At 45.1% G+C, this 57,671-nt stretch carries 50 protein-coding genes and 1 pseudogene (1 of these 51 running past the window's edge); 19 read left to right on the forward strand and 32 right to left on the reverse strand.

Features of this window, described 5'->3' with window-relative positions:
* The 3 genes and pseudogenes from H6F74_RS30975 to nrdJ form a co-directional block, all read right to left on the reverse strand.
* A pseudogene (locus tag H6F74_RS30975) lies at nucleotides 1-152 on the reverse strand (RNA-guided endonuclease TnpB family protein); the annotation flags it as partial.
* 43 nt (nucleotides 153-195) lie between these two features.
* The gene (locus H6F74_RS10610) at nucleotides 196-372 is read right to left on the reverse strand and encodes a hypothetical protein (protein ID WP_190440360.1); all 177 of its coding nucleotides are present in this window, start codon (nucleotides 370-372) and stop codon (nucleotides 196-198) included.
* A 26-nt stretch (nucleotides 373-398) separates the two neighbouring features.
* Nucleotides 399-3,656, reverse strand: coding sequence for a ribonucleoside-triphosphate reductase, adenosylcobalamin-dependent (gene nrdJ, locus H6F74_RS10615; RefSeq protein ID WP_190440363.1), 3,258 nt, complete (start codon nucleotides 3,654-3,656; stop codon nucleotides 399-401).
* A gap of 176 nt (nucleotides 3,657-3,832) precedes the next feature.
* Here nrdJ and H6F74_RS10620 point away from each other — a divergent pair, with 176 nt between their 5' ends.
* Nucleotides 3,833-4,411: an Npun_F5749 family FMN-dependent PPOX-type flavoprotein gene (locus H6F74_RS10620; protein ID WP_190440366.1), complete on the forward strand. Its 579-nt coding sequence runs from the start codon at nucleotides 3,833-3,835 to the stop codon at nucleotides 4,409-4,411.
* 57 nt (nucleotides 4,412-4,468) lie between these two features.
* Here the strand turns inward: H6F74_RS10620 and cysE are convergent, their stop codons facing one another.
* Nucleotides 4,469-5,236 (reverse strand): serine O-acetyltransferase, encoded by a 768-nt coding sequence (gene cysE / locus H6F74_RS10625; RefSeq protein WP_190440369.1) that lies wholly within the window; start codon nucleotides 5,234-5,236, stop codon nucleotides 4,469-4,471.
* Nucleotides 5,237-5,402: 166 nt separating this feature from the next.
* Nucleotides 5,403-7,802: a PhoX family phosphatase gene (locus H6F74_RS10630; protein WP_190440372.1), complete on the reverse strand. Its 2,400-nt coding sequence runs from the start codon at nucleotides 7,800-7,802 to the stop codon at nucleotides 5,403-5,405.
* A 497-nt stretch (nucleotides 7,803-8,299) separates the two neighbouring features.
* On the opposite strand from H6F74_RS10630, the gene H6F74_RS10635 reads away from it, so the two are divergent.
* Nucleotides 8,300-9,133, forward strand: a complete 834-nt coding sequence (locus H6F74_RS10635; protein ID WP_190440376.1) for a hypothetical protein — start codon at nucleotides 8,300-8,302, stop codon at nucleotides 9,131-9,133.
* Nucleotides 9,134-9,469: 336 nt separating this feature from the next.
* Here H6F74_RS10635 and H6F74_RS10640 read toward each other — a convergent pair whose 3' ends face one another.
* From H6F74_RS10640 to H6F74_RS10660, 5 genes are all read right to left on the reverse strand, one after another.
* On the reverse strand, nucleotides 9,470-9,913 hold the full coding sequence (locus tag H6F74_RS10640) for a hypothetical protein (RefSeq protein ID WP_190440379.1): 444 nt from the start codon (nucleotides 9,911-9,913) through the stop codon (nucleotides 9,470-9,472).
* Nucleotides 9,914-10,010: 97 nt separating this feature from the next.
* Nucleotides 10,011-11,885: an ATP-binding protein gene (locus tag H6F74_RS10645; protein WP_190440381.1), complete on the reverse strand. Its 1,875-nt coding sequence runs from the start codon at nucleotides 11,883-11,885 to the stop codon at nucleotides 10,011-10,013.
* Entirely contained in the window at nucleotides 11,882-13,138 is a 1,257-nt protein-coding gene (locus H6F74_RS10650; RefSeq protein WP_190440384.1) for a PAS domain S-box protein, read from the reverse strand. The genes H6F74_RS10645 and H6F74_RS10650 overlap by 4 nt, the downstream gene beginning before the upstream one ends.
* Nucleotides 13,139-13,166: 28 nt before the next feature.
* Nucleotides 13,167-13,358 (reverse strand): hypothetical protein, encoded by a 192-nt coding sequence (locus tag H6F74_RS10655; RefSeq protein WP_190440386.1) that lies wholly within the window; start codon nucleotides 13,356-13,358, stop codon nucleotides 13,167-13,169.
* A gap of 19 nt (nucleotides 13,359-13,377) precedes the next feature.
* Nucleotides 13,378-15,558, reverse strand: coding sequence for an ATP-binding protein (locus tag H6F74_RS10660; protein WP_190440389.1), 2,181 nt, complete (start codon nucleotides 15,556-15,558; stop codon nucleotides 13,378-13,380).
* A gap of 304 nt (nucleotides 15,559-15,862) precedes the next feature.
* On the opposite strand from H6F74_RS10660, the gene trpD reads away from it, so the two are divergent.
* On the forward strand, nucleotides 15,863-16,960 hold the full coding sequence (gene trpD / locus H6F74_RS10665; RefSeq protein WP_190440391.1) for an anthranilate phosphoribosyltransferase: 1,098 nt from the start codon (nucleotides 15,863-15,865) through the stop codon (nucleotides 16,958-16,960).
* A 60-nt stretch (nucleotides 16,961-17,020) separates the two neighbouring features.
* Here the strand turns inward: trpD and H6F74_RS30980 are convergent, their stop codons facing one another.
* The gene (locus H6F74_RS30980) at nucleotides 17,021-17,929 is read right to left on the reverse strand and encodes a retroviral-like aspartic protease family protein (protein ID WP_190440394.1); all 909 of its coding nucleotides are present in this window, start codon (nucleotides 17,927-17,929) and stop codon (nucleotides 17,021-17,023) included.
* Nucleotides 17,930-18,365: 436 nt separating this feature from the next.
* Between H6F74_RS30980 and H6F74_RS10675 the strand changes: the two genes are divergently transcribed.
* The 6 genes from H6F74_RS10675 (at nucleotide 18,366) to H6F74_RS10700 (ending at nucleotide 25,013) form a co-directional block, all read left to right on the forward strand.
* A complete protein-coding gene (locus tag H6F74_RS10675; protein WP_190440398.1) occupies nucleotides 18,366-20,963 on the forward strand; it encodes an ATP-binding protein in 2,598 nt (865 codons plus the stop codon).
* 196 nt (nucleotides 20,964-21,159) lie between these two features.
* Entirely contained in the window at nucleotides 21,160-22,305 is a 1,146-nt protein-coding gene (carA, locus tag H6F74_RS10680; RefSeq protein ID WP_190440413.1) for a glutamine-hydrolyzing carbamoyl-phosphate synthase small subunit, read from the forward strand.
* A 72-nt stretch (nucleotides 22,306-22,377) separates the two neighbouring features.
* A complete protein-coding gene (locus H6F74_RS10685; protein ID WP_190428330.1) occupies nucleotides 22,378-22,746 on the forward strand; it encodes an STAS domain-containing protein in 369 nt (122 codons plus the stop codon).
* A 175-nt stretch (nucleotides 22,747-22,921) separates the two neighbouring features.
* Nucleotides 22,922-23,338, forward strand: coding sequence for a ribonuclease III domain-containing protein (locus tag H6F74_RS10690; RefSeq protein ID WP_190440607.1), 417 nt, complete (start codon nucleotides 22,922-22,924; stop codon nucleotides 23,336-23,338).
* A gap of 343 nt (nucleotides 23,339-23,681) precedes the next feature.
* Nucleotides 23,682-24,620, forward strand: a complete 939-nt coding sequence (rlmB, locus tag H6F74_RS29275; RefSeq protein WP_347269501.1) for a 23S rRNA (guanosine(2251)-2'-O)-methyltransferase RlmB — start codon at nucleotides 23,682-23,684, stop codon at nucleotides 24,618-24,620.
* A gap of 108 nt (nucleotides 24,621-24,728) precedes the next feature.
* Nucleotides 24,729-25,013 (forward strand): DUF1816 domain-containing protein, encoded by a 285-nt coding sequence (locus tag H6F74_RS10700; protein ID WP_190440421.1) that lies wholly within the window; start codon nucleotides 24,729-24,731, stop codon nucleotides 25,011-25,013.
* Between the two features lie 108 nt (nucleotides 25,014-25,121).
* On the opposite strand, the gene H6F74_RS10705 is transcribed toward H6F74_RS10700, so the two are convergent.
* The 6 genes from H6F74_RS10705 to H6F74_RS10730 form a co-directional block, all read right to left on the reverse strand.
* A complete protein-coding gene (locus H6F74_RS10705; protein ID WP_190440424.1) occupies nucleotides 25,122-25,967 on the reverse strand; it encodes an alpha/beta hydrolase in 846 nt (281 codons plus the stop codon).
* A 93-nt stretch (nucleotides 25,968-26,060) separates the two neighbouring features.
* Nucleotides 26,061-26,762, reverse strand: a complete 702-nt coding sequence (locus H6F74_RS10710; RefSeq protein ID WP_190440427.1) for a CAP domain-containing protein — start codon at nucleotides 26,760-26,762, stop codon at nucleotides 26,061-26,063.
* A gap of 142 nt (nucleotides 26,763-26,904) precedes the next feature.
* Nucleotides 26,905-27,066 (reverse strand): hypothetical protein, encoded by a 162-nt coding sequence (locus tag H6F74_RS10715; protein ID WP_190440431.1) that lies wholly within the window; start codon nucleotides 27,064-27,066, stop codon nucleotides 26,905-26,907.
* A 126-nt stretch (nucleotides 27,067-27,192) separates the two neighbouring features.
* Nucleotides 27,193-28,110, reverse strand: a complete 918-nt coding sequence (locus tag H6F74_RS10720; RefSeq protein WP_190440434.1) for a hypothetical protein — start codon at nucleotides 28,108-28,110, stop codon at nucleotides 27,193-27,195.
* A 242-nt stretch (nucleotides 28,111-28,352) separates the two neighbouring features.
* A complete protein-coding gene (locus H6F74_RS10725) occupies nucleotides 28,353-29,099 on the reverse strand; it encodes a thioredoxin domain-containing protein (RefSeq protein ID WP_199301084.1) in 747 nt (248 codons plus the stop codon).
* Between the two features lie 65 nt (nucleotides 29,100-29,164).
* Entirely contained in the window at nucleotides 29,165-29,314 is a 150-nt protein-coding gene (locus H6F74_RS10730; RefSeq protein WP_206756303.1) for a hypothetical protein, read from the reverse strand.
* Between the two features lie 188 nt (nucleotides 29,315-29,502).
* Between H6F74_RS10730 and gatA the strand changes: the two genes are divergently transcribed.
* The gene (gene gatA, locus H6F74_RS10735) at nucleotides 29,503-30,963 is read left to right on the forward strand and encodes an Asp-tRNA(Asn)/Glu-tRNA(Gln) amidotransferase subunit GatA (RefSeq protein WP_190440442.1); all 1,461 of its coding nucleotides are present in this window, start codon (nucleotides 29,503-29,505) and stop codon (nucleotides 30,961-30,963) included.
* Between the two features lie 189 nt (nucleotides 30,964-31,152).
* A complete protein-coding gene (locus H6F74_RS10740) occupies nucleotides 31,153-34,866 on the forward strand; it encodes a DNA polymerase III subunit alpha (protein WP_190440456.1) in 3,714 nt (1,237 codons plus the stop codon).
* Between the two features lie 52 nt (nucleotides 34,867-34,918).
* On the opposite strand, the gene H6F74_RS10745 is transcribed toward H6F74_RS10740, so the two are convergent.
* The 5 genes from H6F74_RS10745 to H6F74_RS10765 form a co-directional block, all read right to left on the reverse strand.
* The gene (locus tag H6F74_RS10745; RefSeq protein ID WP_190440459.1) at nucleotides 34,919-35,332 is read right to left on the reverse strand and encodes a hypothetical protein; all 414 of its coding nucleotides are present in this window, start codon (nucleotides 35,330-35,332) and stop codon (nucleotides 34,919-34,921) included.
* Between the two features lie 93 nt (nucleotides 35,333-35,425).
* Nucleotides 35,426-36,610 carry a serine/threonine-protein kinase gene (locus H6F74_RS10750; RefSeq protein ID WP_190440462.1) on the reverse strand — a complete coding sequence of 395 codons (1,185 nt, stop codon included), beginning with the start codon at nucleotides 36,608-36,610 and terminating at the stop codon, nucleotides 35,426-35,428.
* A gap of 132 nt (nucleotides 36,611-36,742) precedes the next feature.
* Nucleotides 36,743-37,045, reverse strand: a complete 303-nt coding sequence (locus tag H6F74_RS10755; protein WP_190440464.1) for a TMEM165/GDT1 family protein — start codon at nucleotides 37,043-37,045, stop codon at nucleotides 36,743-36,745.
* A gap of 61 nt (nucleotides 37,046-37,106) precedes the next feature.
* Nucleotides 37,107-37,502, reverse strand: coding sequence for a TMEM165/GDT1 family protein (locus H6F74_RS29280; protein ID WP_190440468.1), 396 nt, complete (start codon nucleotides 37,500-37,502; stop codon nucleotides 37,107-37,109).
* A gap of 95 nt (nucleotides 37,503-37,597) precedes the next feature.
* Nucleotides 37,598-37,948 (reverse strand): YkgJ family cysteine cluster protein, encoded by a 351-nt coding sequence (locus H6F74_RS10765; RefSeq protein ID WP_190440471.1) that lies wholly within the window; start codon nucleotides 37,946-37,948, stop codon nucleotides 37,598-37,600.
* A 218-nt stretch (nucleotides 37,949-38,166) separates the two neighbouring features.
* Between H6F74_RS10765 and H6F74_RS10770 the strand changes: the two genes are divergently transcribed.
* Complete coding sequence (locus H6F74_RS10770) at nucleotides 38,167-38,295, forward strand: photosystem II reaction center protein Ycf12 (RefSeq protein ID WP_190428266.1); 129 nt, start codon at nucleotides 38,167-38,169, stop codon at nucleotides 38,293-38,295.
* Nucleotides 38,296-38,444: 149 nt separating this feature from the next.
* On the opposite strand, the gene recJ is transcribed toward H6F74_RS10770, so the two are convergent.
* Both recJ and H6F74_RS10780 read right to left on the reverse strand, forming a co-directional pair.
* Nucleotides 38,445-40,532: a single-stranded-DNA-specific exonuclease RecJ gene (gene recJ, locus H6F74_RS10775; protein ID WP_190440474.1), complete on the reverse strand. Its 2,088-nt coding sequence runs from the start codon at nucleotides 40,530-40,532 to the stop codon at nucleotides 38,445-38,447.
* A 50-nt stretch (nucleotides 40,533-40,582) separates the two neighbouring features.
* Entirely contained in the window at nucleotides 40,583-41,011 is a 429-nt protein-coding gene (locus H6F74_RS10780; protein WP_190440477.1) for a hypothetical protein, read from the reverse strand.
* 520 nt (nucleotides 41,012-41,531) lie between these two features.
* Here H6F74_RS10780 and H6F74_RS10785 point away from each other — a divergent pair.
* Nucleotides 41,532-42,122: a hypothetical protein gene (locus tag H6F74_RS10785; RefSeq protein ID WP_190440479.1), complete on the forward strand. Its 591-nt coding sequence runs from the start codon at nucleotides 41,532-41,534 to the stop codon at nucleotides 42,120-42,122.
* Between the two features lie 304 nt (nucleotides 42,123-42,426).
* Complete coding sequence (locus H6F74_RS10790; protein WP_190440482.1) at nucleotides 42,427-43,263, forward strand: DUF1350 family protein; 837 nt, start codon at nucleotides 42,427-42,429, stop codon at nucleotides 43,261-43,263.
* A 116-nt stretch (nucleotides 43,264-43,379) separates the two neighbouring features.
* Here the strand turns inward: H6F74_RS10790 and H6F74_RS10795 are convergent, their stop codons facing one another.
* Both H6F74_RS10795 and cysH read right to left on the reverse strand, forming a co-directional pair.
* Entirely contained in the window at nucleotides 43,380-44,699 is a 1,320-nt protein-coding gene (locus H6F74_RS10795; RefSeq protein WP_190440487.1) for an exonuclease SbcCD subunit D, read from the reverse strand.
* Between the two features lie 124 nt (nucleotides 44,700-44,823).
* Nucleotides 44,824-45,555 (reverse strand): phosphoadenosine phosphosulfate reductase, encoded by a 732-nt coding sequence (gene cysH / locus H6F74_RS10800; protein ID WP_190440490.1) that lies wholly within the window; start codon nucleotides 45,553-45,555, stop codon nucleotides 44,824-44,826.
* 144 nt (nucleotides 45,556-45,699) lie between these two features.
* Between cysH and H6F74_RS10805 the strand changes: the two genes are divergently transcribed.
* The 3 genes from H6F74_RS10805 to H6F74_RS10815 all read left to right on the forward strand — a co-directional run bounded on the left by H6F74_RS10805 (nucleotide 45,700) and on the right by H6F74_RS10815 (nucleotide 49,106).
* Entirely contained in the window at nucleotides 45,700-45,984 is a 285-nt protein-coding gene (locus H6F74_RS10805; RefSeq protein ID WP_190440493.1) for a glutaredoxin family protein, read from the forward strand.
* A 78-nt stretch (nucleotides 45,985-46,062) separates the two neighbouring features.
* A complete protein-coding gene (locus H6F74_RS10810; RefSeq protein WP_190440497.1) occupies nucleotides 46,063-47,565 on the forward strand; it encodes a UDP-N-acetylmuramoyl-L-alanyl-D-glutamate--2,6-diaminopimelate ligase in 1,503 nt (500 codons plus the stop codon).
* Nucleotides 47,562-49,106 (forward strand): DICT sensory domain-containing protein, encoded by a 1,545-nt coding sequence (locus tag H6F74_RS10815; protein WP_190440500.1) that lies wholly within the window; start codon nucleotides 47,562-47,564, stop codon nucleotides 49,104-49,106. The genes H6F74_RS10810 and H6F74_RS10815 overlap by 4 nt, the downstream gene beginning before the upstream one ends.
* A gap of 75 nt (nucleotides 49,107-49,181) precedes the next feature.
* Here the strand turns inward: H6F74_RS10815 and H6F74_RS10820 are convergent, their stop codons facing one another.
* Complete coding sequence (locus H6F74_RS10820) at nucleotides 49,182-50,150, reverse strand: DUF4351 domain-containing protein (RefSeq protein ID WP_190440503.1); 969 nt, start codon at nucleotides 50,148-50,150, stop codon at nucleotides 49,182-49,184.
* 161 nt (nucleotides 50,151-50,311) lie between these two features.
* Nucleotides 50,312-51,856, reverse strand: a complete 1,545-nt coding sequence (locus H6F74_RS10825) for a HAMP domain-containing sensor histidine kinase (protein WP_190440505.1) — start codon at nucleotides 51,854-51,856, stop codon at nucleotides 50,312-50,314.
* Nucleotides 51,857-52,142: 286 nt separating this feature from the next.
* Between H6F74_RS10825 and H6F74_RS10830 the strand changes: the two genes are divergently transcribed.
* Together H6F74_RS10830 and H6F74_RS10835 are read left to right on the forward strand one after the other, a co-directional pair.
* The gene (locus tag H6F74_RS10830; protein ID WP_190440508.1) at nucleotides 52,143-53,498 is read left to right on the forward strand and encodes a general stress protein; all 1,356 of its coding nucleotides are present in this window, start codon (nucleotides 52,143-52,145) and stop codon (nucleotides 53,496-53,498) included.
* 119 nt (nucleotides 53,499-53,617) lie between these two features.
* The gene (locus H6F74_RS10835; RefSeq protein ID WP_190440510.1) at nucleotides 53,618-54,085 is read left to right on the forward strand and encodes a BON domain-containing protein; all 468 of its coding nucleotides are present in this window, start codon (nucleotides 53,618-53,620) and stop codon (nucleotides 54,083-54,085) included.
* A 173-nt stretch (nucleotides 54,086-54,258) separates the two neighbouring features.
* On the opposite strand, the gene bioF is transcribed toward H6F74_RS10835, so the two are convergent.
* From bioF to H6F74_RS10855, 4 genes are all read right to left on the reverse strand, one after another.
* The gene (gene bioF / locus H6F74_RS10840) at nucleotides 54,259-55,419 is read right to left on the reverse strand and encodes an 8-amino-7-oxononanoate synthase (RefSeq protein ID WP_190440512.1); all 1,161 of its coding nucleotides are present in this window, start codon (nucleotides 55,417-55,419) and stop codon (nucleotides 54,259-54,261) included.
* A 26-nt stretch (nucleotides 55,420-55,445) separates the two neighbouring features.
* Nucleotides 55,446-56,147 carry a Uma2 family endonuclease gene (locus tag H6F74_RS10845; protein WP_190440515.1) on the reverse strand — a complete coding sequence of 234 codons (702 nt, stop codon included), beginning with the start codon at nucleotides 56,145-56,147 and terminating at the stop codon, nucleotides 55,446-55,448.
* Nucleotides 56,148-56,260: 113 nt separating this feature from the next.
* Nucleotides 56,261-56,623, reverse strand: coding sequence for a DUF1823 family protein (locus tag H6F74_RS10850; protein WP_190440518.1), 363 nt, complete (start codon nucleotides 56,621-56,623; stop codon nucleotides 56,261-56,263).
* Between the two features lie 76 nt (nucleotides 56,624-56,699).
* A protein-coding gene (locus H6F74_RS10855) for an ATP-binding protein (protein WP_190440520.1) crosses the window boundary here: on the reverse strand, nucleotides 56,700-57,671 show its 3' portion. It continues 546 nt past the right edge of the window; 972 of the gene's 1,518 nt are visible here — the last part of the coding sequence; the start codon falls outside the window, past its right edge — the gene reads right to left on this strand; the stop codon is at nucleotides 56,700-56,702.

Below are 57,671 nucleotides of genomic sequence, written 5' to 3' on the forward strand. Positions count from 1 at the left end.
TCTGTAACTTATTACCATTGCTGGTCTTATCGTTATCGAAAGCTACTTGTGAAGCGTAATTCAAAGCGTCCCGATAAGCTAAAGAAACCTCACGCAGAGCGTCTTTTTGCTCTTGTGGGGTTTAATTTTAGCTTGGCGGTAATAACTTGCATTTTCTTCACGAGATAGTAGTCTTACCGTATCGCGTGAAAGTGATCATAGCAAGTACAGATATAGTATTTGTTCGTTCGTCGCACACCCCGTCGCCTGTCCTCCCGTTGGTCGAAATCGGCAATGGGGAGGAGCTTCCTCTCTCACCCGCATTCCTCCCGCCGCCAAAAACATTGCTACGCTCGTTTTATGGCGGGGGACTCCTGCGGTTTTAGTTGACAATCTGACTGTTTTTGCCTCCCCTATACCTACTTTTGCTCCGAAAAAAGACACTTATCTGAATCACACCCAGCAGGGCCAGCTTCCATTGAGTAGCCAGCATCGTAGCGACTTAAGGCAGCATGAAAATTTTCGTTCTGCCGTCGCAGTTCCACTTCTTGCTTGAACTGATCGTACTGCTGTTTTGTGATTGGCTCAAATGGCAAGCGCGGGAAGGTTTGGTGAGCATCGAAACGTGCCAAAAGTGCGGCTGAGATGTAGCCTTCATCATTTTGAATAGCTTGGTAAATGCTACTACCTAAAGCTTCTATCTCATGTTCGCGCAGCTCAATGGTGGCTGAGGTGTTGTGTCGCACAAAGAATTTTTGGACTTGCATATAGAAATCCATTTGCGCGATCGCGCTAAATTTGCCGATCTCGATTTGATCGGCACCTGGCAAATCAGCCCAAGGTACGGCGACGGGAATTTCCACCAGCCATTCCGTGCATCGGGGATCGAAGGGATCGTTCAAGAGATTGCCATTTTCATCTTTGTCAGACTGAGACGGAACGGCATTGTAACCGTAGTCGATACACGCCAAGGCTACAGGATCATTCTTTCTAAATGTGATGCGCCGCAGGAAACGTTGCGCCTTCGGGGGATGCCAACCAGGGGAAGCGCCTGTCAGTAAGGATTTCGTGCCAGAAGGCTGAACTGTGGTGCAACGGTTCGGGCGTTTTAGGGAATGGCGATCGCAATAATCCCACACGGTTCGATGCACAATTTCTCGCCAACGAGTTAAATATTCTTGCTCTTGTCGCTTAAACTCCAATCCTTCCACGGTGTCGGGTCGTCCAGCTTCCCACCACCGCAACCAATCCACGCCAAAAGCCATCACAAAAAAGTCGAACAATCCTGTAAAAGATACGCCGACAATTGGATCGAGTTCGCGTGACTTTCGGTAACGTTCTTCGACAAATTCGTGATTTAACAGTGAGGCTACTGATAATGCTGCTGCTGTGAAAGCTTCCTCTTGTTCTTTGTAGTTATGTGGGTCAATTTGATTGAGATGAATCTCTGAAAGATTACAGTTTCCTGTTAAAGAGTTGCCAAATACACCCTTATGCAACTCTGGCTCATTAAAGCAGAAAGTATCGTGTAGACCTGGTAATTCTTCTACACCCTTAATTACTTGCCATTTTCCTTTGTACTTAGCATTCGTTCCTTTGCTAACATCTAAACGTTGACAAGGAATATCGCCACATTCAGTTATTTGCAAGTAGTACAAATCCCGGCTTCTGACACCGTAATTTGTAATTGCTCCTTTGTGAGAGCAAAGATTAACTGATGAACGGATGCCACATTTTGTCAGGAGTAACTGCACTCGGTAGGCGCGGTCATAGTCTGAGATATAAATCCTGATGCCGTTGCTGGCTGTATTAGAACCATCGGTATCTGCTAAACCAGCAATAAAATGTAAAATTGCTTGACGGTTCCAACTAGCAATTGCATTTAGCGATTCTGGATTTGCCTTTAAGCTTTTTAGAAATTCTCCAGAGAAACCCAAGTCTGTTACATCGGTAAAAGCAGGCAAATAGTCATAGGTTCTTTCTGGAGATTTATTCCCTGATACGCATAAAGCTGCTTTGTGTTCGTAAAGCCTAACTTTAGCATTATCATTTGTGTCTGTAGTGCCATCTCCTACCGCTACCCCCAATGTGTAGGCGTAACTTGGAGCGACATTCAATCCGTCCTCATACTGAATTGTAAAAGGTTCTGTGTGGATGGCATATTGGCTGGTATCCATTAAATCTTTTGTTTGAACTTCTTTGTAAACCTTGCCAAAGCGATCCTTAACAAAAAACCGATGATACTCAGTGACATCTAGGTAAGAACCATCTCCAAACCGAACTCGATACAGTTTGCGATCGCTACCTGTCTTAAATGGTGCCACTTGACTCCATCGTTGCCCATTCCAAATTTCAACTTCAGAGCCTATTACATCTTTTATCTTGCCCATTCCGTCCCTGGTGATTAGCAGCGTGTCACCGCTAACGCAGTGAAAGTTAGAGCCAATTATCTCACCGCAAGGATTCAACCCAACACGAGCTAATCTATGCTCTATTTCCAAAGGATCTATGTTGGGGTAGTGTTCTAGTAACCAATCTTGAGCTTTTCCTTGGTCATAAGCTTTCAGAAAATCAGTTCTTAGTTGGGGTGAAAATAGTAAATCGCAGTTAGCTCTAGCTATAGCTTCTCCAGCCCATTGAATCGCGCCTTCACCGGAGTAATACTGTTTTCTAACAGCTTCTACACACTCTTCAAGAGTTGGTTTGTGGTGAAAAACTCGCGTGTGATTCGCCATTCTCAAAGCATCTCGATCTGGATCGATCCGCCAGTTGCCATTTTCATCCTGCTGCCAAAGATTGCCTTTAGCGCTGGCAAACAATTCATCATCGCTAATGCCTTGCCTCATGCCAGCTGACCTTCTCACATTGCCAGCTACTACGACTACTGCGGCTTCATCAATTAACAGACAGCATTCAACTGAGTTTAATTGTCGTCCTACAGCTTTATTCAAAATTGCCGCACAGCGTTCATAAAGTCCTGGTAACTTAACAGGATTAGCAACGCCTCCAAAGCCTTTAAGGGGTTCTCCAGCAGCACGAACATCACTCAAGTCAATTGATATGTTGACTTCTTCTGAAAATTGTTCATCCGTGGATAATTCCAACAATGTTTGATAAGATTTGACCCAACCTTGGCGACTGTCTCCCACATAAATAAGTACCTTATTGCCTTCCACCTGAACTTCTGTCTGTTCGCGCCGAAGGTGTGGCTGGGTGCTACCTACATCCCCTTGTATAGTTACAATCAGGCGATTGCGGATGGGTGGCAGTTGATTGATGTATTTTGGTTCGAGGACGGCACCTGTGCCACAGCCCATCATCGCCAGATCCATCATTAAGCCGAAGGCACGCCAATCCAGTACATTTGTACTGGTACAATTGTAAGCGCCGGAAAAGTTTTGTTGTTGCTCGATCCATTCACTACCGCCTACCCACAACCAGCGACCAGAAGGCAATGCTTTGAGCTGGAGCTGCATCCGTTCTAGTAGGGCTGTCTCTTCTGGGGTAAGCTTACCTAATTTGGTTAAACCACGGACGCTTCTGGCGCATACTTCTTCCCACGTCTCGCGCCCAGCTTCGGTGCGGCGGCTATACGTTCTAAAAAATACAGGTAAGCCTGCTGGTGCAGTTTCAGGAAATTTGCTATTTTGGCGTACTCGCTCAAGCTCTCGAACCATAAGTCAAGTCAGATTATCTTTGGGACTGATCGATAGATCAAGACTATACGCGATCGCTCATATGGGGTCAAAACTTGCCAAAATACATAAAATGCGCTATATGTAGGTTGCAGCCGGGACTAGCAACTAGATAAGAATTTTTTCCAATTCCCAATTCCTAATTCAAAATTACTTTAATGTCCCTTGCTCCGTGGCGATCGCCCTTAGCCAGTGCCTTACATCGCAATGACAGCCAGCCTCATTGCCGCTACTTGCAGTTAGCCACCGTTCGGGCTGATGGACGGCCTGCCAACCGTACTGTGGTATTTCGGGGATTTCTACCAGACACCAACCAACTGAAATTTGTCATAGATTCCCGCAGCCAGAAACCAGAGCAAATTGAGCATCAGCCTTGGGGAGAAGCTTGCTGGTACTTCACCAACACCCGCGAACAATTTCGCCTCGCAGGTAGGCTAACCCTGGTGCAACAAGAGCATCCCGACCCAGCCCTACAACAAGCACGTCAAACCACCTGGAAAGACCTCTCAGATGCCGCTCGCGTGCAATTTGCGTGGCCAGCGCCTCGCGAAACCAGAGCTGATGCCGCTGCCTTTTCGCCACCGCCACCCGCTCCAGCCCAACCACTAGCGAATTTTTGTCTACTACTCCTCGAACCCGTGCAGGTAGATCATTTAGAATTGCGAGGCGAACCGCAAAATCGGTGGCTATACAGCCTAGATTCGCAAATCTGGACTACTCAATCTGTGAATCCATAAAGCATTAGAAGGCAAAAAAACAATTTTTTTTGCCTTCTAACATTTGCCTTATTGATATTAGATACCAGCACCATCCAAGTATTGCTGAATCACCCCATCCTTGAGGCGACAACTGGGAGCCACGGCTGCTGGAGCATTCGATAAGTTATTTGCCGCCACCAATTGAGCAGGAGTTGACGCATGAGCAGGTTGTTGATTTTGTAGCTCTTGCAACTGTTGTTCCAGCGACTCTAGGCGGTCTACCAAAGCGCGAATCACCGCGGCTTCAGAATCGGGCAAACTTCCATGTTCCAGTGGATTCACCCGGACACCTGAGCGATAGACAATTCTACCTGGAACGCCGACCACCGTACAATCGGAAGGGACATCGCGCAAAACAACCGACCCAGCTCCGATGCGGACACTGTTGCCGATTTGAATATTACCCAGAACTTTAGCACCAGCACCCACCACGACATTTTCTCCTAGCGTGGGGTGACGCTTACCGCCCTCCTTGCCAGTACCGCCCAGAGTAGCACCCTGATAAATGAGAGCATAATCTCCCACAATCGCGGTTTCACCAATCACTACACCCATCCCGTGGTCAATAAAAACACTCCGTCCAATTACAGCACCGGGGTGAATTTCAATGCCAGTAAGAAAGCGAGCTAGTTGGGAAATCAATCGAGGGATGAAGGGAATTCCCAGGACGTATAGCCAATGAGCAAAGCGATGGAATACCAGCGCCTGCAAACCTGGATAGCAAAACAGAACCTCCAGCCAGTTGCGGGCGGCGGGGTCACGCTCGAAGATGATGCGAAAGTCAGCTATAAGCGTAGATAGCACAGGCGTTTACCAATTTTGGCAAAATAAACCATATCTATCATATCGTTCTCAGTGATTTTCCCGATCGGGGAAACCGAACCTAAAATTTTCCCTCGTTCCCAGGCATATACCCAGAGAACGAGGGAAAATTTTATCTTTTGCTTTTTACATAACAGGCTTTTACTTTTTAGACAAACCTGCCATTTGACTGTTTGCGGCGAATCCCAATCACTGAGGGACGTGGTGGCCCTTGAGGATTGCCCTCAATGTTGCTGGGCCAATTACTGCCACGAGGCACAGTGCGTCGTTGATTAAAGACGCTGGTTCCAGTCAAGTCCAGAATCTCGATATCTCGACTCAGGATTTGTTGGGGAGTGAATGGCACCTCTTCGCCGGGGTGCTGCACTGAAAGAATCAGCGTATCCCCAATGAATGTGGGGCCAGTCAGTTCGCAACGCGGTGGGCCATAGGCAAAGGGTACGACTGCGCCAGCATCAGGCCCAGCGGTGGGAATGAAGAATAACCAGTTATTGCCAAACACCCCAATCAAGTTAGAAGTTTCAACATTGAGATTAGAGTCAATCTGACTAGGCGAGTTAGCACCCACTACCCTATGGTCGATGTTTAAGGGAGTTGCGGCAGCACCAACATCAAAACCATTGTGGGCGCTAGTAGACATATCGGTGACACCCCAGATGTTACCTTGGCTGTCAAACGCTAAGTTATCCACATTGGCGAAACCATCTCCAGGGTTGGCTCCCACTTCCCCACCTTTAGCAAATCGCTGCCAGCGGAAGGTGGTACCCGTGCCATCGACGCTATCTTCAATAATCTTGAAAAGTTCCCCGGATGGCTGGGGCGCGTTAATGTCAGCGCTGTACTTAGAAACTACAAAGATCCGTGAGTCAGGATAGCCATCGCTGCCTGGAGCGCCGTCTGTGTAGGCGATGAACACTTCTCTGGGATTGCGTGGATTAACTTCTAGGTCTTCGGGACGAGCCGTCGGAGTTCCGCCAACCAAGTTAGCAGCTAAAAAGGCATCCACTAGCACAGCACCCTGGCTGGTGTAGAAATCTGATAGCTTCTTACCTCGATAACTGGGCAGAATTGTCGCTTCATTGGTTATGTCAACGCCCTGGAAGATACTACCTTGTGCAGGGTCTTGAGTGGGGCCGAAGCGTCGTATTGGGGTACGACCATTGCGGGTCGCTTTGCCCAATGCGGCAATTTCCCTTGAGGCAAGAACTGAGGGAGGAATTGGATTGGTGGCGGTATTTAATCTCAGCGGAATCCATTCACCCGTACCGTTAGGGTTGTAACGGGCAACGTACAGAGTGCCGTCTTCAAATAAGCGACTGTTGTTCTTATCAGTGGGAGAGCTAACTCTACCGGAACTGACAAATTTCCAAGTGTGACCTCCGCGTCGGTCATCACCCATGTAACCAATTAATTGTTTTCCAGCCTCAACCCGCATGGCAATATTTTCATGGCGGAAGCGACCTAAAGCGGTGTGTTTGCGGGGGCGGAAATTGGGGTCTGCTGGGTCAATTTCGACCATGTACCCATATTTTTCCCCGACGAAGCCAAAGGTCGCTCCGGTAGTGCCTGCAATATAACCTGTCTGCGTGCCGTTGGCGTTTACGGGTTCTGTTACTCCAACGAAGAAGGCGGTACTAGCTTGGAAGTTCTCTTCAGCAGATAGAATGGTTCCCCAAGGACTGGTGCCGCCAGAACAGTTGTATCCAGTGCCGATAATTTTGTTACCCAGTCCATCTGAACTCAGAGGGAAGACTTGAGTAGCGGCTGGCCCAGTGCCAATTAGGTAATTTTGATCCCCTTGCTGGTAGCTCTTGGAACCCCAGGATGTGACATTTTTATAGGCATCGGAACGTTGAGAGTTAATCCCTAAACCTGAAAGATGGTGGAGGCGTCGATTTTTGGGATCACGGACAACAGAAAAGCGTCCGCCACGGTCTGCACGGGCAATCCGGACAATAGAGCCACCCATGTTGTACAAAAATTCGCCCAAGAGTTCGATATTCGTTCTGTCACTCGGCAAATTTTGCCCAATAACCAAAGGGTACGATTCGGGGAATTGTGCTAAATCCTCTGAGCTGCCTGGAGCAGCAAGAGAAAATGGGTAGGAGACATATTCGTGGTTAACCCAAAGGTAGCCGTCGTTGGGGTTCCTACCATTGAGGGGAATAAAGCCGGTGTAGTCGTTGTTGTAACCAAAGTATTCTTCTTGGTTAGGGAAGACGCGATCGCCCCAGCGTACAATTACATAACGTTCATATTCCGGCGGCACTACAACGTCATCAAGAATGTTGTAAGTTCCTAATCTAGGATCTGCTGATTTATTTATTACGGTTCCCTGACCAATTGCCGTTGCGTAATAGCTGTTCTGCTCTGTGTAAATTGGCAAAGGATGTGGTAGACGCAATGGCGTAAATTTCAGAGGCTGTATTGCTTCAGCGATGCCTGAATCAAGCCCAAAAATTCTGTTTTCTACAGCAGGAGCTAGTACCGCAGCACCAGCACTGGCTCCAAAGAAAACAAGTAGTTGCCTCCGACTAAGCTTAGACATGAAAAACCCTCATTAAGGAATCGCAAGACTGGCGCACAAAAAATGCTGGGAACTTATAGTCAAGTCACAGCAATTATGTCAACCGCTAGTTAACACACCATTACCTAACAACATCGGTGTGGTTTGAGCTGGGATTAGGAATAATACCTACTGCGCGCTTTCCTTAACACAGGTGACGGCTCCCTCCACGCCCGACTGGTAAAAATCATTTGCGTGTTTACACGCACACCATAAATACTACTTACGTAAAATTAAGGTTCTTTAATCAGTTGGTTAATAAAAAATTAACAAGGCATTAAAGTTCTTAAGAAGCTTTCAAAATCAGAATTAAACATCAATTTAGAACTTCTTAACCTTCCATTAAAGCTTACTTAATGTTTAATGCTTTTAATCTAAGTACGTCAGTAAATATACTAGACTTAATTTGAGTCAAGCTGCTAAAAATTAGCAGTGGATAATGCGATCGCGTTTAAACCTAAGCAAATAAGGAGTAACAAATGAGGGGCATTACCTATTTTACTACACTTGCACTGTTTGCAAGTGTAGCTTTGCCTGATGCAGCAAATGCTGTAATTTTAAATGGCGGGTTTGAAGAAAGCTTCGGTAGTTGGCAAACCCTAGGCGACTACAGGATAGAAAATTCTGCTTTTGGCAGTGGAACAGTACAAGGAAATTCTCAAGCTTTTCTATCAACTGCTTACCGCGAAGTGATTGGTTTTGATGATAACTCAATTGAAATTTTTGGTGGGGATGCAGCGCCTGTCGCCTTCATTTCTGGCTTTGCTGAAGAATCTAGCTTAGAGGGATTCCTGGGTTTCTCAACATTTTTAGGAGATAAGTCTTTATATGATATTGCTACCGCAGAACCTATTGAGGGATCGGCAATAAAACAGACTTTTAGAGCAGGTTCTGGGCAGGTTTTATCTTTCTCTTGGAATTTTCTCACAAATGAGTCTGTTGGGGAAGTCGCTGTTGGTGATCTTACGTATCCTGACTTCAATGATTTTGCTTTCGTATCCCTAAAGTCAGACTCTGGCACCCAACTTTTCACCTTAGCGGATACAATTTCAGAATTCCAGAATTCTTCTACTAGCCTTGCTAAGGAGACTGGATTTAAGACTTTCTCTTACAAGATTCCAACTTCTGGGGAATATACATTAGGAATTGGGGTTGTGGATGTAGGAGAGCCAACACGTATTTCAGCTTTATTGATTGATAAGGCGCAAGTTGTTCCGGAAACTACACCTACGCTAGGTATGCTACTTTTTGGAGCTTTGGGAACAGTTTCGATGTTGAAGCGGGGTAAGAAAAAAACAGATTTTGTTTCTTAAATTTAGATTTTAACTGTTGTTGCCTGTTGTAGGGGTGTAATTAATTGCGCTCCTACTTTTTTATCGTTTCCAGGCTTTGATTATCGCAATGGCTGATAAAGTAAATTTATGTTGGTTTTCGCCAAGGTAGCTTTTTAATAAAGATAATGTTTCTAAAGGAGAGGAAAATGCTATATAAATAGTTATTTTGGGTTTCGCTGTTGCTCTACTCAACTTACAATTAACCAAACATTTTATGATAGAGGTGCTACTACAATTATCGCAAAGAATAAATGAGGCTATAGCCTTATCATTCGCATTCCCAGGTTCTAGCCTGGGAACGAGAAAGAAGTTAGCTTAATCATCTCGAAAGCCGGGATCGTCTTCGAGTCTGGTTCTACTTCGTATAGGAGCAATGTCTGTAGGTGAAACAGAAGAATCGTCAAAACCTAGCAGCAATCCAGAAGTAATAAAATATCGAGTCCAACGATGTATTCTAGGGTCTTGTTGCCAATCTGAACGAGAGACTCTTGAAAACAGAAGTGGGACAATTTGTCCTTTAACGTCGCCGAAAACTCGGAGATAAATTTGGGTAGTCTCAGGACTTTGTGATAATTCCTGGTCGATGGAAATAGTGGCTACGGTTTCTGCTTCTTCGACAACGTTTTCATAAGCTTGATTGGAGTTGGGGCTGAGGAAGAGATCAATTGTCGTAGGTTCAGATAAAGCTGGAGAAGCGATCGCGCCCAAACTACTTAAAATTGAAAATGTAGCTAAAATTCGCCAGATGCGGATAACCATTGCTTTTATTCATCATCAAGGTTTACACAGAGTAGCACTCTCAAGATTAAGGATTCAGTAAAGTTTGGTTAATTCTAAATAAAACTGTTGCTAATCTTTAAATCTGCCGAATGGGAATTTTAATGGCAAATTCTGTCCCCTTTCCAGGCGCACTAATGCAGTTCAATTCGCCTCCGTGCTTTTCGACAATAATTTGATAACTAATTGACAAACCAAGTCCAGTGCCTTTGCCTACTGGTTTGGTAGTAAAGAAGGGATTAAACAGTTGTTGTTTCATTGCTTGTGTCATCCCAGGCCCGTTGTCTGCAATCCGAATCACAACTTGATTGTTGTTTTGCACTTTGGTAGAAATCCGAATTGTGGGGATTGGGGACTGGGAAGAGTTTTTTCCAGTGCCTAATGCCCAGTCGCAAGTCTCCAGTTCCAAAGCATCAATGGCATTGGCGATCAGATTCATAAATACTTGGTTCAACTGTCCAGCGTAGCACTCTACCTGCGGCAGGTTACCGTATTCTTTTATTAGTTGAATGCCGGGATGATCCGTCTTAGCTTTCAGACGATTTTGCAGAATTAGTAGGGTGCTATCAATACCTTCGTGAATATCAACTGCCTTCATTTCTGCTTCATCCAGTCGCGAGAAATTACGCAGAGATAAGATAATTTGACGAATGCGTTCAGCACCGATTTTCATTGAAGACAGCATTTTGGGTAGGTCTTCGACGAGGAAATCTACATCGATTGCTTCTATCTCGTCTCGAATTTCCGCAGTGGGATTAGGATAGTTTTTGTTATAGAGATGTAGTAGGTTAAGCAGGTCTTGGATGTAATTATCAGTGTGAATCAGATTGCCGTAGATGAAGTTGACGGGGTTGTTAATTTCGTGGGCAATTCCAGCAACTAGCTGCCCTAAGCTAGACATTTTTTCGGTTTGCACGAGTTGGGCTTGGGTTTGCTGGAGTTCGTATAAAGTTTGTTCTAGTTTAGTTGCTTGTTCTTGGAATTGTCGGGCGGCGGTGCGGGTAGCGGCGTAGAGTTCGGCTTGGTTAATAGCGATCGCAAGGTTATCTGTAACGGCACAAAGCAGTTCTACTTCGGCATCGCTCCAAGCTCTCGGTGTAGAATTACTACAAATAATAACGCCGATAGTGCCTGAGAGAGTTTGAATTGGCAGCACCAACACCGAGGCATAGTTAAGAGAACGCATAAGTTCCTGCCAGACGCGATCGCTTTCTTTGTAGACATCATCCATCCGCAGTATTTCCAGATCCAACAGTTTTTCCGCGATTAACCCCACCACCGCCGCCGGGTAGTAACCCCTAGAATCGGGAAGATCCGGAAGTCGATCTTCCTTAATCACCTCCCAACCAGGTTCTTCTCTGTCATGGTAATACCAGGCGAAGCCACAGCGCTCAATCTGCAATAAGCTGCGGATTTCTTGCACTGTTGTTTCCAGAACTGTATCCAGGTTGAGAGTGTTGCGAATTTGGGTAGTGATACGGTTTAGCAAATTTTCCCGGTTGGCTTTTTCTCTCAGCCGTACTTCCGATTGTCGTAGTGCTTCCTCAGCAGCTTTGCTTTGATTAATATTAGTCATAGTGCCGATATAGCTTTTCAATCCCTCTGACCCGATTTCAGCTGCTGCTTGAGCTAAAACCCAAGTTACCAACCCATCGGCTCGAATCAGCCGAAACTCGGATTGAAAAGGTAAATTATCTGTTACTGCTTGATGCCATTCGGAATATACGCGATCGCGATCGTCAGGATGTAGGGCTTTTATCCAGCCTTCTCCCAGTGTTCCTTCTTTCGTAAGTCCAGTAATGTCACGCCATTGCTGGTTAGCATACACAGAGTTTCCTCGCGCATCTGTGCGAAATATCACTACTGGGGACAATTTAGCTAATATTTGATATCGTTGTTCGCTTGAGCGCAGTGCATCTTCAGTGGCTTTGCGTTCTGTGATGTCTGTAATCAAATCATCCCCAAAGTACCCAAATACTCACCTTGTGAGTCTAAGATGGGTTTTGTGGAAACAATTGCCCACATAGGAGAGCCATCTTTGCGAGTGAATTTGAAATCATGGTTTTCCTTAATGCCTTGGCGACGACGTTCCACATTGGCGGATGCGATCGCCTTTCCCTCATCATCCATAAAATCAAATAGCGACTTATCCTGCATTTCTTGGGCGCTGTAGCCCAACATTTCTGCCATTCTGGGATTGACAAAGCTGGTCTTGTTATCACTGTCAATAATCCAAACGCCTTCTAAGCTCGTTTCAATAATGCGACGATAACGCTCCTCAGATTCTCTCAATGCAATCTCTGTCTGATTGCGTTCAGCGACCTCGGCTTTTAAACGATTAATGGCATTTTTTAAGATATTTGTACGTTCTTCTACTCTGATTTCTAAGGCTTCATTCGACTGTTTCAAAGCTGCTTCTGCTATTTGGCGCTCTGTAATATCGAGAATAACAGCTAAAAATACTGATTCTCCATTTTGTACAATTAGTTGTAGGTGTACTTCTACTGGATAGAAACTGCCATCAGCACGCTGGTGGACTGTTTGAAACTGTAGTTTTTCTTGCTCGTGTTGCAGCAAAGGTGCAATCAAGTTACAAAAAAAAGCTTCATCTAGTTCTGGATCGATGTCAAGGGGTGTAAGAGTTTGCATCTTTTCCAGAGAATAGCCTAAGTTGCGCCTAGCACCCGCGTTAACATACTGAAAGCGAAGAGTTTTGGCATTAACAATATAAATTTCGTTTAAGCTTGCTTCAACTGCATTTAACAGTAACAAACGTTCAGCTTCAGTTTGCTTGCGATCGCTAATATCAACACAGGAACCAATGTAACCCCCAAAGCTGCCATCCGGTAGAAACCGAGGCGTTCCTGTATCCCAAATCCAGCGGTACTCGCCATCAGCACGCAAAAGGCGATATTCCATCTGGAATTTTTCACGGGCATCAAAGGCTGTAATATAAATATCTAAACAATGCTGCAAATCCTCTGGATGAACGCCTTCCGCCCAGCCATTACCCATTTCTTGTTCTATTGTTCGCCCGGTAAAATCTAGCCAGACTTGATTAAAGTAATAATAGAGTTTGTCAGTGCCAGATAACCAAATCATTACGGGGGCGGTATCTGCTACAATCCGAAATAGTTCTTCGTCCCGTAAAGGCGTTTGTATTAGCTGTTGCTCAGTGTTCTGTACTTTTAGATCCTGGCTAGTCATTTTGGGAAGTAAGTTGGGTTTGATTTGACTATACTGGCATTTTAAGCATTAATTTCTGAATATAATAGGTCATGTATAAAGTCTCTATACAATTGCGAGTAATACGGGGTGCAGCGATCGCGATCGCACACCGGATGTCAGTATTTCTATAGGATATGCAACAAAAGGCTATATCCCGTTTGGCAAATTGCTCCAGATGCTTCACTACGCTTGCACCCACTAGGCATGACAGCTTAAGATTAAGCCGAGACGGGTTGAGAAGATGTCTGTTTCAGTGGGAGAGCGATCGCAAACTCCGTTCCCTCACCTATCTGGGAATTTACAGAAATTTTTCCTCCATGCTTTTCAATAATTTGGTAGCAAATCGAAAGCCCTAAACCTGTACCTTGACCTACTGGCTTAGTAGTAAAAAATGGGTCAAATATTTTATTTTTAATATGCGATGGGATTCCTGAACCATTATCCCGAATTCGCACTTGAATTTGGTTATTAGAAGTTTTTATTGTTTTAATTATTATTTGCTTATTTGATTTCTTTTCATCAGTTAATAGCGCATCAATAGCATTACTGATAATATTCATAAATACCTGATTTATTTGCGCTGGATAGCACTCAATTAGAGGCAAATTACCATATTGCTTAATAACCTTAACTTCTTTTTTTAATTTGTTGCTCAAAATTAACAACGTGCTATCAATACCTTCGTGTAAGTTAACGTCTTTAACCTCGGCTTCATCTAGACGCGAGAAGTTTCGCAAAGATAAAACCATCTGCTGAATCCGCATAGCTCCTACCTTCATAGAAGACAACATTTTAGGTACATCTTCAGTAAGAAATTCTAGGTCAATTTCCTTGCTAACCTCCTCAATTTCAGGAGATGAATATGGGTGCTGCTGATAAATATGCACCAATCTAAGCAAGTCTTGAAGATATTCGCTGGTATGTTCAAGATTGCCGTAAATAAAATTAATTGGGTTATTGATTTCATGAGCAATACCAGCTACCATCTGACCGAGGCTGGACATTTTTTCAGTTTGAATTAGCTGAGATTGGGTTTGTTGCAGTTCTTGCAGAGTTTGAGAAAGTTTAGTTGCTTGTGCACGCAATGCTTCCTCCGCAACTTTAGTAGGAGTAATGTCACGCGCACTCGCATAAATTAACTTTTCTTGGAGAGACTGCACAGATGTCCACGCCAGCCATTTGTAGGAACCATCTTTGCAGCGATAGCGATTCTGGAAGTGGTAAGACGTTGTTATACCTGTGGAAAGTTTTTCCGATTCGGCGATAGTTGCTGCTTTATCTTCAGGATGAACGAAATCGATGAATTGGCTGCTAAGGAGTTCTTCGGGGGTGTAGCCAAGAGTTTTTTCAAAAGCTGGGTTAACGAACTTAAAATAACCGTCGAAACCAGCTATACAAAGCATATCAAACGAAATATTGAAGAAGTTATCAAGCTGCTGTTGTTTCTGCTTTATGTCTTGGGTATAAATTGCAACTCGCCGGATCATTTGGTTGAGAGAAATCGTTAACTTCCCAACTTCATCTTCAGTCGTCACGGGTGCTTGGAGGTTAAAATTTGATTCCTCTGTCACTTGTTGAGCAACTTTGGTGATAGCTTCAATCGGTTGCGCGATCGCTTTACTGGTATAAACTGCTAAAATAACTGCGATCGCTGCTGATACGAGCAAACTAATAATAATAATCAGACTCCCCAGATCCCCTGCTTCATCGTAGAGTCTATCTCCTGCTTTTGCTTCTCGTTCTTGATAGAGATTAATTAGTTTTGACAGCTCGTCTGTAAGATAATTCAAGCGAACAGCGGTTTTAGCATTGATAAACTTGATGATCGCTTGCTGTGCTGATGGAACCTCTGTCTTTACAGTAGACGGTTCAATTCCCTTCAGCACAGTCTCTAGTTCTGGGTAATATATTTGGAGTATATTTTCATATTTATTGATTAAAGATGTTAGCTGGGCATAATGTCGAGCCAGCAGATCCTTATCTTCACCTAAATCACTAAAATATGGAGTAGAGTTATTGAGAAAAATTTGAGTTTCTGCAATTAGTTTTTTAATTTTAATAAGTTCTTGAATTAAAGCTGGAGTTTTTTGCTTTAACTTTTGGATATCATTTGACAGAAAAAGTAATTGTCGCTGTTGATAGCGAGCCTGTATTATAGCTGTTTGTAAATCATTTAGATAATTTATCCTGACACGCACTTTATCAACTTGTTCCGCCGCCCGCGCATAATTGTATTGTTGGAAAATAATGCCAGTAGTTCCGCCCAGGACGGCAATGCTAATCGCTAGACTATATCCATAAACGATTTTCTGCCTAATACCTAAGCGACTGGTTAGGCGGTTAAACTGAGTTGGTGAAAATTTTTGATAGCGATTTGGCAACTTAACTATAAAAGACATTTTTTCGCTAGCTCTAATTACACAAAAATAAGAAGTAATTCATAATATACACACGAAAAATAACACATATGATTTATAATTTAAAAGCGAAAAAATACCTAAGAAAAGTTTCAGTAACCCGAAAGCACAGGATAAAGTAAGTAATTTTACGGATTAAAATTGGGGGAAGGAAAAAATAACCCTGCCTGGGGGTACTAGACTGCCTGTATGATTAGAAACAGTTTTGCAGTAAGCTGCTACTAGGCTTTAGCGGTACTTTTAGCTTGATATCGCTGAAGGCAACGCATCAACTACTGACCTGTCTATGACTTACTCTTCTTCATCTGTGGCAACCGATGCCCCTGGCGGTACGACTCAAACAGATTCAGCCATCTGGTCTAGCTTATTGCAACAGTTGTTAGACGGGCGATCGCTCTCGCGCGATCAAGCCGCAGAATTGATGCAGGGATGGTTAAAGGAAGAAATTCCACCAGTGCTATCAGGAGCGATTTTAGCTGCTCTGCAAGCAAAGAGTGTCTCTGCTGAAGAGTTGAGTGGCATGGCTCAAGTTTTGCAATCCCAATCCTTCGCCCTTGAAAGTCCCCGGCCCCTAACTTCCAATCACCTAATTGACACCTGTGGCACTGGGGGAGATGGGGCATCAACCTTTAATATCTCTACAGCAGTTGCTTTTGTTGCCGCGGCTGCGGGCGTTCCGGTAGCAAAACATGGCAATCGTTCTGCCTCAAGCCGAGTCGGTTCCGCTGATGTGCTGGAAGCACTGGGAGTGAACCTGAACGCCACGCCACAGAAGGTACAGGCGGCGCTTCAGGAAGTGGGCATCACATTTCTTTTTGCACCCGGTTGGCACCCTGCCTTGAAGGTAGTAGCACCGCTACGGCGAACTCTAAAAGTTAGGACGGTGTTTAATTTACTTGGGCCGTTAGTAAATCCGTTACGCCCCACGGGTCAAGTGATTGGGGTGTTCGATCCAAAATTGGTCAGCACCATTGCTCATGCTTTGGGGCAATTAGGCATTCAGCAGGGTATTGTCTTACACGGCCGCGAGAAACTGGATGAAGCTGGTCTTGCGGATGTCACAGACTTGGCGGTGTTGTCTGGGGGTGAGGTGGAGTTGTTGACGCTGAATCCCCAAGAACTAGGATTAACAATGGCACCTACGGCGTTAATCCGGGGTGGAGATGTTTTAGAAAATGTGGCGATTTTGCAAGATGTACTGCAAGGAAAAGGAACGCCAGCGCAACAGGATGTAGTGGCTTTGAATGGGGCATTAGCACTCCAGGTTGGTGGTGTGGTAGCGATGGGCAATCATGCAGAGGGCGTTTCTCTGGCAAAGGAAATTATAAACAGCGGTGCTGCTTGGTCGAAATTGGAACGATTAATTCAGTTTCTTAAGGATTAGCCAGCGAGTTAAGAGTTGGAATGTTGAATTCCAACTCTTAAGGACAACTGACAGTTTTGGTTAATTGGGACGGAACTCAACCACGTTACGTTTAATTGTGATGTCATAACCATCAAAGAAGTCATGCCCCAATAGTCCAACTTCCATGTCTGGTAAAGCGATCGCTACCAGCACATTCTTCTTGATTGCTCCGCCAACTCCGATAGACTTGACATAACCTAGGGGAAATTCTGCTACACCATTGGGAGTCTGCGCCTTGGCACTCGATACAGGTACTACTCTGAGTGCAGATGCCATGCGTCGGGTAATCAAGGTGCCGGAAGCACCAGTATCTACAATCATTTCAAAGTTCTGGTTCCCGTCAAACGTGACATCAATCACGGGGGTGCCACCTTCTCGCCGTTTGATTGGGGCTTGATAAACACCGTTTCTCAGAAGCCGGGGTTTGGAACTTCCTGTGGGCGCTTTCGCTACTACCACAGGCTGCGGTTTGGGTTTGGGAGGATTTGCCTTGTTCTGGGCATAGGTGAGATTGCGCTGGTATTGAGGGATTTTCGTTTTAGCGATCGCATGATAAGGACTAGAAGCCGGAATCGTTTTCATAAAAGCGATCGCTTGTTGCCAGCTGCTGATAACTAATTGCCAATCCTCTTTTGACTGGGCAGACAGACTGATGCTGCTGGCGCTTTCAGCAGAGTCAATCGCCCGCACATAAGCGTCGGCGGCGGCTTGCGGCGATAACTGCGGCTTAGATGGTGTCTTTGCCGGAGATTTAGATTTAGTTGAGGCAGGTTTGGACACCTGCTTTGCACTAGCGGTTGGAGGCTTCTTGGCAGGAGGAGAAGCCGAGATGGGAGTTGCTGATGGACTCTCAGGAGTGGCAGCATTGTCTTGGCTACAGCCAAAACTTACGAGTGCCAGCGTACTTGAAAGCAAAATGATTGCTGCACGGGCGTGAGGAGACTTCACAATATCTGCATTTAATTCTCATCAACTATTTTATTGTCATCTATCCTTTAGTAGATTGGATCTAAAAAAATCCCTAGACCTAAAGAAATAAAGATGCGATCGCATTTATGCCCTTTATCTTCTGTTACCTGGTGAAGAGATGACCAAGCCTGGAGGAAAGCGGCCCTACAAATAAATAAGCTAGGCAATACCCACCCTGCCACTAATTGGCAACTTGTATTTTGTGTAGCACTACAATAGACATATCAAAAAATTAGGCTGGAATCCTTATCAAGGTTAGGCTGAAGTCAAATTTCTGGAGATGTTTAATGTATCGTTACCTTGTTTGGAAGTTATGTTAGAAGTGGGGCATTCTACAGGGACACTCAACTATCTAGACCCACTTGAGAGATTCTTCAGTTCCCTCGCTCTTGAGCGCATATCTTGAGAAGGACTAATGCGGCTGCAAACATTCTCGGAATTAATCTTTAAAGGTTCATTAAGAGTACCACTTCGTGTCGCTCTGATAGCCCCTTTTATCTTTCAACTCTCTGTTGCTGTGGGGCTAACAGCATACTTCTCTTTAAGGAACGGTCAGAAAGCAGTCAATGAGGTTGCAGCCCAACTGAGAAGCGAAGTTACAGCCCGAATTCATCAACATATCTCCGATTATATGGAGACACCTCAACTTGTTACCCAAATAAACGCCGATGCTGTCCGTTCTGGCAATTTGAATTTGCAGGACTCTTTAAGTCTAGAACGTCATTTCTGGCAGCAAGTGCAGTTATTCAAATCTCTAAATCCGATCGCCTTTGGAGGTGAACAGGGAGAAATTCATTCAGTTGATCAGCTTGATGATGGTTCATTAGTCATCCGAGTTATCGACCAATCAACCAGTGGTAATTATCACACTTACACCACTGATAGCCAGGGCAATCGCGGCAGGTTAGTTCGAGTTAACACAACCTTTGATCCTCGCACTCGCCCCTGGTATATAAAGGCTGTGAAAGCAAATAAACCTACCTGGACTGAGATTTATCCATACTTCTCATCATTAGGGTTAGCAATCAGTGCAACCCGACCTTTTTATAACGAGGCAGGTACTTTACTTGGCGTTACCAATGCAACATTGTCTCTCTCACAACTGGGAGATTTTCTGAATAGTTTAAAGATTGGTCGCACTGGGCAAATGTTTATTGTCGAACGTTCTGGAAACTTGGTAGCAAGCTCAACGGCTGAGCCGCCTTTTATTTTAAATCAAGAGGGAGGAAAACAGAAACAGGAAAGATTGGCAGCGATCGCTAGCAGAAATCCTGTGACTCGTCTAACAGCCCAGTATTTAAAGGAACGCTTTGGTAACTTCAATAATATTCGCCATAGCCAGCAGCTTGACTTTGAAATTGAAGGTAAGCAGCAATTCGCACAGGTGACACCGTTTACTGATAGCTACGGACTGGAGTGGGTAATCGTGGTAGTGGTTCCCGAAGCTGACTTCATGGAACACATTGAAGCCAACACACGAACCACGATTTTGCTATGTTTAGCAGCATTGATATTCGCTACAGTTATGGGGGTGTTGACCTCTCAATACATTACCCGACCGATTGCCCATTTAATCTCTGCCTCTCAGGAAATTGCCAATGGGAAGTTAGACCAAACTGTCAAAGTAGAGGGCATTAACGAACTAGAAGTTCTAGCCCAAGCTTACAACCAAATGGCAACTCAACTGCAAACATCCTTTACTGCGCTTGAAAAGGCAAATGAGGAGCTAGAGCTTCGGGTTGAAAAGCGAACAGCCGAACTACAAGAACGGACACTTCAGCTAAAGCAATCCTTGGACTTTGAAGCAACGTTGAAACGGATTACAGACAGAGTTCGTGACAACTTAGATGAAGCACAAATTTTGCAAAACGTTGTCCAAGAATTAGCTTCTGTACTTGCTGCGGAATGTTGTGCTGCTGCCCTATATGATATAGAACAAAAAACGTTAGTTATCAATTATGAATATGCCCAACCTCATTGGCCTTCTACTCAAGGTTCTAGGATTGAATTAGATGAGTTATCTGGAATTCATCAATCTCTGTTACAAGGGCAATGTTTACAGTTTTGTCAATTAGCTCCAAAGTTTGGTCGCCCTCATGCAGCGATTCTTGCCTGTCCTGTTTTTGATGACCAGGGTATCCTGGCTGATATATGGTTATTCCAACCGCCGATTTATAACTATAGTGAACTAGAAATTCGGTTATTACAGCAAGTTGCAAATCAATGTGCGATCGCTATTCGTCAGGCTCGACTTTACCAAGCTGCCCAAGCTCAAGTAGAAGAGCTAAAAAGTCTACATCAGCTTAAAGATGACTTTTTGAGTACCGTATCCCACGAACTGCGTACTCCTATTTCTAATATAAAGTTAGCGATTCGTATGCTGAAGCTAGCTCCCACTCCAGAACGGCATAAACAGTATCTAGATATTTTAGAAGCTGAGTGTACTAGAGAAGCTAACTTGATCAACGACTTGCTGGATTTGCAACGCCTGGAAGCTAATCGTTATCCTGTATTTGTCGAGTCGATAGTTCTAGAAGATTGCATAGCTAGCATTATCAAACCGTTTTTATCACGAACTCAAGAGCGTCAACAAGTCTTTAACGTTGATTTACCGCCTGACCTTCTGCCAATTATGTCAAGTCCAGATAGTTTGGGGCGGCTTTTAGCGGAACTCCTTAACAATGCCTGCAAATACACTCCATCTAATGGCGAAATTCGCTTTAGCATCAAACAAGATATTGATTTATCTATCCCGGAACCTACTGCATCAATAACCAGCTTTAAGGTCAGCAATCAAGCTGAGATTCCATCTGCTGAAATACCTCATATTTTTGATAAATTTTATCGAGTCCCCAATGCAGACCCTTGGAAGCAAGGTGGAACTGGATTAGGCTTAACCTTGGTGAAAAAGTTGGTTGAGCAATTGGGGGGAGAAATCAGAGTAGAAAGTGGTGAAGGTTGGACGAGCTTTACTATTTTATTAGGAAATACAGAAGTCATAAATGATTCGTGAAGGTGAGATACCGGACTTTAACAAGTCCGGTATCTGAAGGGCTGGCTCACAATGCCGAGGATTACTATATAGCCGAGTAGAGAGCAATCCGATGAACGTAGATGCGATCGCATCCTAATACACACTTCTACCCTAGCTGGGTGTGAGATGATAACTTACCACTAGCAACTAACAACCAAAAACTCAGCATTACCTTATGCCTTCTTCTTCTGCTCAAAGTGCCTTGCTCGTACTTGCTGATGGCACGTCCTACAAAGGTTGGTCTTTTGGTGCTTCTGGAACAGCCATTGGCGAAGTGGTGTTTAACACTGGCATAACTGGCTATCAGGAAGTTTTGACAGACCCCAGCTACTGCGGTCAGATCGTTACATTCACCTATCCAGAATTAGGCAACACTGGTGTCAACCTGGAAGATGAAGAATCGGATCGTCCTCAAGTCAGAGGCGCGATCGCTCGTAACATCTCCTCACGTCCCAGCAACTGGCGATCTACCCAATCCTTGCCCGACTACCTGAAACAACACAACATTCCCGGCATTTACGGTATCGATACGCGATCGCTCACCCGCAGACTGCGCTCTGCTGGGGCCATGAACGGCGCTATTTCCACCGAAATCCTTGATCCTGCCGAATTGCTGAAAAAAGTACAAGAAGCTCCCAGCATGGCAGGATTGAATCTAGTTCAGGAAGTCAGCACACAAACCGCCTACGAATGGTCTGATCCCACCGAGTCGAGTTGGGAATTCAGTTCCGGCGTTGAGTCAAACGATGGCGAACCCCTCACCGTTGTCGCCATTGATTTTGGCATCAAACGCAACATCCTGCGGCGTTTAGCTGCTTACGGTTGCCGCGTCATCGTTGTACCAGCCAATACACCGCCAGAAGAAATTCTCAAACACAACCCGGATGGGATTTTTCTCTCCAATGGCCCCGGCGATCCAGCAGCCGTCACCGAAGGCATCGAAACCACCAAAGCCTTGCTAGAAAGCCAGAAACCCGTCTTTGGCATCTGCATGGGACACCAAATTCTCGGTCTTTCAATGGGTGCTGACACCTTCAAGCTCAAATTCGGTCATCGCGGCTTAAATCAACCAGCAGGTTTAAAACAGCGGGTGGAGATTACCAGCCAGAATCACGGCTTTGCCATTGATGCAGATTCCTTAAGCTCAGATGTGGAAATAACCCATCTGAACCTCAACGATCGCACCGTAGCTGGTTTACGGCACAAATCCCTGCCCTTCTTCTCCGTACAGTACCACCCAGAAGCCAGCCCCGGCCCCCACGATGCCGACTATCTGTTTGAGCAGTTTGTTGATCAAATGCGATCGCATCGCCAAAATTAATCAATAGCAATTAGCATCTGTGTGTTCTATAATGGAGCCTCGACTAAGGACAATCCAAGGTAGGAGGGTGTTATTCCTGAGCCACTAACCCTAACCGTAAGCTTAAGAGGCACTCGCGAAGTTAGGGACAATTACCAGCTATACCGCCTCACGGGTTTGTTAGATGCTTTCTCGGAACCCACGTTCCGGAAGGTGGTCAGCAAGTATATAGAGGAAGGCCCCAGTCACGTTATTCTGGATCTTTCTAACATCGACTTTGTAGATAGCTCTGGCTTAGGCGCTTTAGTGCAGCTGGTGAAAAAGGCTCAAAGCGTTGATGGTTCTTTGCAAATTGTCACCAATGCTCGCGTGACTCAAACCGTTAAACTGGTTCGCTTAGAACAGTTTCTCTCGTTGCAGCCTTCAGTTGAAGCAGCATTGGAGAAGATCAAGCAGCCTTGAGCTGAATGATAAATCGATAGGTGGGGCGGGGCTGACAACCCGCCCTTACCAATTTCTAGCACTGGCACCACTGGGATTTTCAGTGCAAAGCTAAAATTTAGAGGGCAAGGTGATTCAGGAGGAGGAAGGGCGTTTAGATAACCTGGCGACTAACTCGCCACTGGGCAAAACCGAAATGTGGTTTAACCCAAGATGGGCTGTAGATCGAAAAGCTCAAATCCAACAGCTTTCCCCAGCGTCTTTAGCTTATTTGGGAGACGCGGTGTATGAACTATATATCCGCAGCTGTTATCTGCTGCCGCCAAAGCGATCGCAAGCCTACCACGACATGGTAGTAGCGCAGGTGAGAGCAGAAAGTCAGGCAAAAGCACTACAAGAACTCCAACCGCACCTTACCGACACAGAATTAGAAATTTTGCGGCGCGGGCGCAATGCCGCAGGACGACGCAAACGCCTCGATCCAGAAATTTATCAACAAGCTACCAGCTTAGAGACGTTGATGGGCTATCTTTACCTGACAGATCCCCAACGCTTGACCCAGCTGCTAGAACATTTACAACTAAACCCGATTTCAGAAGACAAAAATTCTTAACAATATGCCAGATAAAAAACGCCGCCCCCAGCCTCCAGGCAGAAGTACCAGCCGAGGAAAGCCTATCCTATCCCAGCGCGTATTCCCAAAACGTGTTGGAGAGCAACGTAGTCGCCCCGCGCGTCCCTCTCGCGATGAGGAACAGCAATCGGACGAGATAGACAGCAGTTCTGTGGGCAAACACGAGCAAGTAAAACCGATTCGCCAGCGGCGCGATGTGGAAAAACCCCTTCCCCCCAGCCGACGCGAGCAGAGCCAAGAAAAGGACAAACGCCCTCCTAAAGAAGATGGGGGCTGGGGAAAAGAAACTGGGAGGAGGGAAGGAACTCACAAGGAACGGGGGATTAAGCGAAATTCCCAACCCCAAATTTCCGAGCGCCATTCACCAATCCCTGGGAAATCTGAGCGAGGGAAGTTTGTGCGAACGGGGCGCGAAAAGCCGCCAAGAGGCAGATACTCAAGCGATGCTGCTAACACACCGGCTTCGCTACGCGATCGCGATCGCTCTGTGTCCTCGCCCCCAGAGGAAGAAACAGACATGATCTATGGTCGGCATCCCGTCCTTACAGCTCTAGAAAACCAGCGCCAGCTCAACCGGATTTGGATACTTCCCAACCTGCGCTACGATCCTCGCTTTCATACCTTACTATTGCAAGCCAAAGAAAGGGGAGCCGTAATTGATGAAGTAGAACCGAGACGCTTAGATCAAATCACCAACCAAGCCAATCACCAAGGCGTAGCGGCTCAAGTCGCCCCCTATACTTACACTGAATTGGACGACTTAATCGCCAATGCCAAATCCGTCTCAGAACAGCCAGTCTTGTTAGTAGCCGATGGCATTACCGATCCCCATAACCTGGGAGCAATTATTCGCACAGCAGAAGCCTTGGGAGCGCAGGGATTAGTAATCCCCCAACGACGGGCAGTAGGTATCACATCCGCCGTGATGAAAGTGTCAGCTGGAGCTTTAGAAAGTTTTTCAGTGGCCAGAGTCGTCAATCTGTCTCGCGCCTTGGAAGAATTAAAAGCAGCTGGCTTTTGGATTTACGGCACTGCCGCCGAAGGTAGTCAAATGGTACACACAACTCAATTCACTGGCCCAGTAGTATTAGTAGTTGGTTCTGAGGGTGAAGGTCTGAGTTTGCTGACACAACGCTGCTGTGACTTCCTGGTTTCCATTCCCTTACAGGGACAGACTCCTAGCTTGAATGCTTCAGTGGCGGCGGCAATGGCTCTTTATGAAATTTACCGTCAACGCTGGTCAAATAAAATCTACCTTTGATAATCTGTTACAAGACTCTTCAAAAAAGAATCATGTCAGAGTATAACAAAGTGTAAACAATAGCACATTTAGAAAATTGCATCGCATCCCCTAAAACAGGCAAAGACTATGAAGGAATTCTTGATTAGCATTCTCCACTTCTTTGGACGGGCTTGGTGGGTTGAGGTTGTCACTGATAACCCTCGCTGTACTTACTACTTTGGCCCTTTCATCAGCAGCCAAGAAGCCCACGCAGCCAAGGCTGGCTACATCGAAGACCTAGAACACGAAAGTGCCAACGGTATTAAGGTGGTTGTGAAGCGCTGTAAGCCAGAGAATCTAACCATTTGCGACGATTCGGGGGAGCGTTTTGACCGCAAAAGAACACCTACTTTTAGCGGTCAGCCTTCGTAGTCTTTGGTTCGTCCCAGTTAACCCCCAGACTGGAAGGGGTTAGACAAACTAAAGCCCGCTACCTAGCGGGCTTTAGAAGTGGGTATCACACCCAGATTTGAATTAGACTCAGGCAGGCATTACTACCTGGGGGTGGTTGTCGAGCCAGTTGTCAATGTCTCTGTTGACCAGGTCGGGAATCTCCCACGGGAATAAATGAGCGGTGTTGGGGTAGCAATGCCATTCACAATCCTTGAGGTGACGAGCAGTTTCTAAGCTCGAAACAGGGGTGATGTGGCGATCGCATTCCCCCGCCAGCATCAAACTCGGACATGGAATCTGCTCTAGGTCTGCCAGTCGGTTATACCCAGTTCTCAGCGCTGTGTTGAGGGCGCGATTGGCAGCAGCCGAGGTTTGTAAATAAGCTGACATTGCCTCCAATGCGAGGTAGTTGTAGGTACTCGGCGTGTGTTGCTGGATTAGATAGCGGTAAAGCGATCGCTTCCCAAACGTCTCAATATTCCACTCCCACCCAGGCTGTATCCGGTTCAAAATCGAAGCCAGCCCTGTGTAAAAATTATCCTGCCAACTAATCGGCGGATGGCTGCCACGGGGACGAGCCGCTGTACCAATTAAAATTAGACCGCTCACTCGCTCTTTTAGCCCCAGCGCCAACTCCATCGCCAATATTCCCCCCAACGACCATCCCAGTATCAAACAGCGTTCGATCTGTAAGCGGTCTAGAAGCGCCTCCAGGTCAATCAAATGGTCGCCCATAGTAAAATCCCCATTGAACCGACTACTGCCATATCCTCGGAGGTCTGGGGCGATAGTTTTAAAACGATTTTCGAGGTGCTTAGTAAAGATAGACATACTGCGACCATTGCCGGGATGACCGTGCAAGCACAGAATGGGAAACCCCTCTCCTTGGACGCGGACGCTGAGGTGATGAGCTGGGGAAGAAGTGTAAGGCATAAAAAGGCTCTCATGTAAAAGGTAAAAGCAAAATAATTCTTCACTTTTTCATTTTGCATGAGAGCCTTTTGCCTTTCCCCATTACCATTTCAACTATTTGTCTTTATATCCTCCAGCGTATGTAATCACGCACATATTTCTGTATCTAGCATGAGAACCGAAGCCAACCCCAGCTACCTTAAAAGCGGGGCTAAACATATTTTTTCTATGACCGCGATCGCTCACTCCATCATCAATAATTAATTGCATCACAATATCTTGGGCTGTGCTGGAACCGTAGCTGATGTTTTCCCCAGCGGTGGTTTGCCAAGAACCATAGCGGTTGATGCGAGTAAAGGGGGTACTGCGATCGCTTCCCGTGTGTCCTGTCGCACCCTTTGGGCCTTGGTCTTTGACGAGATCCTTCGCACCCAAAGACATCCCTTTGGATGCACTCAAAGCTGACACAGGTTTGGCTGATTTCAAGAACGCGATCGCCTCATCAACTGCCCTCACGCCTTCCTGCGTCTGTAAATAGACGTTACCAGGCAATTTAACTCGCTTGCTATCAACAAAGCTCTTTTTGTACTTTTCCAACACAGCAGCATAAGCGGCGGGATTTGTCCGCGCCTTGTTCATTTCCACAATAACCGCTTGTTCCAAAGGCGAAAGATAACTCGCTTGTGCCAACAAAGTAGATCCTCCTTGAGTGGGTATTGGAACACCTGCCAGAGATGGGCTAGAGGGAAAAACTGAATGAAAGAAGGTCGCCAGTACAGTGATAGGGGCAAATGCCATAAATAGAATCCGACGCATAAATCACCTTACAATTTCCTGACAAGAGAAATAACGCTGTCTATATCAAATAGATTGACAGCACCTTCCTAAAGTTTCCGTATTTAATAAAAATAAACGTTAGTCTAAAATTTAGAATTTATCCAACCACTAAATTTATCTTCTAGCCACATCTTTTTAGCTGCTTCGTCGTCCAAGCATGGCTAATTACTTCATTGCGGAATAATTGCAACAGCAACGCACAAAACTCTTCTGGTGGTAGTTCCAGCAAAAGCTCAACAATGGCTGCTAGTTCCTCATCCACCAGACCAAAGCAAACTCTCAACAGGTTTTTCTACAACAAGCCGCTATCCTTGTTGTGCAGACGCATCTCTCTGTTACCGATAAAGTGGTGCAAGCTCCATAATTAACTCTCTATCCTCTTTATCTAAAACAAGATTATGTGCTTTTTTTAGTAACTTCTTCTTCCAAACCTAGCTAATAGTTCATCGCGGGATAATTGGGATAATTGCAACAGCAACGCACTAAACTCTTCTGGTGGCAATTCCAATAAAGGCTCAATAATGGCTGCTAGTTCCTCATCGACCGCACCAAAGCGAACTCTCAACACATTTTCTACAACAAGCCGCTGTCCTTGCTGTACTCCTTGCTGTATTCCTTGTTGTACAGCCGCATCCATCTGTTGCCGATAAAGTGGTGCTAGTTCCATAATTAACTCTCTATCCTCTGGCGCTAAATCTCGATTTGCCTCTAAATTGAGGCGCAAATTATACAATAACTCTAGCGCATTTGCTCGAAACGGGTTTGACTCTGGCAATTGCGCTAGTTCATTAATAGCTTGTTTTTGCACTGTTCCCTTGCCTAAAACCCTTAACCAGAGTGTTTCATTAGTACGCGGTAACTGATGAATCGCTACTATGGCTGTTTTCAGAGAATCTCCTAGAAAATAGATTCCTGGCAGCCAGTTATTGTCATCAGGTATCGCCCGAAAACCATCTAATAAAGCTATTGATGCTGTTGGAGAAAGAATCCATAGCTTAGGTAATGCAGCTTCATTGCTGCGAGTGTTTTCCCGTTTAGTTTGACGTTCCAAATCAGCATGAACGTCAAACAGTTTGCTCATACAACTGCGAATTTGGCTAGGCGTGACTGCATTGCGAAAGGGTTCAAAAATTGCGGGAGTAGCGGCAAACTGCCCTAGTATTCCTAATGCTTGTGCATCTATCTGTGGTGTAGATTTAGGAATAAACCAAACATCAATTTCTCGGACTTCTCCGGCAATATTACGGCTAGTCTCTACTTCTCCTAAAGGTGTTAATAATTCTTTCAGATAGTCTTTAGCAAATTGGTCGTGAGGAAATCGCGTCATTACTAATACTAGGCTTTTACAAAAACAATTCTAATTGCTTAAGCTATTTTTTGTTTAAAGTTAAGTATATATCAATCTTACTTTAGCCTTTACAGAAGTAGCGATCGCTACTTCTGTAAAAGTCTCTTCTTCATTGTGGCCGGAGGCGATCGCGCTCAAACTTTAGCAATCTCAGATTCAGTTTGTGAGCGATCGCAATATACAAGCAATCGCTCAAAATCGAATCAAATGCCTAAATTACTTCAAGACTTGTTTACACTAGCTAATATGTTCTCAATATCTGATAGCTGCACCGCACCTGAGAAAGTTTCGCCATTTATCACAAAAAAGGGTGTGCCAGAAAGCCCCAAAGATTCAGCAAGTTGAATATCTTCTTGGATGGCGGTATCCGCAAGAAGGCGATCGTCCTCAAACTTCTCCAAATCAAAATTCAACTTTTGGGCAATATCCCGATACAAGTCTTCACCCAATTTGTCTTGTTGGGTAAATAGCGCGTCTTCGTACTCCCAGAATTTGCCCTGTTGACTTGCAGCCCAAGCAGCTTTAGCCGCTAACATGGCTTCAGGGTGAATTGGAGTAAGGGGAAAATGCTTGTACACTAAAGCGATTTCGCCTGGATGCTTTTCTATCAATTGCTTCAGTGTTTTATGAGCTTCGGCACAATAGGGACATTGAAAATCTGAGAACTCAATCAGCACAACCTTGGAATCAATTGCCCCAGTAGTGGGAGATTCTCCAATCACCGCTTTAGTATTAGTTTTTAAATCTTGCAAAAATGCTTGCTGTGCTTGCTGAACCTGCTGTTGTTGCTGCTGTTGGTATGCCTGAACAGATTCCAGAATTACTTCTGGGTGCTTGCGAATAATCTGTAAAACTTGCTCTTCCAATCGCGGACTGGTTTGGCTAGCTGCTTGCGCTGGCGTTGACCAGCCGAACAATGCTAGACACAATAACAACATTGCTAGTTTCAATGCTTTCTTAGCCGCCATTAGGAAGAAAGTGGGGGCGATCGCCCAAAGTTGAACTCGACGCATAAATTACCTGGCTGATGTTGCTAACACGATCCAGTATGCTCGACTTGCGGGGTGGCTGAACAATGATAGGGAAGCGATCGCTTCCTAGGAAAAATACTGATACCAAGCGCGATCGCCCAAAGCGATAATTCAGATCGCGTCCGGTTAATTCCCATAATTTTCCGCATCACCCCCAAACCCTCCCCGGAAGAGGGAAGGCGGGGATGGGTTCAATATTTACGGGTAATCAACTGTAAAATCCGCACGGCAAAAGCATTTCGCCTGTCTCAGTAGGGAATCATAGCCACAAGAAAGCGATCGCGTCTTTGGCGTAACCTATACTAAAAATCTAGACGGTGAATCGAAACGAGGTCATGGCATGGCATCCATCCGCGAGTTGCATAAACAACTCATTCGCAAAGAACGCTCAGCTGTAGAAATTACCCAAGAAGCTTTAGACCGTATTCAGGCGCTAGAGCCGAAATTGCATAGTTTTTTGTGCGTAACAGCAGATAGAGCATTGCAACAGGCTCGTGCAGTGGATGCCAAAATCGCCGCTGGGGAAGAAATTGGGCCGCTGGCGGGGATTCCTATTGGCATCAAGGACAATATGTGTACGCAGGGGATTCCCACTACCTGCGCCTCGAAGATGTTGGAAAATTTTGTCCCGCCTTACGAGTCAACGGTGACGCAGAAACTGGCTGACGCTGGTGCAGTCATGGTGGGAAAAACCAATCTCGATGAGTTTGCGATGGGTAGTTCTACGGAAAACTCAGCCTATCAAGTCACTGCTAACCCTTGGGATTTGGATCGCGTGCCGGGAGGGTCTTCTGGCGGTTCAGCGGCGGCGGTAGCGGCAAAAGAGTGTGTTGTAGCGATCGGTTCTGATACAGGTGGCTCTATCCGTCAACCAGCGTCTTTCTGTGGCGTTGTCGGGATGAAACCTACTTATGGGTTAGTTTCCCGTTATGGGTTGGTGGCTTTTGCTTCTTCTTTGGATCAGGTTGGCCCGTTTGGACGCACAGTAGAAGATACAGCGATTTTATTGAGAGCGATCGCAGGTTACGATCCCAAAGACTCTACCAGTCTCAAAGTCGAAATCCCAGATTACGCCAAAGCTCTCAGACCAAACTTTAAACCCAGAGGTCAGTTGCGAGTTGGTTTTATTAAAGAAACCTTTGGCGAAGGTTTAGACTCAACTGTGTGGCAAGCTGTTACCAAAGCTATTGAGCAACTGCAAAATTTGGGAGCGGAAATTCAAGAAATTTCCTGTCCCCGCTTCCGCTACGGTTTGCCCACCTATTATGTTATTGCTCCTTCTGAAGCATCCGCTAATCTCGCCCGGTACGATGGAGTGAAGTACGGCTTCCGCACACCAAACGCCGACAATCTTTTATCGATGTACACCCAAACTCGCGCCGCTGGTTTCGGTAAGGAAGTCAAGCGCCGGATCATGTTGGGTACTTATGCTCTCTCAGCGGGTTACTACGACGCCTATTATCTCAAAGCCCAAAAAGTCCGCACCTTGATTAAACAAGACTTTCTGCGGGCTTTTGAAAAAGTTGATATTTTAGTATGTCCCACTGCTCCTACAACTGCTTTCAAAGTAGGAGAAAACACAGAAGATCCGTTGGGTATGTATTTGAATGACCTGATGACTATCCCGCTAAATCTTGCTGGGTTGCCTGGTTTAAGTGTACCCTGCGGTTTTGATGAAAAGGGATTGCCGATTGGAGTGCAATTGATTAGCAATGTTTTGCGAGAAGATTTACTTTTGCAAGTAGCATATGCCTATGAGCAATCTACTGATTGGCATCTACGCACACCGCAATTAGATTAGCTATCTTTCTCGTTCCCAGGCTAGAGCCTGGGAACGCAATTCTAGAGGCTCTCGCTCGAAGTATAAACAAGTTAGAAATAAGAACCCATCCTTATTGTAAATAGACGATTACAAGAGGCTCTGCTTCCTGTAATCATTCCCAACCTCAGCCTGGGAAAAAGGAAACCAATTAGTAATTAGTAAAATAATATGTCTTTCGTAGGTTTACATATTCACAGCGATTACAGTTTGCTTGATGGTGCTAGTCAGTTACCCGAATTGGTAAATCAAGCAATAAAATTGGGAATGCCTGCGATCGCTCTTACTGATCACGGCGTTATGTATGGCGCAATTGAACTAATAAAAGTTTGTCGCGGTAAAACAATTAAGCCAATTATTGGCAATGAAATGTATGTAGTAAATGGCGACATTAAAGAACAAAGGCGAGGTAGAAAAAAATATCACCAAGTCGTATTAGCTAAAAATACTCAAGGCTACAAAAACTTAGTTAAATTAACAACAATTTCTCATTTAGAAGGCGTTCAAGGCAAAGGAATATTTTCGCGTCCTTGCGTTAACAAAGAACTTTTAAAAGAGTATCGGGAAGGTTTAATTGTCACCAGCGCTTGTTTAGGCGGCGAAATTCCCCAAGCAATTCTCCAAGAGAAGCCAGATATCGCTCGCCGAGTTGCTAAAGAGTACAAAGATGTTTTTGGCGAAGACTTTTATTTAGAAATTCAAGATCACGGTTCTCAGGAAGACCGACTTGTTAACGTTGAAATTGTCAAAATTGCACGGGAACTAGACATTAAAATTATTGCTACGAATGATTCGCATTTTATCTCCTGCAACGACGTAGAAGCGCACGACGCGCTGTTATGTATTCAGACGGGGAAATTAATTTCCGAAGACAATCGGATGCGCTACAGCGGGACTGAGTATCTTAAGTCTGCTGAAGAGATGAAACAACTATTTCGAGATCATCTACCGGATGATGTAATTGAGGAAGCGATCGCAAATACCCTGGAAGTCGCTGATAAGATCCAGCAATACAAAATTTTCGACGAGCCACGCCTTCCTGACTATCCTATTCCATCAGGTTACACAATTGACACCTACTTAGAAGAAACTGCCAGAGAAGGACTGCGAGAAAGATTTAAAGTTCGTTCTTATTTAGACCTTGGTTCAGTTTATCGAGAACGGCTGGATTATGAATTAAAAATGATTCAGCAGATGGGTTTCTCTACTTACTTTTTAGTAGTTTGGGATTACATTAAATACGCCAGAGATCATGGCATTCCCGTAGGGCCAGGACGTGGTTCTGCTGCTGGTTCTCTCGTAGCTTACGCCTTAAAAATTACTAATATTGACCCAGTACATCATGGGCTGCTATTCGAGCGATTTCTAAATCCAGAACGGAAATCTATGCCTGATATTGACACAGATTTCTGCATTGAAAGGCGGGATGACGTAATTCAATACGTTACCGAAAAGTATGGAAAAGAGCGAGTAGCACAAATTATTACCTTCAACCGTTTAACATCTAAAGCAGTTTTAAAAGATGTCGCCAGAGTGTTAAATATTCCCTATGGGGAAGCAGACAAAATGGCGAAATTAATCCCTGTGGTGCGAGGAAAGCCAACCAAACTCAAAGTAATGATTGGTGACGATTCACCCGCACCAGAGTTTAGAGAAAAGTACCTATCAGACGAAACAGTTCGCCATTGGGTTGATATGGCGATGCGGATTGAAGGTACAAACAAAACCTTTGGCGTACACGCCGCTGGTGTAGTTATTTCCAAGCAAGCGCTAGATGAAATTGTACCCCTACAAAAGAATAATGACGGCTCTGTAATTACCCAGTATTTCATGGAGGATTTGGAATCACTGGGATTGTTAAAAATGGATTTTCTGGGGTTGAGAAACTTAACGATTATCCAAAATACGATTGATTTGATTAAGAAGCACCGAAATATCGTTATAGATCCTGATGATGTAACGTCTGAGGAAAGAAAAGCTTATAAAATTTTATCAAAAGGCGAACTTAATAAACGGCCAAAAGGAGTTCATAGTACCTATAAAAAGTTAGAAGAAGGTGATTTAGAAGGTATTTTTCAGCTAGAGTCGTCGGGAATGCGCCAGATAGTGCGCGACTTGAAACCCTCGAACATAGAAGATATTTCCTCAATTCTAGCTCTATATAGACCGGGACCCTTAGACGCTGGACTAATTCCTTTGTTTATTAATCGTAAACATGGAAGAGAAGAAATTGTCTATGCAAATCAGTTATTAAAACCAATTCTTGAAGAGACTTATGGTGTTCTTGTTTATCAGGAGCAAATCATGAAAATGGCTCAAGATTTGGCTGGATATTCTTTAGGCCAAGCTGACTTATTACGCCGCGCAATGGGTAAGAAAAAAGCTGATGAGATGGAGAAGCAGCGGCAACTTTTTATTGATGGAGCTACAAAAAACGGGATTGTAAGCACACTGGCTGAAGATTTATTTGAACAGATGGTGAAGTTCGCCGAGTACTGTTTTAACAAATCCCATTCAACTGCTTATGCTTATGTTACTTATCAAACTGCTTTTTTAAAGGCAAATTATCCGGTTGAATATATGGCGGCGTTGCTGACCGCTAACAGTGGCGATACCGATAAGGTACAGAAATATGTTGCTAACTGTTCGGCTATGGGAATTAAGGTGGAACAACCGGATATTAATCGCTCTCTTGTAGATTTTACGCCTTTGCAAGAAAAGATTTTGTTTGGGTTGTCTGCGGTGAAGAATTTAGGTTTGGGAGCGATTGAGTGTATTTTGACGGAACGGGATGAGGGGGGAAATTTTAAGTCATTGGCTGATTTATGCGATCGCGTCAACCTCCATGCTGTCAAAAAGAGCGCCTTGGAAGCTTTGATCCAATGTGGCGCTTTTGATAGTATCGAACCCAATCGAAACCAATTAATCCATGACCTCCCCTTAGTAGTAGATTGGGCGCAATCCCGCGCCAAAGACCGAGAAATCGGTCAGGGAAATCTGTTTGACTTTTTTGGAGGGGCGACCTCAACTCAAGACACCGTTAGTCCTGCTTTTGAATCTGCTCCCAAAGCGCCCCCAGTGAAAGATTTTTCCAAAACAGAGAAGTTGCAGATGGAAAAACAACTGCTGGGCTTCTATGTTACTGACCATCCTCTTAAATCTGTAGAAAAATTAGCCGCAGGGTTAGATCCTGCTCCTATCAATCTCAGCCAACTGGAAAATGCGCGGGCGAAGTCAAAGGTCACTGTTATTGTAATGCTCACAGAAGTTAAGCAGGTGACTACTAAGAAGAACGAGCGCATGGCGATTCTACAAATGGAAGACATAACAGGTCAAACCTCAGCGGTAGTCTTTCCCCAAACTTATGAAATAATCAATTCATTATTAGTAACAGATACGCCTCTAATTATCTTTGGCAAAGCGGATCGGCGAGAAGATCAGATGCAAGTGATTGTGGAAGAAGTTAAGCTGATTACAGCAGAGCAATTGGTAATAGCGGAAGTAACACCGCCGCCAGTAGAAGAACCTGAATTCCAACCCCAGGAAACAACTTTTTCAGAACAACCAAAGAATCACAATGAGGATAATGTGAGAATTGATGCTGAGCATTTGGTGATGGTGGAACTGACACCTGAGCGAATTAACGATGAGGCAAAACTTAAGCACCTGCTAATTCTTTTGGAAGAACATTCAGGCGACAAGAGTAAGGCAAAAGTTCCGGTGATTGGAATTGTGGCGGGTGAATACAAGCGCAAGTTTGTGCGCCTGGGACAGGCATTCTGGGTGCAAAATCACAAACGTACTGTCGATGCTCTCACATCCGCTGGTTTTTCTGCCCGCGTTAAGGCTGTGACGAGTGGAGAATACTCTTCCTATGACTATTAAATTTTCTCTTCATGCACAAGAGGAAATAAAACAGCGAGGCATTCCATTGATTTTAGTTGGCTTCGTTCTCCTTCAGTTCTTTGGGAGATTTGTAGCCAGCTTGCTCCGCTATTTTCCTGCTTGGAAAACAGATATCGGGCTTGATTTTGTCATAATTTTTAGCCTTTGGCCCGGTGTAGACTTTACCTCGTTTTTTGGTATTCCTTCCCTTAATCGGCGCATTACTTGGACAATTATTTCCTTGAGGCGAAACACCTAATTTTTCAGATGTGGCGTTACCAGATGGATTAGGAGAAGCTGTATTTCCATCTACCGAAGGAGAAGGCGAAGCAGTTTCAGGAGTCGGTGAGTTAGGAGAATTATTAGTTACAGGTACGTTAGCTTCTTGAGTGCAACTAGAAAGGGTTAAACCGACTAAAAGCGCTATAGATGCAATCCATTGGCAATGATAATTCTTCAAGTTCATTAACTTTCTCTGAAAACTCAAAAAAGGGTATTATAACCTCTAAAGGTTAATTTTTCATGGTAAGCATTGTCTACCTTACAAAATATAACTTTGCTAAGTCTGAGTTGGCGGTTTTTTAGGTTTTGGAGAGCCTAAAAATTGAGATTTTAATTCTTCCAATTCCAGATCAACTTGGCTTTTTGATTGTGCAGGATTAGGGGATGGGGCTTTTTGGGGAGTAGATTTTTGATTTTCGTTTTTAGAAGTGCCAGCTTCCAGAAACTGCGATCGCATCTCTGCCAATTCGTCATCAACTAGGCTTTTAGACTTGCTAGCCGAGGGTTTGATAACGGGCGTTGTCCCTGGCTGTGGATGAACAGGTTTTCCGGCTGTCGCAACTGTTGGTGTTGTTGCTTGCTTCTGCTCTTGGTTCAAGTCTTTAAGCACTTCTGCTGCTGATTGATAGCGCCGACTAACAGCAGTTTGCAGCATTTTGTCTAGAATTTTACCTAAAAAACCGCTAACTTTAAAAGTTAAGAATTGTCGCCACACCCAGGCATCTTCGTTGATATCATATAAGTCAAACGGAGACATTTGGGTTAATAAATGAATGCAGGTAACTCCTAAACTATAAATATCGCTGACAAAGGTAGCTTTGCCTCTAGCTTGTTCTGGTGCTACATATTCGGGGCTGCCAATGCTGGTTCCGGTTTGCAGTAGGGCGGCACCTGTGGCAAATTTAGAAGCACCAAAATCGACAATAACTAGACGTGCGTCTCGGCTTCTCCTAATAATATTTTCTGGCTTGATATCGCGATGAATTACCTGATGATTGTGGACAAATTGCAGCACAGGTAATAGATCGTTTAACAATTGGAGAATCTGAGTTTCATTAAATGCACCGACCTTTGATAGTTCCTCGGCTAAATTTTGCCCATCGATAAATTCTTGCACCAAATACTGCCGATCGTCTTGGGTAAAATATGCCAGCAGTTCTGGAATCTGGGGATGTTTGCCTAGTTCATCCAGTCGCACCGCTTCTTGATTAAATAACTCAACTGCCTTTTGAACGGTGCTGGTGCCTTGGGCTTGGGGATAAAATTGCTTAATAACGCAAGGCGGTTTTGAGGGTTTGTCTTCATCCACTGCCAAAAAAGTTCTGCCAAAGCCTCCCTGTCCAATTGGTTTGATAGCACGGTAGCGCTCTTTGAGCAGCAATTTGGTGCCACAAGTGATACAAAACTTTGTATCAGCGGGATTCTGGGGATTTGGGCAAGTTGGATTGAGGCAATAGCTCATAATGAGAAGCAATCAGCGGATGACTCTATATTAAGTCTTCCCTATGTTTTCCCGTAAAAAAAAGCGCCCAAAAGACTCAATAAAGCTACACAAACAAAGCCCACGGACGCGGGTTTAAGAAAATGGCAATTGTTATAGTGTCTCTTCCAATTCTTCTGACGAATTGGCATCAGGCCACAGCAGGCGGACAGCAATCAAGGCAAATCCAATTGCGGCGATCGCTTTCAAAATCCGCGCCGGAAACAGCACCGATACCCCTTCTCCTGCCAGAACTCCCAGTAAACTAGCCAACAGCAGTGCTGTGACTGTCCCAAAAAATACAGCGCGGGGAGATTTGGAACTGCCAGAGAGCGCGATCGCTGCAAATTGGCTTTTATCTCCTATCTCTGCCAAAAATACGGTAATAAAACTAATTCCTAAAAGGTGCCAATCCATAAGTATTTCTTATTATTTAATTTATCCTCATTACCAGGATCTGCCTGGGAACGCAAAAGCTTTAAAAATGCACTACATCCCAGCACAGCATCGCCGAGACGCACAGCAAACAAACTCCAGCTGCCGTATCCAGGGTTTTCGGCGAGAACTTGCTTGCCAGAGCGCGCCCCAACAATACTCCTAGTAAACTTGTAGCAATAAGTGCCGCTGCTGCACCTGCAAAAACCACCCCAGGTGACTGAGACTCCGCACTCATCAGCAGAGTTGCTATCTGGGTTTTGTCTCCCATTTCTGCCAAAAAGATTGTCAAGAACGTCGAACTGAACGCTTTCCAGGGTAAACCTTCCAGCTTAGATGCTGCTGGCTTCTGGTAAGACTGGCGCGTTTGTGCAGATTTCGCTGGTTCAATAGGACGCTCCAAAGTAGGCAAGCTGGGAGGCAATGTGGATAGTTTCACTCTTTAGTTTTGCTTAACGCTGCATAGTTTTCATATTCTTTTCATTTTCTCAGATGTGTGTCGGAATATCAAGCTTTTTAAATTACAAAGCCTTCTCAGAAGCCAACTTCGCTGTTAAAGCGGATCATTTCTAAAGAGCGATCGCCATAAACGCCTTCAATCTGCTCGCGACAACATTCAATTGCAAAGTCGTTCAACTCCTCTGGTTCAACACCATACAAATCCTCGAAAACATCTGACTGTACTCGACAGAAGCGAGGACGGTCTGCATAGATGCGGCATTCTCGCGCCGTATGGTCAAAATTCACGCACCATCCTCCTTCCCCCACCATGCTCAGATAAAGCTGTAACTCATCTGGGGTAAGATACTCATCCAAGTCTGGTCGGTCTGCTGGGTCAAGATGACAGCAGGCTCCACATTGCTTAACACAGCCCCAAGTCGCCATTGTTCAAAACTGTCTTTCAAAAAGTTCTCGTTTCTTGAGCTTAACGGTTTTTCCTTGGCAGCTGTTCAAGACGGCTACCCGCAATTCCTCTCGTTTCTTATACTTTTGTAAAGTTGCTTTAATAAAGGAGCGATCGCTAGGTAAGATTAGATGGCAAAATTTCCAGCTTTGCCAGTTAAATCTATACGTAGTAAATACCCTCATCAAAGGCAGGAAACATGGAATTTTTCAGCTCTTTAGGCAACCTCAACTGGGAAGTAATTGCTCAGCTCACCTTTGTGGCACTAATCATGCTTGCTGGCCCAGCGGTCATTTTCGTGCTGGCATTTCGCAACGGCGACCTCTAAATTCCCAGCGTTTGTAACCAAAGTGAATCTTAAACGCAAAGGATCGCTAAGGGAAGCGCAAAGGTACGCAGAGGGTGATTAAAACTTTGCGCTCCTTTGTGAATCCCTTAGCGTCTTTTGTGTTTAAAGGTCTTGACTTTTTAGATAAGTTATGTACTTCTTCCGGGTAGGTTCAAAGCTTTGAGAGCCGCCTTAATTAGGTGAAAATATTTCGGTTCGGTAACATCAACCTGGGCGGAATCTGCGGCGGTTGTCCCTAAAAGCCCGGTTCTTTGTCCTTGCTGAATAGCTAGAACTTTGCCTTGATTATTTTTAATTTTTAACTCTTTTAAAGACTCGTTCAGACTACAGGTGTAATGACGTTGGTTGTAGTAAAATTCGGCTTGAGGCTGCGGCGAAGCCAGTGAGGAGATTTTGGGAAGTCGGACACCTACTAATTCCAGCTCAATTGTAGTGTTGCCATTCCAGAAATTTTCTTTCAATTTGTAGGCGATATCGACTCGCGGCGGCAAAGGAAAGTAATCGCCCCAACGCCACGCGATCGCTTTAATTTTGTAAGCTGGGTTATCCTGCAACACTGTCAGTTTAACGTGACCTTTCCCAACAATTTTTTGCTCCACAACTCTAACATTTGGAGTCCAAAAAATCGGGTCGGAGTTTTCGATACCGCAGGGGTGAAGACTATCCATCTGCTGATATAAACTGAGATTAATTTGCTCCAGGCTAGCCTGGGCATCAATCTTCAGCAACGGCTTTAAATGTTCGGGTTTGAGGCATTGGTTGGCAAAAATGGACAACCGTTCTCTAAATGCTTCTAAATTCTCCGCTGGCATAGAAAAGCCGCCAGCTGCCTTGTGTCCCCCAAATTTACCCAATAAATCTTGACAATACTGCAAAGCTTCAAACACATGAAATTCAGGAATTCCCCGCGCTGAACCCCGAATGTGTTGCTCATCCTCATAAGTCCCGATAAACACCGGAACGCCGTAGCGTTCAACTAACCTGGAAGCAACAATTCCAATCACGCCATGATGCCAATCTGGTTGAACAACAACCAAAACCCGATCTTGCTTTAGAGAACTTGCATGGAATGTCTCTACATAAGCAATAGCTTCTTGTTCAATTTCCTCGCATAGTTGCTGACGAAGTTTATTAATTTGTTCGCACTGCATCGCCCTTTCCAGTGCCAACCCCATATCATCAGTTGTCAGCAACTCAATTACGGTTAGGGGGTCAGCAATGCGCCCTACAGCGTTAATTCGGGGGCCAAGGCGAAAACCAATATCCTCCGGCTTTAGGGATTTTACATTTTGGATTCCCACCCTTTTTTGGAGAGGCTCAGATTTTGGATTTTCTGGTTCGCTGTTTTCCGTTCCCTGCTGTACCCCAGACATTTGAATCAATGCTTGAACCCCTGCTAGTTGCGAATGCGGCAACTGTTGCAAACCTCGCTTTACCCAGCGACGATTAACACCAGTTAAAGGTGCTAAGTCGGCAATGGTTCCTAGAGTAAATAGTTCTAAAAGTGGCTTCACTAAGCCTTTAGCTTGACCCAGTTGTTGAGCAAGCGTTACTGCCAAAATATAGGCAACTCCAACACCAGCAACACCCCGATAAGGCGAAGATTCGGCAATTAGTTTCGGGTTGAGGATGGCATCAGCTGGTGGCAGTTTTTCTGGGATGTCGTGATGGTCGGTGACAATGACTTTTACACCCAGTTGTCGCGCTCTATCAATAGGGTCAAACGCTGAAATGCCATTATCTACAGTTAAAATTAACCCAACACCTTCTCGGTGAAATTCTTCTACAATCCGGCGATTAATGCCGTAGCCTTCACTCATGCGGCTAGGAATGGCATAATCTACCTGTGCGCCTAACCACCGCAGCGCCCTGAGTAACAAAGCAGTGCTAGTCATGCCATCAGCATCGTAGTCACCACAAATAGCAATTTTTTCACTGGATGCGATCGCATCTTTCAACAATTCCACACTAATTGCTAAATCTGGAAAATCCTCCAATGGTGAAGGCAAAACCTGCGATTCTGGTTCCAGAAATGCTTGCACCTCTTGGTACGTTTCCATACCCCGATTGATCAGCACCTGACCCAACAAAGGTGAAAGTCCCGTTGCTTGCGCCAATTTTTCAGCTTGTGCTTCAATGCTGGGAAATATTTGCCACCGATGATTAGGCAATCGGTGAGAACGAGAGGATGGATCTGGTGATGGTCGCTCTTGCACAGGTGTCTTAATTTAAGCAATCCGGGTGTGGCCATCCTATCAGCTTTGAGCTAAAAAACCGCAACCCGACCGTCGTCTTTAAGATAAACTGTGCGATCGCCTGGAGGACGACCACCGGGACGCACTTCTATCCGCAAAGTTCTCGCATTCGGTTTCCCAATGTTGACCCGCAATGGCAAACCAGTAGCATCCCACAACAAAACTGATAAATTTGGGTCGGTACTACCTCCCCTAGCAAAAGATACCGCTTGCCCGGGATTAAGAGGAATCGGGTCAGTCCCCAACACCCTCTGCATCTGAACCAAACTTGATGTTAGATTAACCACTTCAAAGGTAATACGTTGTCCCGGTATGAACTGAATCGGCGGCGGCGGACATTTATCAGCACAGGTTCCGGCTGCTACTGGGTTGATTTGTCCTGCATTCCCAAGCAGTAGACTAGCTGCAACTAAGACGAGTGTAGGTAGAAGTTTAGACATGAAAACTTAAATTTTACACACTCCATACTATCTCGCGTCGCGTCTGTCTGCATCAGTAAATACATTTTTTTTGTATGTAACCGCATTTCCTACAAAGTGCGGAAATTGCGGTTGTGTGACAGGCAAATATCTTAATCAGGCTTGATATATAGCGTTTCTCAGCTGGGTCGAGTATATGGCAATTCTGACCTTCCCTCGACCTTGCTAGGGACACAGCAATGCCATGTCTGTACAGATGTAACGCATCCAAGCCTTGAATTGATATACATAAATTCAGGAAAGTGCAAGTCGCACATTTGAGTGACACTCAACTAAGCTACCAAAGATGTGTTTCACCAGAAAAAGCGACTGCTAATTACCTTAAACCAAAAGTTAGAACTATAGAGAAGTTACCAAGATGAAGCGGTGAAACAAATCTGAAATTTCAGAAATTTTCACAAGCAATGGAAAAACTTCCAGATACACAAACAAAAGCTTCATCTCAGTAAATAAACAGAAAATTAACCCCAATTAAAACTTCATGCTAGTTTCAACCTTTGAACTTTTAGTTAAGTCACAATTGCCAAAGAATCTGGTTCCACCTCCACCAGAGTCCTTCGCCAAGCTGAGCCGTACAGCCATTCAAGGTTATTTCCTAACACTTGCCAATACGACAAGCTCAACTGTCATAGTGTCTCTTGTGTTTACATCGGTTACACCGTTTGTGGATATTGAGAAAACTTTCGTTTTTCTGGATGTAACTGGGCAAAATATTCCGGGCGATCTCATTCCAGATATAGCCGCCAATAAGGCAAGATTTACCGTAAAGCTTCCTGCTAATGACACGGGTTTGTTCATTTTGCAGCCCGATATTTTGAAAACTGACCAAAAAGGCAAAACTTTACTGGATACTGCGGACTTTGAAGTTCGTGGTTATGTGGAAATCTTTATGTCTTCGCTCTCCGAAGCTAAATCTGCAAGGCTTCTGTTAACACCTGAACACCGAGGGACATTCTTTAAAGATTTAACAGTTGAAGACCCTCAGCTAGATCAAATCGTCTACACTTTGCCTACCGCTAATGGTAATTCTCTTTTCAAGCTAGAAAAAGAGAAGCCTAACTCCGAAGATTGACATAGAGTAGGTAATTTTGTTAAAGCTTATTAATGAGCTTTAACAGTAGGTTTAGTTGAGACAACGGATACTGTTGGCGAAGCCCTTAAAACCTAACAACTTAGCTCCCTTCTTTAATAGATAAGAGAAAATTAAAAGCTCCTACCCTAATAGGAGAGAGGTTTTAAGGGACTAGAGCCAATAGCATTAGAAAACTAAACCCGACCATATTAAGAGTTTGTTTGGTTTCACTTTCACTCAACCCAGACTACAACTATAGCTGGGGTTTCACTTTTCTAAAAACAGCATTACAAAATTAGAAAACATGAGTATACAATTTAAACCGATTTCCCATAGTTGGGTTGCAGAAAATGCCAATCCAATTGGTGTTGTTCAATTTATTGGCGGAGCTTTATACGGTACTCTACCAACTTTTTCTTATCGGTATTTCTTGCGAAGTTTATTCGAGGCAGGTTATACCATCATTGCTGTACCTTTTCAGTTTGGTTTAAATCACGGAGAAATTGCTAAAGGATTGCTCGATGAAAGAGATAGAATTCGCCAAGCACTAGGCTATCCAGAAACATTAAAACATTTTTGGGTTGGTCATAGCCTGGGCTGTAAATATATCGCCTTGCTAGAAGCATATTCAGGACAAGCGATCGCGCAAGGTAAAAAAAGCATCATTAATGAACCTTCTTTATTAATTGCACCCGATATTTCCGACACCAAAGATGCTGTGCCAATTCCAGGTTTAGCCCCTTTATTAGACTCTTGGGGGATTGGTGTACGCCCAACCAAAAAAGAAACTCAAGACTTGATCGGAAATAGTGGTTTATTTAATCTAACCGCACTAATTTCTTTTGATAAAGATACAATTGCTGGAACCAAAGACGAGCCAATTGATAAAAGTGACGTTGCCTGGTTTATTAATGAGCTAGAGTATAAAAGGAATAAGCCTCTGCTGAGGAAGGAAATACCAGGTGGACATAGAGAACCGATAGGCATTATGTTAGGCGATTCTCTGGTTGATACTAATCCTTTTGACGGCATTTTGGAATCAATTGAAAAGAGACAACTAGAGCCTCTTGCCATCCAATTTTTAGCAGAATTAGCCCAACGGCTAACACCCGAACCAACTACATTGCTAGCTTTTGCTTAATCTAAGGTGGGAAACATGGAAACGGGTGTATCCAAGCTTTTGTAGCCTACACCCGCCCATAGTCCACTTCACAAACAAAGACCCCTGATTGATTTCGGTGCCTTCGCGCCTAACTTCTAGAGCAAATTGAGCTGATTATCTGTGTTCCCCACCACCATCGGACTTGGCTGATTATTATCTTCCTTTGATGATGCAATTGACTCCAACCAAACCTCTTCCTCAGCGGCGAGTAACTTTTCAGCTTCCTCCAGCATCTGCGCGGCGATGTCCTTGAGGTCTTCGCGATTAGCTAAATAAGTCTTCAGTGCTTCCATTGGGTCGATGCTGGCACTTGAACCAAGTTCCGGTAAGCGAGGACGCGCCAGCTGACTTACCAATTCAGCTTGAATTGTGTAACTGTGAGCTTCACTTAAGGAGCTGTGTAGCGTAGTATTATCAATCAAATCCAGCTGTTCGGAACGCAGTTTATAAATTAGCCGCACTACGGCTTCGTGGATATTTTTCTTTGCGATCGCTTTTAATATAGCTGCTTGCGGTTCAGTTGCATCAGACACATCTACTTCAATGGTGATGAAGCTACGCACACTCAGAGGGCAAAATTCCCACTGCGCCCTACCTCGTTCCAGCTGAAGCATCACGTAGCCTTTGTCTTCTTTCTCTTCGCTGAAATCTACCCGCTCAATGCTACCTGGGTAAACGACTGGCGGATCGTTAGATTTATTAAGATTTTGGTGTTTGTGGACGTGTCCCAAGGCAACGTAGTCAAAGCAGGGACGAGTTAGCAACGACAAGGGGAGAGTGAAGCCTTTGCCGACAGCTAAGAAGCGCTCTGCGCCTAAGTTAGCGCGGTCTGCCATCAGGTGCGCCAAGAGAACCGTTGGTACTTCTGGGTCTAACCGTCGGATTTCTCCTTCCAGACGAGGTTCTAGACGCTTAATTAATAATTCGTTGACTTCGGAAAGGGAAAGGTCTTCTGTTTCCGGGCGTGTCAGCAGGGTGGAACGGGTCAGCCAAGGAAGGGTCATAACTTGGACTGGGCCGCTCTTGGTTTCGATACGGTGGGTTTTAATTGTGTCCCCAACTACAAACCCTGGAACTCCCAGTGTCCGATAAATGCACAGACTCGCGCCTCCCTGACCTTGGGAATGTTGGTCATGATTCCCTACTAACAAAACTGTGGGAATCTGGGCATCAACTAAGCGGCGAAACTGACTGGCAAAAGCTTCCTGCACGTAGGGCGGCGGTGTGGCATCGGGAAAGGCATCGCCACCGAACAGAACTAAATCGACGGGGAGAGCGATCGCGCTGTCAATACATCTAGATAAAGTATTGACAAAATCCTCCAACCGTGTATTTAAACCCGTTTCCGGATTAGTCCGGCCGTGGGTGAAGCCACTCCCCATATGGATATCGGATAGGTGGAGGATTTTAATCATTTGGGGATTGGGGATTGGGGATTGGGGATTGGGGATTGGGGATTGGGGATTGGGGATTGGGAATTGGGGATTGGGGAAAACTCTTTCTTACCTAGTCCCCAGCCCCCAGCCCCCAGTCCCTATTTTAAATGTGAATCCCGCACTCGGTTTTACCCATACCGCGCCAGCGACCAGCACGTTCGTCTTCACCTTCGGCTACTTGGGTGGTAATAGGTTCGTCGCCGATGCTGGGATATCCTTGGTCATGCAAGGGATTGTAAATCATTTTATGCTCAGCCGCATAAGCCCAGCTTTGCTTCCGCGTCCAGCTAGCTAGAGGATTGACTTTGAGGCGTTGCTGAGAATCCAGTTCCAACACAGGCATATCAGCGCGAGTTGCAGCTTGGTCGCGGCGACGGCCGGTAATCCAAGCGACGGTGTTTAATTCCGATAGACCGCGTTGCAAAGGTTCGATTTTGGTGAGGTGGTGGAATTGGGTAATATCTTTATCCCACAGTGCTTCACCATAACGTTCTGCAAAAGCTTCGCGAGAATCTACCTCTCGAATCTTGTAGGTTTTCAGGTTTAAATTGTAAAGTTCTTTTGCTTGTGCCACGAGTTCCAGGGTTTGGGGGAAGTGGTACAGCGTGTCTAAAAACAATACCGGAACTGGGTTTTCTGGTTTCAAGTCGCGGTAGAGAATATCTGTCATTACCAAGTCATCAATATTAAAGGCGCTGGTTTGTACCAGTCCAGTGGGGATATTGTTGACGCACCATGCCAGGATCTCTCTGGGATGAGCTTTATCAAACCTTTGGTTGAGTTCGTCTAGGTCAAAAGAAGAGATGCTGACATTAGCTGTGGTGCTATAGGTCATGGTAAGTTTCTACTTGTTTCTTGATAATTTTTAACTAATGATGATTTTATCCTATAAATACACATAACCCTACCGGGTAATGGGAATATCAATGTCAAATTTGCATAACTTCCAGCAGTTGATCGAATTTGAGAGAGAACCAGAATGCGGTTAATACTATACAGCAAGCCGGGTTGCCACTTGTGCGAGGGTTTGCATGAAAAGCTCTTAGAAATTTCAAACCCCAGTTTGGAACTGGAGATTAGAGATATTACTACCCGCGAGGACTGGTTCCAAACGTTTCAATATGAAATTCCAGTCCTGTTTAGGGTGCGCCAAGAGCGTACAGAACAAGTAGAAGAACAGTTACCCCGTCCTTCTCCCCGCGCTACAGTGCGCCAGTTGGAACAAATGTTACACAAATATTTACCCGAAGAAGATAAATGCTAATAGCTAATGGCTAATTGCCATAGTGTTAAAAAGCTATTAGCCAACGACCACAGACCAATGTGTGAGGAGCTACAACAGATGAAATTGCGAGAGTTATTGGCAGCGGTTCCCGGCATACCAACATCCAGCCATGCAGCTTTAGAATCAGAAGTCAAGCGGTTAACGACGAATTCTCATGCTTGCCAGCCAGGAGATTTATTTATTGGGATGCCAGGAACGCGAGTGGATGGGGGAGAATTTTGGTCTAGCGCGATCGCATCCGGTGCTGTCGCTGCCCTGATCTCTCCCCAAGCTGCCGAAAAACAACCGCCAACAGAGGATGTCTGCATTATCCCAGTCGCAGACATGACGCAAGCCTGCGCCCAAGTAGCAGCTGCCTTCTACGGCTACCCAGCCCAGCAGATGAAACTGATTGGCGTTACTGGCACGAATGGCAAAACCACTACTACTCATTTAATAGAATTTTTCCTAACTCAAAGTCAGTTACCCGCAGCACTTTTTGGTACGCTGTACGCTCGCTGGAATGGCTTTAAACAAACCGCCGCCCACACAACCCCTTTCGCCCTCGAATTGCAAGAACAACTGGCGGCGGCAGTAGCAGCAGGGTCTCAGATGGGGGTGATGGAAGTCAGTTCTCACGCTTTGGCGCAAGGGCGAGTTTATGGTTGTCCGTTTGAGGTGGCGGTGTTTACCAATCTCACTCAGGATCACTTAGATTATCACCGCGATATGGAAGATTACTTTGCAGCAAAAGCTCTGCTGTTTAGCCCAGAATATCTCAAAGGTCGGGCGGTGATAAATTCTGACGATGCCTATGGTAAGCGGTTGATTGAAGGGTTAAACTCTGAGCAAGCGTGGCGCTATAGCGTCCACGATACAACAGCCGATCTGTGGATGTCAGATTTAGATTACAGTCCAACTGGTATCAGCGGAATGTTGCATACGCCAAAAGGTGATACTTCCTTCCGTTCGCCGCTGGTAGGTCAGTACAATTTAGAAAATTTACTCGCCGCCGTGGGTGCGGTTTTACATTTGGGCGTAGATTTGCAGGTTATCGCTGACTCGCTACCTTTATTTTCAGGGGTGCCAGGACGGATGGAGCGAGTGCAAATTAGTCCTCTTCAGGATATTAGTGTAATTGTGGATTATGCTCACACGCCGGATAGTTTGGAGAATTTGCTGAAAGCGTCGCGTCCGTTTATTCCCGGAAAGATGATTTGCGTGTTTGGTTGTGGAGGCGATCGCGATCGCACGAAGCGCCCGAAAATGGGTAAAATTGGGGCGCAACTAGCCGAACTAGCAGTAGTTACATCAGATAATCCGCGCACGGAAGATCCAGAACGGATTTTGCAAGATATTTTAGAAGGGATACCGTCAACAGTTCAACCGATGGTAATTAGCGATCGCGCTGTTGCTATTCGCACCGCTATTTTAAATGCCGATTCTGGCGATGGTATCCTAATCGCTGGCAAAGGTCACGAAGATTACCAAATTTTAGGAACAGAAAAAATCCACTTTGACGATCGGGAACAAGCACGAGATGCCTTAGAAGCAAGGATGAAATTAAAGGATAAAGGATGAATCTGCAACCCGCTCCAGATGGATCTCTCTACCAGCTAGCTTTAGAGCTAGCTGTTCAGCCTCTTTCCGTCACTGCTGCTACTCTCACGTCTTTTTCACAGGCGCTCTTGGATACACTGATTGAGCAAGAGCTACCAGCTACTATCTTGGTGAAGCTGCCGCCTGGTCAAGTGTGGCAGGAGGAGATAGATTCCTATCATCAACGGATGAGTGTCCCGCACACGATTTATCTATGCAAGCAGTTGGGGACTGGGGACAAGCCACTTCCCACTCCTCAATCAAATCCCAAAGATTCGGGCGACTCGCGAATTATTCCAATTTATCTGGCACCGGAAAGTCCGATTTTAAGGGAGTATTTTGTCTTAGTCTTATCTGAGAAGTTTGTTGGCTTGATTCTGGCGCATCGTCCCCACCGAAGCAAGCAGGAAATCCAGAAAATCCCTACAGATAAAGATTTAGCGCCTGGAAAATCGATGGAGCTTGTCGATATTCAGCAAGGGTTATCCTTTGAGGACTCCGACGAGCTGCTGGCATTTCATATTAGTCAAGTCACTACAGAAAAAAGGGGACTGCAAGCTATTTGCAGTTTTGACTTCCCTGTGATTCAGCAGCTTTTGCAGGGGATAGGAAACGCGATCGCTCCCAACCAAGAAAATTTATCTTGTTTAGACAAAAAGCTGGTAAGTATACCACAAAATAATGATTTTGTCCAGACTAAAGCGATCGCGTCTATACTCATCCACCTGTTAGAAACCCAAGGAAAGCAACAGCAGAGCCATCGCTTGAATAGCACCAGTGACGGAACAACAGCACAAACAGCAGCCCTACAGCGGCAAAACGAATCCCTGCTTGACGACTTGCTGTTTAAAAACGAGTTGCTGAGTAATTCGCTGTTGGAACTGCGGACACCGCTAACGAACATGAAAACCGCCCTGAAGCTGCTAGAATCGCCGAATCTCAAACCAGCGCAACGCCAACGCTATATGCGGCTGTTGCATACAGAATGCGATCGCCAGACTTCTCTAATGAGCGGTTTAATGGAACTGGTACAGCTAGACAGCACCACCATACCAATCAATCCGCCACCTGTGCATTTAGCAGAAATTGTCCCAGGTGTTGTCAGCACCTATCAGCCTCTCGCTCAAGAAAAAGGTATCCAGTTAGGTTATACCATCAGCACTAACCTTCCAACTGTCTCTTGTTTAGAATCATGGTTGCGGCAGATAGTAATTAATCTCCTACACAACAGCATCAAATTTACTCCCACTGGCGGTCAGGTTTTGGTACGATCCAAGCAACAAGGGGAATACGTGCAGCTAGAATTTCGAGACACCGGAATTGGCATCGCTCCCAATGAATTACCTAAAATTTTTGACCGTTTTTATCGCGGCCGCCCAGCTGGGGGTGAAGAAGTTGTCGGTGCTGGATTAGGTTTAACAATTGTGCAGCAATTACTTTTGCGTTGCGGCGGTTCTATTTCAGTAACTAGCAGATTAGGTCAAGGTTCCACTTTCAAAGTGCTGTTACCTATAGCAAATTAAGAAGGGGTTGCACTCTTAATTGCCCTTGGGCGCTTGACTCCCAGCAACTCCGAGTTGTCTTTCCCAATCTATCGCCTACTGCTCCTGCTGTGCCAACCATCCTTCCAAATCAGATAGGCTGGAGAAATCCAGCAGAGCTTCTCCCAGCATCTCCAGTTGTGTAATCAACAACTCATCGATCTGCGATTGCACCTGTTGAGGTAACTCTCCAACTTTGCGGGTGAGTAGGCGCAGGATGAGCGAACGGGCTTCCCGTTGAGCGCCCTGTTCAATCCCCTGTTCAATCCCCCGTTCAAACCCGATTCGCTCAACACTGGTAATGTAGGGCATCCGTCTTTCCTCCTCGTAAACCTTCAATTCTTGCCAAAATTGGCTCTCTAACCCCTTGGGCAAAATCATAACCCAATCAACAAAGCGAAACAGGTTGACAATCTCCCGCCGCTCGTAGCCTTCCTCATACAGCCGCCGAATCAGGCTTAATTTCCTATCCTTACGGTCTTGCGAGTCGCGTTGCGTTTCCTGGGCTTGAATGTGCGCCATCACGACAACAGCAAAGGGATTGCGGCTTTGTTCTAGTTCGGCATTGCGCGAGCGGTAATCTAGCAACTTTACCATCCCAAACCGAAATGTCAGTTCTGTATCGGGGCTGCTGAAACGATACTGATTCGGTCGCCAGTTGGCATTGCGATCGCACAAAATCGCTAAACTCGTAGCATGGCTGTGAAACCTATCGAAAATCCGCAGGTGATAGACCAGCATTCGTTCGGCAAAATTAGTTTCTGGTTTGGCTTGGATCTCTATATGTACAAGTAGCCACAATTGTTGACCCTGTTTTAGCCAAACTTTCACCAATTGGTCGGCGTAACGTTTCCCGATTTCCGCATTCGGTGCAATCTGTTGGAATTCTTTATCTAGAAACTCGTGTGGTTGGCTCCAATCAATTTGTGCCGATGTTTCTGGAAAGAAAAACGCTATCGCTTCTGGGAAATACTGGCGTAAAATGTCTTTCCAGGGCGAATCTTGGTCTGAGCGAGACGCGGACATTAGCAGATGCTTGGATAAAAGTAGTTCAATGCCATGAAACTAATATTACACTCTAATTTTGAGTGTAGCGATCGCTCCTGCTGTCCATCCTTTTATCGCACTAACTCTAGCGTTATGTTGCTTTCGGGCAATGGCTCGAAAGCGTTCAGCTTTTCGGGATGTTAACTTTTAACTCCTAACTTTTTAGTGTTGCCAACTTCTAAAGGTAGGAAAATTGTTAGCACTTCACCTTGTTGGGGTCTTTGTCGGACAATTAGTTTCCCTCCCAACGCTTGAAAAAGATTTTTCGTTACGTTGAGATTTAGGCTGAGACATCCAGTTTCTGGCTGGAACATTAACATTTGGCCAATAGACTTTAAAGTTGGCTGGTTTATATTCACCGCTGACGAGTCGCCGTTTTCGTCAGGATATCTTTGAGAGTGAGATTGAAGCTGTAACTTTAATTGGTCGCCTGCGGGTGTCACTTCTACTTGAATGTGACCGCCCTCTGGGATGCGGCGGGTAAAGTTCTCAATCAAACCAGTTAGCACCTGGTCTAACATGGCTGGATTGCTAACTACACTTGGCAGCTTTTGAGGTAAAACGACATCTAAAGTTAAGTTGCGCCGACTTGCTTGTTCTTGCCAGCGGGGAATGCTGTTTTGGAACACTTGGGCGACAGACATCGCACTCAGGTGAACTTCGCGGCGCTTGACTGGTGCTGTTTCTACTTCCGCAGCCCGGAAAAATAGCTCCATGCGGTCAATTTGCTCAGTACACTCGCGATCAATTTTTTCCAGACGCTTGATGATTTCTGGTGGTAAATCGCGGCGCTTCAATAAAAGTCGTGTCAGAGTGCGAATGGTAGTTAGAGGTGTCCGAACTTCGTGGGCAAAGGCTTGTAATAATTCTATATCGCAAGAATTTTCAATTAATTGATTATTCAAGATTGAATAATCAGAATTATCTGGATTTTTAGCTTTTGCCTCTACTGGTTCAGCGTTATCACCTTTTGCCTCGTCTGGCAAATTTTTCAGCAGTAACCGGCTAAACTGCGTAACGGTGCGATAATCGGGCGCTGTGGGTGGAAAGCGCTTGACTAAGGCTTCAAGCTGACCGACGCGATCGAGGTTGCTTAATAATAAACGCGATCGCAAACTATACCATGCTTTCTCTACTACTTCCGGGTCAAAGGAATACATAAAGGCTTTTTGGTAGTTTACGTCTCCTACTACCATCACCAAACTAAATTGAGAAGTTAAAACTACACAAAACTGCTCAGATGCCAACGGATCGGCTGGAATTAATGGCAGCTTAGGAAGGCATAAAGAGTCTTTTTCTGTGGCTTGTGCAGTTGCAGGAGGCAGTTGAAATGGCATTAAAGCCATAGGATGGAGTGATTCAACTGTAAAAATTCCTGTCTGGAAACGATTCATCACCTCTGGATGACTCAAGACTGGCACAGGGCCAGCTAAAACCAATCCCAACGGCTCATCGGAACCTGTGGATGTGGCAGTTGATAGATGCAACAACTCCTCCAAGGCTGCGATCGCACCGCACCATTCCCTTTTAGCACGCATCTGCTTGAGTGCTTTCCGGCTGCTGGAGCGCTGTTGACCATCCAATTTTTCTGCTGTCTCTTGGGTAAAAGGCACCAGACTATCTGCCCCTGATGATTCATGTTGGGCTAATACTTCACCGATGGTTGGCAATAACCACTTCTGCACAAAGCACCCCCTTAACGGCTATCACTGGTAGTGCGTTTAACTACTGTCTGATATGAGCCTACCTATACTTGGCATCTCTCGGTGGTCGTATAACCGTACTAAATAAAGGGCGATCGCCGCGCTCTGCCATAAGGATATCCCTTTCGTCTCGATTGATAGATAAAATCTTACATCTGGGGACTGATGGAAAACCTAGGAAAAAAGGCGATAAATAAGAAAGAAAAGATGAATAAAGCTGATTTGGTATTGGTTATAACTGTTTCTTTGTTCATTTGGGGAGGAAAAAATGACCAGCGACCAACGTAAGCGGGCTGTAGGCGTGTTTTCCAGTCCTCAAAGTGCGGAATATGCGCTTAATGAGCTGAAAACTTCCGGTTTTTCCATGAGTCAGATTTCCATCGTGGCACGGGATAGAAACGGGCGCGATGAGATAGCCGGGGTTGATGTACGCGACAATGCTGGCAATCAAACTGGCAGTGGGGCAACGGCGGGTGCTTTAGCAGGCGGTGCAGTAGGCGGTTTTGTTGGCTTACTCGGAGCCTTAAGCGCATTAACGATTCCAGGAATTGGCCCAGTGGTAGCAGGAGGGGCTTTAGCCTCTATACTGGGTGACGCTCTCATCGGTGGTGCAGTTGGTGCTGCAACAGGTGGCATTGTCGGCGCACTGATGGGTTTAGGTATTCCGGAAGAACAAGCTCAAGTTTATAACCACCGCTTATCCCAAGGCGATTACTTAGTGATAGTAGAGGGTACGCAAGCGGAAATTACCAAAGCTGAATCAATTCTAGGAAACCAGGGAATTCAACATTGGGGCATCTATGATGTTAGCGTGAGCGGCATGGCTCCCAGCTATCCGGTGGCATACTCAACCAGCTTCGATCCACTAGGTCTGACTGACCCAACTTATACATTAGGATTAGATCCCTTAGCACTAACTCCCCTGAGCGCGGGATATACAGTGCCTTACGCCGGCGATCCTAATGTCATTGATATGGATGCAATTCCCCATAAGCGTGCGGTGGGTATATTCTCCAGCCGTCGCAATGTGGAAGATGCGCTGCATGAGTTGAAAAATTCTGGTTTTTTGATGGACAAAGTTTCTGTCGTTGCCAAAGATGCAGATCGGCACGATGAGATAGCTGGGGTTGAGGTAAGCGATCGCATTAAGGATAGCAACGCTGATGAAGGTGCAACAACCGGAGCGATCGCAGGCGGTGCTTTAGGCGGTTTAACCGGGTTGCTGATTGGCCTAGGTGCCTTAGCAATTCCTGGTATCGGGCCTATCCTGTTTGCCGGAGCAGAAGCCACTGCTATAGCTACAACCATCGCTGGTGGTGGCATTGGTGCAGCCGCAGGTGGGCTGACTGGCGCACTAATTGGGTTGGGAATTCCGGAACAGGAAGCCAAGGTTTATCACGATCAATTATCTAGCGGTGATTATCTGGTTTTGGTAAACGGCACCGAAGAGGAGATCCAGCGTGCAGAATCTATTCTGAAAGCTAAAGGCATTCACGAATGGGGTGTCTACAACCTACCAGAAAATAAAACTTCGGGCATCTCTTCTGGGAAGATGGTTGCGGAACCTGAAGATCAGTCTAGCCAGGTAAGCGATCGCGTCACCATCATCGACAACCGGGCATAAGTTTTCTAAGCTCACCATTCTTTCGGTAGCTTAGTGAATCTGACGCTATGTCAGATAGTTTCTACTGAATCGATAGCAATCGAATTTAAACCATTACACTTTTTAAGTGAGAAAAAACCATGAAAAAACTTACCACACTTCTACTCAGCGGCGTTTTAATTTTTAGTGCTGCTGCTTGTAACGACACTGCTAGCACTAATGCTGACGCTCCTGAAACTACCGCAACAACGGGCCAAACCCCCGCAGCCGATGCAGCTAAGGACAGCCAACAAGACGCAACTAGCGACGTTCGCAAAGATCAGCTCAATTCTGACATTCGGGCGGCGGAGCAGCGGAACAATGTCACCGGAGGCGACGCAGAAAGAACTGATGGGGATTTGCAAGGCGAGGTTCGCAGTAAATTGGAAGCTAACCTACCAGCTAGTTTTCTGACAGTTGCTGCTGAAGAGGGCGTTGTTACCATCTCTGGAACCGTTCCTACCCAAGAACAATTCGCTAGAATTGAACCTCTGGCAAAAGAAATTAAAGGTGTCAAGGGCGTGACTAACAAAGCAACCGTTGCTCCCGCTCAACCAAAAGGTCAATAACGGGTTAATCAGTAGTGTTTTTTAAGCATTACGGTATCATCCACCACCAAAAGAATTTGTTTTAAACGCAAATAATATCGCCAAGGACGCAGAGGTTTTAATTTCCTCCTCTTGTTCCTTGGCGTTCTTTATAGCGCTAACGTGCATGGCGTGAGCTAATGCGTTTTTGCGGTTCATCCCTCTTCCATCAAAGCTTCCACCAACCGCTGAAAGTGGACAGGTTCGTGATTAGCCATAACCGTCATCCGAATCCGACTCGTAGGAACAGTAGGAGGGCGAATAGCAGGAGCAAAAATTCCGGCATCTTTTAGTTTTTGTCCCATCTTCAAAGCTTCGGCGGCATTTTTCAATTGCAAGCAGAGGATGGAAGACTCTGAAGGCAATAATTTCAGGTTTGGTAATTGCAGCAAATTTTTAAGAATACCAACATTACGCCACAATCGGGCGCGGCGGAGCGGCTCTTGTTGAACAATCTTAACTGCTGCTAAAGCCGCAGCTGTATCCGCTGGCGAAAGACCAGTAGTATAAATCCAACTAGGGGCGCGATTCCGCAAAAAGTCAATTAAAGCAGCGTTCCCAGCTACATATCCGCCCAAACTGCCTAAAGCTTTGCTCAGGGTGCCGATTTGAATTAGAGCGCGATCGCTACAGCCAAAATGCTCCACACACCCAGCGCCCGTTTTTCCCAAAACTCCCGTGGCGTGAGCTTCATCTACCAGCAGCATACAGCTAAATTCTTCTGCTAAATCCAACAAATACGGGATTTGACATAAATCCCCATCCATGCTAAAAACGCTATCAGTAATAATCAAGCAGCGACGATATTGTTGTCGGTGTTGACTTAGCTTGTTTTTTAAATCCGCAACATCGCAGTGCGGGTAGTCGATGACAGTGGCACCGCTAAGAATTGCCCCATTTTTGAGGCTAGAGTGATTGTACTGGTCAGATAGAATTAAATCGCGACCGCCAACTAAAGCAGCGATCGCGCCCAACGAAGCCAGATAACCAGAACTAAATACTATAGCGTCTTCAGTTTGTTTGAGGGATGCGATCGCGCTTTCGAGTTCTCGATGCAATTGGCGATGACCACTAATTAATCTAGAACCTGTCGCACCCGTACCAAATTCCTTTGTAGCGCCAACAGCAGCTTCAATTAAACGCTCATCTCCCGCCAAACCCAGATAATCATTACTAGCAAAATTGATAACTTCTCGTCCCTCCAATACCACCGTCGCACCAGGACGACTTTGAATAGTCTGAACTGAACGATACCAGTTAGCCTGATGAATTGTGGCGAGAGATGGTTCTATCCAAGCATAAGGGTCAGTAGGCATGAGAGCGATCGCGCTTTCCACATTTATTACAAATCTTCTGGCTCCACACCTAATTCTCGCAGCTGATGAAGCAGACGTTCTGCGCGTACTTGTGCCTGTTGTGCGCGTGCTTGCGCCTGTTCTGCGCGTTCCCTTTCTTGTGTTTCGGCTTCTTGCGGAGTAGGAACCAGTTCCCCTTCAGGCGTAAAAAACCTTAACTGTTCTCTCACAATGCCCAAAAACAACTGTAACTCCTCACTCCAGCGCCATCCCTGTTCCTGAAGGGGAATCTCTTCATAAGTACCGTAGTTGAGTTTGAACCCGGCAAACTCTAAACTGTACGGGTCAAACCAAAAATACTCAGGTGTGCGAAAAACATCTTGATACAGTTGCTTTTTCAAGCCTCGGTCGTTCTTAGCTGTCGTGTCGGAAAGAATCTCCAGAATAAAATTGGGATACTTGCCGTCTTCTTCCCAGACCGCCCAACTTTTACGCTCTCTGCGTTCAGTGTTGAGAACCACGTAAAAGTCTGGCCCTCTAAAGTCTTGCAATTTAATTTGACGCAGGCTGAAATAAATACTCTGGTTAGCACCGACATGAAAATCATTTCGGTTTTGCCACAACCGCTCTAAGCAAATTAAGAGTAAAATTAGCTGTCTAAGATGGCGATCGCTCTCCAATTGCGGCTCCTCACTCCAAAGGTCGCATGGCGGGATTGTCGGCATATCGGATTGACCACTAAGTACCATATCACACCTGCTTGGTGGCGAAAGGACATCTTTATTTTCTCAAATAGAATGCTTAACAGAGCGATTTTTTCATATACCCGTAGCGTCGGAGAGCCACTTACACGATCCCTATCCTACAGTTTGCTTTGCATATAGCTCAACAACCAGTTAGCAGCAGTCGCCCTACGAGTCTGTCTTGGGCCAAATTCACCTACTTTATAACCTTTAAAACCCAGCTTTTCTTTTAAAAGTTGCTTGTTTTCTGGAGGAATGGAACGAGTCAGTTTTACTGTTGCTGGGCGGCTTTCAATAAAATTAGGCGGCTGCGGATATTCATCCCGCCATTCTGGTGTAACGCCGCTATTATCCCAATTTTGGGCAACATCGTAGCGATAACCCAAACAATGCCAAACCAGATGATTCACTGTGGAATCATCTATTTCCTCGTTCAGAATAGCCCAAATCGTTTCGGTGTTAAGCGGCGGCAAGTTAGACATAGCATTAACTACAAAGCCATTAGCAGTATAGATTGGGTTAAGCTAAAGCTCAACCTAATCTACAAGGTTACTAACTTTATGCCACTGATTCCAACTCGTTAGTAATTTCTTCTTGTTGGCGTTGGACTACTGGAATTTCAATAATAAACTCAGTTCCTTCTCCGGGTTGCGAGATACACTCAATTGACCCTTGGTGTTTTTCTACCACTATCTGATAACTGATTGATAAACCTAATCCGGTGCCTTTACCAACTGGTTTTGTAGTAAAAAAAGGTTCAAATAATCTTGCTTTTACGTCTTCAGTCATCCCGTGTCCGTTATCGGCAATCCTGAGAATGATAGTACCGCGATGGCAAACTTCGGTAGAAATCTTTATTTTTTTAGAATAGTCGCAATCACTACTGAGACTTTCTAATTCATCAATAGCATTACTAATCAAATTCATAAGTACCTGATTTATTTGCCCGGAATAACATTCAATTAAAGGCAAATTCCCGTACTCTTTTACAATTTCAATCCCTTCGTTGTCACCATGCGCTTTCAACCTGTTTTGCAAAATTAACAGAGTATTATCAATCCCTTCGTGAATATCCACAACCTGAATAAGTTCTTCATCAGTACGAGAAAAATTCCGCAAGCTACGTACAATCTGATGAATGCGCTTTGCTCCGACTTCCATTGAGTACATGACTTTTGGCAAGTCTTCTTTCAAAAATTCCAGGTCTATTTCGTCAATTTTCTCTTGCAGCACGATACTAGGTTTAGGATATTCTTCCTCATAAACCTTGAGCAGATCGAGCAAATTTTGGATGTAGTCAGTTGCGTAATTGAGGTTGCCGTAAATAAAACTGACAGGATTATTAATTTCGTGAGCTACACCTGCTACCAGACATCCCAGATTAGACATTTTTTCTTTTTCAACTAGCTGGGATTGAGCTTGTTGCAGTTCTTGCAAAGCTTGCTCTAATTTCTTTGCCTGACTAAGTGCTTGGGCAGTAGCGGCACAACTTTTTTCATATAATTGAGCTTGATAAATGTGAATTGCTAG

Source organism: Trichocoleus sp. FACHB-90 (genome assembly GCF_014695505.1).
In the GTDB taxonomy this organism is placed as follows: Bacteria; Cyanobacteriota; Cyanobacteriia; order Cyanobacteriales; family FACHB-T130; genus Funiculus; species Funiculus sociatus.

Bases quoted from the DNA above. Each gene is read 5' to 3' on its own strand.
- H6F74_RS10810 (WP_190440497.1), top strand. From the start codon at position 46,063: ATGAAATTGCGAGAGTTATTGGCAGCGGTTCCCGGCATACCAACATCC.
- H6F74_RS10640 (WP_190440379.1), bottom strand. From the start codon at position 9,913: ATGGTTATCCGCATCTGGCGAATTTTAGCTACATTTTCAATTTTAAGT.
- H6F74_RS10690 (WP_190440607.1), top strand. From the start codon at position 22,922: ATGTGGTTTAACCCAAGATGGGCTGTAGATCGAAAAGCTCAAATCCAA.
- bioF (WP_190440512.1), bottom strand. From the start codon at position 55,419: ATGCCTACTGACCCTTATGCTTGGATAGAACCATCTCTCGCCACAATT.
- carA (WP_190440413.1), top strand. From the start codon at position 21,160: ATGCCTTCTTCTTCTGCTCAAAGTGCCTTGCTCGTACTTGCTGATGGC.
- H6F74_RS10830 (WP_190440508.1), top strand. From the start codon at position 52,143: ATGACCAGCGACCAACGTAAGCGGGCTGTAGGCGTGTTTTCCAGTCCT.
- H6F74_RS10790 (WP_190440482.1), top strand. From the start codon at position 42,427: ATGAGTATACAATTTAAACCGATTTCCCATAGTTGGGTTGCAGAAAAT.
- H6F74_RS10660 (WP_190440389.1), bottom strand. From the start codon at position 15,558: ATGTCTTTTATAGTTAAGTTGCCAAATCGCTATCAAAAATTTTCACCA.
- nrdJ (WP_190440363.1), bottom strand. From the start codon at position 3,656: ATGGTTCGAGAGCTTGAGCGAGTACGCCAAAATAGCAAATTTCCTGAA.
- H6F74_RS10705 (WP_190440424.1), bottom strand. From the start codon at position 25,967: ATGCCTTACACTTCTTCCCCAGCTCATCACCTCAGCGTCCGCGTCCAA.
- H6F74_RS10750 (WP_190440462.1), bottom strand. From the start codon at position 36,610: ATGAGCTATTGCCTCAATCCAACTTGCCCAAATCCCCAGAATCCCGCT.
- H6F74_RS10820 (WP_190440503.1), bottom strand. From the start codon at position 50,150: ATGTCCGCGTCTCGCTCAGACCAAGATTCGCCCTGGAAAGACATTTTA.
- H6F74_RS10845 (WP_190440515.1), bottom strand. From the start codon at position 56,147: ATGGTACTTAGTGGTCAATCCGATATGCCGACAATCCCGCCATGCGAC.
- H6F74_RS10785 (WP_190440479.1), top strand. From the start codon at position 41,532: ATGCTAGTTTCAACCTTTGAACTTTTAGTTAAGTCACAATTGCCAAAG.
- H6F74_RS10755 (WP_190440464.1), bottom strand. From the start codon at position 37,045: ATGGATTGGCACCTTTTAGGAATTAGTTTTATTACCGTATTTTTGGCA.
- trpD (WP_190440391.1), top strand. From the start codon at position 15,863: ATGACTTACTCTTCTTCATCTGTGGCAACCGATGCCCCTGGCGGTACG.
- H6F74_RS10770 (WP_190428266.1), top strand. From the start codon at position 38,167: ATGGAATTTTTCAGCTCTTTAGGCAACCTCAACTGGGAAGTAATTGCT.
- cysH (WP_190440490.1), bottom strand. From the start codon at position 45,555: ATGACCTATAGCACCACAGCTAATGTCAGCATCTCTTCTTTTGACCTA.
- H6F74_RS10620 (WP_190440366.1), top strand. From the start codon at position 3,833: ATGTCCCTTGCTCCGTGGCGATCGCCCTTAGCCAGTGCCTTACATCGC.
- H6F74_RS10710 (WP_190440427.1), bottom strand. From the start codon at position 26,762: ATGCGTCGGATTCTATTTATGGCATTTGCCCCTATCACTGTACTGGCG.
- H6F74_RS10765 (WP_190440471.1), bottom strand. From the start codon at position 37,948: ATGGCGACTTGGGGCTGTGTTAAGCAATGTGGAGCCTGCTGTCATCTT.
- H6F74_RS10700 (WP_190440421.1), top strand. From the start codon at position 24,729: ATGAAGGAATTCTTGATTAGCATTCTCCACTTCTTTGGACGGGCTTGG.
- gatA (WP_190440442.1), top strand. From the start codon at position 29,503: ATGGCATCCATCCGCGAGTTGCATAAACAACTCATTCGCAAAGAACGC.
- H6F74_RS10740 (WP_190440456.1), top strand. From the start codon at position 31,153: ATGTCTTTCGTAGGTTTACATATTCACAGCGATTACAGTTTGCTTGAT.
- H6F74_RS10780 (WP_190440477.1), bottom strand. From the start codon at position 41,011: ATGTCTAAACTTCTACCTACACTCGTCTTAGTTGCAGCTAGTCTACTG.
- H6F74_RS10815 (WP_190440500.1), top strand. From the start codon at position 47,562: ATGAATCTGCAACCCGCTCCAGATGGATCTCTCTACCAGCTAGCTTTA.
- H6F74_RS10850 (WP_190440518.1), bottom strand. From the start codon at position 56,623: ATGTCTAACTTGCCGCCGCTTAACACCGAAACGATTTGGGCTATTCTG.
- H6F74_RS10635 (WP_190440376.1), top strand. From the start codon at position 8,300: ATGAGGGGCATTACCTATTTTACTACACTTGCACTGTTTGCAAGTGTA.
- H6F74_RS10630 (WP_190440372.1), bottom strand. From the start codon at position 7,802: ATGTCTAAGCTTAGTCGGAGGCAACTACTTGTTTTCTTTGGAGCCAGT.
- H6F74_RS10805 (WP_190440493.1), top strand. From the start codon at position 45,700: ATGCGGTTAATACTATACAGCAAGCCGGGTTGCCACTTGTGCGAGGGT.
- H6F74_RS10675 (WP_190440398.1), top strand. From the start codon at position 18,366: ATGCGGCTGCAAACATTCTCGGAATTAATCTTTAAAGGTTCATTAAGA.
- H6F74_RS10835 (WP_190440510.1), top strand. From the start codon at position 53,618: ATGAAAAAACTTACCACACTTCTACTCAGCGGCGTTTTAATTTTTAGT.
- H6F74_RS10795 (WP_190440487.1), bottom strand. From the start codon at position 44,699: ATGATTAAAATCCTCCACCTATCCGATATCCATATGGGGAGTGGCTTC.
- H6F74_RS10745 (WP_190440459.1), bottom strand. From the start codon at position 35,332: ATGAACTTGAAGAATTATCATTGCCAATGGATTGCATCTATAGCGCTT.
- H6F74_RS10720 (WP_190440434.1), bottom strand. From the start codon at position 28,110: ATGACGCGATTTCCTCACGACCAATTTGCTAAAGACTATCTGAAAGAA.
- H6F74_RS10650 (WP_190440384.1), bottom strand. From the start codon at position 13,138: ATGACTAGCCAGGATCTAAAAGTACAGAACACTGAGCAACAGCTAATA.
- H6F74_RS10725 (WP_199301084.1), bottom strand. From the start codon at position 29,099: ATGGCGGCTAAGAAAGCATTGAAACTAGCAATGTTGTTATTGTGTCTA.